44 protein-coding genes are annotated in these 51,072 nt (G+C 44.9%); 20 read left to right on the forward strand and 24 right to left on the reverse strand.

Annotation, left to right across the window (positions count from 1 at the left end; all coding sequences use genetic code 11):
* The coding region (locus tag ACLHG7_RS07930; RefSeq protein WP_410210515.1) for a DNA-directed RNA polymerase subunit alpha C-terminal domain-containing protein at positions 1-211 on the forward strand (211 nt) is incomplete at its 5' end.
* 15 nt (positions 212-226) lie between these two features.
* Positions 227-613: a 50S ribosomal protein L17 gene (gene rplQ / locus ACLHG7_RS07935; RefSeq protein ID WP_410210516.1), complete on the forward strand. Its 387-nt coding sequence runs from the start codon at positions 227-229 to the stop codon at positions 611-613.
* Positions 614-726: 113 nt separating this feature from the next.
* On the opposite strand, the gene ACLHG7_RS07940 is transcribed toward rplQ, so the two are convergent.
* The 8 genes from ACLHG7_RS07940 to ACLHG7_RS07975 all read right to left on the reverse strand — a co-directional run bounded on the left by ACLHG7_RS07940 (position 727) and on the right by ACLHG7_RS07975 (position 8,123).
* Positions 727-1,380, reverse strand: a complete 654-nt coding sequence (locus ACLHG7_RS07940; protein WP_410210517.1) for a DNA-3-methyladenine glycosylase family protein — start codon at positions 1,378-1,380, stop codon at positions 727-729.
* Between the two features lie 88 nt (positions 1,381-1,468).
* On the reverse strand, positions 1,469-2,143 hold the full coding sequence (gene alkB, locus ACLHG7_RS07945) for a DNA oxidative demethylase AlkB (RefSeq protein ID WP_410210518.1): 675 nt from the start codon (positions 2,141-2,143) through the stop codon (positions 1,469-1,471).
* Between the two features lie 53 nt (positions 2,144-2,196).
* Positions 2,197-2,946 carry a 2OG-Fe(II) oxygenase gene (locus tag ACLHG7_RS07950; RefSeq protein ID WP_410210519.1) on the reverse strand — a complete coding sequence of 250 codons (750 nt, stop codon included), beginning with the start codon at positions 2,944-2,946 and terminating at the stop codon, positions 2,197-2,199.
* Positions 2,947-2,975: 29 nt separating this feature from the next.
* Complete coding sequence (gene ada, locus ACLHG7_RS07955) at positions 2,976-4,061, reverse strand: bifunctional DNA-binding transcriptional regulator/O6-methylguanine-DNA methyltransferase Ada (RefSeq protein WP_410210520.1); 1,086 nt, start codon at positions 4,059-4,061, stop codon at positions 2,976-2,978.
* Between the two features lie 200 nt (positions 4,062-4,261).
* Positions 4,262-5,311 carry an alkene reductase gene (locus ACLHG7_RS07960; RefSeq protein WP_410210521.1) on the reverse strand — a complete coding sequence of 350 codons (1,050 nt, stop codon included), beginning with the start codon at positions 5,309-5,311 and terminating at the stop codon, positions 4,262-4,264.
* Positions 5,312-5,361: 50 nt separating this feature from the next.
* Positions 5,362-6,420 carry an SDR family oxidoreductase gene (locus tag ACLHG7_RS07965; protein WP_410210522.1) on the reverse strand — a complete coding sequence of 353 codons (1,059 nt, stop codon included), beginning with the start codon at positions 6,418-6,420 and terminating at the stop codon, positions 5,362-5,364.
* A 51-nt stretch (positions 6,421-6,471) separates the two neighbouring features.
* Positions 6,472-6,777: an ArsR/SmtB family transcription factor gene (locus ACLHG7_RS07970; protein WP_410210523.1), complete on the reverse strand. Its 306-nt coding sequence runs from the start codon at positions 6,775-6,777 to the stop codon at positions 6,472-6,474.
* A 173-nt stretch (positions 6,778-6,950) separates the two neighbouring features.
* Entirely contained in the window at positions 6,951-8,123 is a 1,173-nt protein-coding gene (locus ACLHG7_RS07975; protein ID WP_410210524.1) for an acyl-CoA dehydrogenase family protein, read from the reverse strand.
* Positions 8,124-8,430: 307 nt separating this feature from the next.
* Here ACLHG7_RS07975 and ACLHG7_RS07980 point away from each other — a divergent pair, with 307 nt between their 5' ends.
* From ACLHG7_RS07980 to ACLHG7_RS08005, 6 genes are all read left to right on the forward strand, one after another.
* Positions 8,431-9,981, forward strand: coding sequence for a polyamine aminopropyltransferase (locus ACLHG7_RS07980; RefSeq protein WP_410210525.1), 1,551 nt, complete (start codon positions 8,431-8,433; stop codon positions 9,979-9,981).
* A gap of 46 nt (positions 9,982-10,027) precedes the next feature.
* A complete protein-coding gene (locus ACLHG7_RS07985) occupies positions 10,028-11,641 on the forward strand; it encodes an FAD-dependent oxidoreductase (protein ID WP_410210526.1) in 1,614 nt (537 codons plus the stop codon).
* Positions 11,642-11,690: 49 nt separating this feature from the next.
* Positions 11,691-12,077, forward strand: coding sequence for an adenosylmethionine decarboxylase (speD, locus tag ACLHG7_RS07990; RefSeq protein ID WP_410210527.1), 387 nt, complete (start codon positions 11,691-11,693; stop codon positions 12,075-12,077).
* 55 nt (positions 12,078-12,132) lie between these two features.
* Positions 12,133-12,567, forward strand: coding sequence for a DUF350 domain-containing protein (locus tag ACLHG7_RS07995; protein ID WP_410210528.1), 435 nt, complete (start codon positions 12,133-12,135; stop codon positions 12,565-12,567).
* Between the two features lie 94 nt (positions 12,568-12,661).
* Complete coding sequence (locus ACLHG7_RS08000; RefSeq protein ID WP_410210529.1) at positions 12,662-13,690, forward strand: SPFH domain-containing protein; 1,029 nt, start codon at positions 12,662-12,664, stop codon at positions 13,688-13,690.
* A 15-nt stretch (positions 13,691-13,705) separates the two neighbouring features.
* Complete coding sequence (locus ACLHG7_RS08005; RefSeq protein ID WP_410210530.1) at positions 13,706-15,433, forward strand: DUF4178 domain-containing protein; 1,728 nt, start codon at positions 13,706-13,708, stop codon at positions 15,431-15,433.
* On the opposite strand, the gene ACLHG7_RS08010 is transcribed toward ACLHG7_RS08005, so the two are convergent.
* The gene (locus ACLHG7_RS08010; RefSeq protein WP_410210531.1) at positions 15,424-15,597 is read right to left on the reverse strand and encodes a hypothetical protein; all 174 of its coding nucleotides are present in this window, start codon (positions 15,595-15,597) and stop codon (positions 15,424-15,426) included. The genes ACLHG7_RS08005 and ACLHG7_RS08010 overlap by 10 nt on opposite strands.
* On the opposite strand from ACLHG7_RS08010, the gene eat reads away from it, so the two are divergent.
* From eat to eutC, 3 genes are all read left to right on the forward strand, one after another.
* Positions 15,596-16,963: an ethanolamine permease gene (gene eat / locus ACLHG7_RS08015; RefSeq protein ID WP_410210532.1), complete on the forward strand. Its 1,368-nt coding sequence runs from the start codon at positions 15,596-15,598 to the stop codon at positions 16,961-16,963. The two genes, ACLHG7_RS08010 and eat, sit on opposite strands and share 2 nt — an antisense overlap.
* Positions 16,964-17,046: 83 nt before the next feature.
* Complete coding sequence (locus ACLHG7_RS08020) at positions 17,047-18,480, forward strand: ethanolamine ammonia-lyase subunit EutB (RefSeq protein WP_410210533.1); 1,434 nt, start codon at positions 17,047-17,049, stop codon at positions 18,478-18,480.
* Entirely contained in the window at positions 18,470-19,291 is an 822-nt protein-coding gene (gene eutC, locus ACLHG7_RS08025; protein WP_410210534.1) for an ethanolamine ammonia-lyase subunit EutC, read from the forward strand. Before ACLHG7_RS08020 ends, eutC begins: the two co-directional genes overlap by 11 nt.
* 18 nt (positions 19,292-19,309) lie before the next feature.
* Here the strand turns inward: eutC and argB are convergent, their stop codons facing one another.
* From argB to ACLHG7_RS08050, 5 genes are all read right to left on the reverse strand, one after another.
* Entirely contained in the window at positions 19,310-20,218 is a 909-nt protein-coding gene (gene argB / locus ACLHG7_RS08030) for an acetylglutamate kinase (RefSeq protein WP_410210535.1), read from the reverse strand.
* Positions 20,219-20,269: 51 nt separating this feature from the next.
* On the reverse strand, positions 20,270-22,690 hold the full coding sequence (locus ACLHG7_RS08035; protein WP_410210536.1) for a phosphomannomutase/phosphoglucomutase: 2,421 nt from the start codon (positions 22,688-22,690) through the stop codon (positions 20,270-20,272).
* 230 nt (positions 22,691-22,920) lie between these two features.
* Complete coding sequence (gene dut, locus ACLHG7_RS08040; protein WP_410210537.1) at positions 22,921-23,373, reverse strand: dUTP diphosphatase; 453 nt, start codon at positions 23,371-23,373, stop codon at positions 22,921-22,923.
* 81 nt (positions 23,374-23,454) lie between these two features.
* On the reverse strand, positions 23,455-24,732 hold the full coding sequence (locus ACLHG7_RS08045; protein WP_410210538.1) for a nucleotide sugar dehydrogenase: 1,278 nt from the start codon (positions 24,730-24,732) through the stop codon (positions 23,455-23,457).
* 170 nt (positions 24,733-24,902) lie between these two features.
* Entirely contained in the window at positions 24,903-26,960 is a 2,058-nt protein-coding gene (locus ACLHG7_RS08050) for a UvrD-helicase domain-containing protein (RefSeq protein ID WP_410210539.1), read from the reverse strand.
* 408 nt (positions 26,961-27,368) lie between these two features.
* On the opposite strand from ACLHG7_RS08050, the gene ACLHG7_RS08055 reads away from it, so the two are divergent.
* The 4 genes from ACLHG7_RS08055 (at position 27,369) to ACLHG7_RS08070 (ending at position 32,261) form a co-directional block, all read left to right on the forward strand.
* Entirely contained in the window at positions 27,369-29,114 is a 1,746-nt protein-coding gene (locus ACLHG7_RS08055) for a hypothetical protein (RefSeq protein WP_410210540.1), read from the forward strand.
* A gap of 74 nt (positions 29,115-29,188) precedes the next feature.
* Positions 29,189-30,802 carry an aldolase catalytic domain-containing protein gene (locus ACLHG7_RS08060; RefSeq protein ID WP_410210541.1) on the forward strand — a complete coding sequence of 538 codons (1,614 nt, stop codon included), beginning with the start codon at positions 29,189-29,191 and terminating at the stop codon, positions 30,800-30,802.
* Positions 30,803-30,836: 34 nt separating this feature from the next.
* Positions 30,837-31,562 carry a 3-deoxy-manno-octulosonate cytidylyltransferase gene (locus tag ACLHG7_RS08065; RefSeq protein ID WP_410210542.1) on the forward strand — a complete coding sequence of 242 codons (726 nt, stop codon included), beginning with the start codon at positions 30,837-30,839 and terminating at the stop codon, positions 31,560-31,562.
* 33 nt (positions 31,563-31,595) lie between these two features.
* A complete protein-coding gene (locus ACLHG7_RS08070; protein ID WP_410210543.1) occupies positions 31,596-32,261 on the forward strand; it encodes an HAD family hydrolase in 666 nt (221 codons plus the stop codon).
* Positions 32,262-32,285: 24 nt separating this feature from the next.
* Here ACLHG7_RS08070 and ACLHG7_RS08075 read toward each other — a convergent pair whose 3' ends face one another.
* Positions 32,286-33,782: a dihydrolipoyl dehydrogenase gene (locus ACLHG7_RS08075; RefSeq protein WP_410210544.1), complete on the reverse strand. Its 1,497-nt coding sequence runs from the start codon at positions 33,780-33,782 to the stop codon at positions 32,286-32,288.
* Positions 33,783-33,971: 189 nt separating this feature from the next.
* Positions 33,972-34,307 (reverse strand): TIGR01244 family sulfur transferase, encoded by a 336-nt coding sequence (locus tag ACLHG7_RS08080; protein WP_410210545.1) that lies wholly within the window; start codon positions 34,305-34,307, stop codon positions 33,972-33,974.
* Positions 34,308-34,765: 458 nt separating this feature from the next.
* Between ACLHG7_RS08080 and ACLHG7_RS08085 the strand changes: the two genes are divergently transcribed.
* From ACLHG7_RS08085 to ACLHG7_RS08095, 3 genes are all read left to right on the forward strand, one after another.
* Positions 34,766-35,305: a cytochrome b gene (locus ACLHG7_RS08085; RefSeq protein WP_410210546.1), complete on the forward strand. Its 540-nt coding sequence runs from the start codon at positions 34,766-34,768 to the stop codon at positions 35,303-35,305.
* Between the two features lie 56 nt (positions 35,306-35,361).
* Entirely contained in the window at positions 35,362-35,931 is a 570-nt protein-coding gene (locus ACLHG7_RS08090; RefSeq protein ID WP_410210547.1) for a YceI family protein, read from the forward strand.
* A 96-nt stretch (positions 35,932-36,027) separates the two neighbouring features.
* Complete coding sequence (locus ACLHG7_RS08095; protein ID WP_410210548.1) at positions 36,028-36,600, forward strand: YceI family protein; 573 nt, start codon at positions 36,028-36,030, stop codon at positions 36,598-36,600.
* A 68-nt stretch (positions 36,601-36,668) separates the two neighbouring features.
* On the opposite strand, the gene greA is transcribed toward ACLHG7_RS08095, so the two are convergent.
* The 4 genes from greA to ACLHG7_RS08115 form a co-directional block, all read right to left on the reverse strand.
* Positions 36,669-37,148 (reverse strand): transcription elongation factor GreA, encoded by a 480-nt coding sequence (gene greA / locus ACLHG7_RS08100; protein WP_410210549.1) that lies wholly within the window; start codon positions 37,146-37,148, stop codon positions 36,669-36,671.
* 131 nt (positions 37,149-37,279) lie between these two features.
* On the reverse strand, positions 37,280-40,510 hold the full coding sequence (gene carB, locus ACLHG7_RS08105; RefSeq protein ID WP_410210550.1) for a carbamoyl-phosphate synthase large subunit: 3,231 nt from the start codon (positions 40,508-40,510) through the stop codon (positions 37,280-37,282).
* 2 nt (positions 40,511-40,512) lie between these two features.
* Positions 40,513-41,676: a glutamine-hydrolyzing carbamoyl-phosphate synthase small subunit gene (carA, locus tag ACLHG7_RS08110; protein WP_410210551.1), complete on the reverse strand. Its 1,164-nt coding sequence runs from the start codon at positions 41,674-41,676 to the stop codon at positions 40,513-40,515.
* A gap of 235 nt (positions 41,677-41,911) precedes the next feature.
* Complete coding sequence (locus ACLHG7_RS08115) at positions 41,912-42,484, reverse strand: hypothetical protein (protein WP_410210552.1); 573 nt, start codon at positions 42,482-42,484, stop codon at positions 41,912-41,914.
* 120 nt (positions 42,485-42,604) lie between these two features.
* Between ACLHG7_RS08115 and ACLHG7_RS08120 the strand changes: the two genes are divergently transcribed.
* Positions 42,605-42,799: a hypothetical protein gene (locus tag ACLHG7_RS08120; RefSeq protein ID WP_410210553.1), complete on the forward strand. Its 195-nt coding sequence runs from the start codon at positions 42,605-42,607 to the stop codon at positions 42,797-42,799.
* 313 nt (positions 42,800-43,112) lie between these two features.
* On the forward strand, positions 43,113-45,494 hold the full coding sequence (locus ACLHG7_RS08125; RefSeq protein WP_410210554.1) for a TonB-dependent receptor plug domain-containing protein: 2,382 nt from the start codon (positions 43,113-43,115) through the stop codon (positions 45,492-45,494).
* Between the two features lie 86 nt (positions 45,495-45,580).
* Here the strand turns inward: ACLHG7_RS08125 and ACLHG7_RS08130 are convergent, their stop codons facing one another.
* The 4 genes from ACLHG7_RS08130 to ACLHG7_RS08145 all read right to left on the reverse strand — a co-directional run.
* On the reverse strand, positions 45,581-47,218 hold the full coding sequence (locus ACLHG7_RS08130; protein ID WP_410210555.1) for a sulfotransferase family 2 domain-containing protein: 1,638 nt from the start codon (positions 47,216-47,218) through the stop codon (positions 45,581-45,583).
* 100 nt (positions 47,219-47,318) lie between these two features.
* Entirely contained in the window at positions 47,319-47,912 is a 594-nt protein-coding gene (gene cysC / locus ACLHG7_RS08135; RefSeq protein ID WP_410210556.1) for an adenylyl-sulfate kinase, read from the reverse strand.
* Between the two features lie 462 nt (positions 47,913-48,374).
* Complete coding sequence (gene aceA, locus ACLHG7_RS08140) at positions 48,375-49,709, reverse strand: isocitrate lyase (RefSeq protein WP_410210557.1); 1,335 nt, start codon at positions 49,707-49,709, stop codon at positions 48,375-48,377.
* A gap of 460 nt (positions 49,710-50,169) precedes the next feature.
* Positions 50,170-51,072: isocitrate lyase (locus tag ACLHG7_RS08145; RefSeq protein WP_410210558.1), on the reverse strand; the 903-nt coding region annotated here is incomplete at its 5' end.

The raw sequence follows: 51,072 nt of genomic DNA on the forward strand, positions 1-51,072 counted from the left end.
CTGTCTGAAAGCGGAAAACATTTATTACATTGGCGATCTGGTTCAGCGTACTGAAGTTGAACTGCTCAAGACTCCAAATTTGGGCAAAAAGTCGCTTACCGAAATCAAAGATGTATTGGCTTCGAAAGGCCTGTCACTCGGTTTACGTTTGGATAACTGGCCACCTGCCAGCCTACGTGTCGATGACCGTTTCGCCTATCGTAGCCGCTAATTTAGGAATATCACCATGCGTCATCGTAATAGTGGTGTGAAACTGGGTCGCACTAGCAGCCATCGTAAAGCTATGTTTCAAAACATGGCTAACTCGCTGTTTGAGCATGAACTCATTAAAACCACCTTGCCTAAAGCTAAAGAATTGCGTCGCGTTGCCGAGCCGTTAATTACTTTGGCTAAAATTGATTCAGTTGCGAATCGTCGTCTTGCATTTGCGCGTACGCGTAGTCCTGCGATGGTTGGTAAACTGTTTACTGTTCTTGGTCCACGTTACAAAACCCGCCAAGGCGGTTACTTACGTGTACTGAAAGCTGGCTTCCGTCCAGGTGATGCAGCGCCAATGGCGTATGTAGAACTTGTTGATCGTCAAGTTGGTTCAGTTGCAGTAGAAGCTGAATAATCTATAGAAATTAAAAAAGACTGGCCTAGGCTGGTCTTTTTTTATGCCAAAATTTATTATCTGAGATGCTCGAAATATCGTGACTTAGTTATTTCTGGGCTGAGTTGAGAGTCTTATTTTTTATTTTGCGCTTTGAATTGATCAACAGCGCGCCATAGATACCAAGCCGCAGTACTACGATACGGGCTCCACGCTTGACCAATCTGGGCGAGCTCTTTGGGCTTGGGCTGTACTTCTAATGACTTGAGTATTTTCCAACCTTCGCGGACACCAAAATCATCGACGGGTAAAATATCGGGTCGGGCAAGGTTATGCATCATAAAAATTTCAACCGTCCAGCGCCCGATCCCCCGTAGGGTTGTTAAACGGGTGATCAATTCTTCATTGCTGAGCATATGGGCAAGTGCTTTATGGGGAACGATGCCTTCAATCGTTTTTTCAGCAATGCCCATAATGGTAGTGATCTTGGTTGCAGAGAAACCGCATTCACGCAGCCGTAATGAATCGGTGTTCAGAATATCTTCAGCACTAGGAAAGTCTTTGTCATACATTGCTTTAAATCGGCCTAGAATAGCTTCTGCCGCCCGCCCATGGAGCTGTTGGTGGGCTATGGCATGGATCAGTGCCTGATAAGGTTCTACAGCGGATGCCGCTATTGGAGGTCGGGAACCGACTTTGGCGATTAACTCAGACCAGTCTTGATCTACGTTGGATAAGAAAAGTTCTGCGGGACTGTAGGCAATCTCCGTTTGCGTATGAATCAGCATGTTTTAGTCACTACTTAGAAAAAATGATCGCTTGATGACACTAATACAAGTCGTTTTTAAATACTATGTTTTGTCATTTTTTTTAACGTTAAAACACTTTTCTAAAGGTTAAATTAAACCGAACATCGCCTGTCAAAGGATGCTGACCAGCAACTAAGGGTTCTATGCCATGAAAGGCTAGTCGCGAGGCACCGCCCCAGACCACCACATCACCATGTTCTAGACGATAACGCAGCGGACGAATATGTCGCTTTAAACCGCCAAATAAGAAGATGGCGCTTAAACCTAGCGAGACAGAGACAATAGGCTGACTAAAATCACGCTCATCTTTATCTTGATGAAGGGAGAGTTTGGCACCCGTTCGATAGCAGTTGATCAGGCAACTGTCTGGGACGAAGTTTTGGTAACCAGCCTGTGTTGCAGCATTTTGTGCGAGTTGTAGCAATGCTGGAGGAATACTTGGCCAAGGTTTACTCTGTTCTGGATCGTGATGGGTGTAACGATAGCCTTGTTGATCCGATAACCAGCCATATTGTCCACAACTACTGCTGAGTACTGACATCGGTAAGCCGCTAGGGGTATACATTTTTTTGAGTGGAACCTGCGCTAGTATCGTATGCACTTCCTGCATGATGGACTCGGCATCATCGATAGCATAGCGACGTAATACCACAGCACCTTCAGCAAGCTGAATTGCAATTTGATTTTCATTCGATGAGTCATCGAAGAGGTCTAAAGTCTGGGTATCGGATTTATTCTGCATGAGTAGGTCTATTTCAAATCACGACAGGCGGATTGTCTGAATGTTTAAAAGGCTTAAGTCGCATCATGAAAGATAATACCGAGTGTATAACGGTTTCCGGACAGAATTCGGCTAACGCCATGCCGCATCTTTACCCGATAATATCCCTTTACACCCTTAACTGGGCGCTCGTGGACAGCAAAGATTACGGCATCTCCTTGCTGTAACGGCACGACATGGGGGCGCGACTGCATACGCGGACGCTGTTCAGTCAGGACAAATTCTCCTCCCGTAAAATCTTGATTGGGTTGTGAGAGTAAGATTGCAATTTGCAAGGGGAAAATTTGTTCGCCATAAATATCCTGATGCAAGCAGTTATAGTCATTGATTGCATATTTCAGGAGTAGTGGTGTCGGACGAGTTTGACCCGCCGTGTGGCATTGTTGGATAAACTGCTGGTGATCAGTCGGGAAGTATGTCTGGGTTCCCAATGCATCTTGCCAGCGATTGGCGATCTTGGCGAGGTGTGGAAAGAGTTGCCTGCGTAATTCAGCAACTAGATCGGGCAGTGGGTAGTGAAAATATTGATATTCACCACGTCCGAAGTGATGCCTAGCCATAATGATGCGACTCCTGAAGTGAGTCTGTTCACCATAGAGTCCCGCGATTTCCACACACTGTTGTGGAAGGAGCAAGCCTTTTAAGCTTGCCCAGCCTAGATCATTTAAAGAGGCTGTAACTGCTTGCCAATCCATACACTTAAGACGATGCTGAATTAAATCATGAGCAGTGTTTAATTCTGGTTCCGAATGGCGGTGTGTCATGTGGGAACTATCAAGTCGAGATTGGATGTTCATGATGCTGTCGCTTCTCGTTTGAGCAATTCACGTTTCCTTTCTACTCCCCAACGATAACCTGATAATCCGCCGTCGCGTCGGACAACACGATGGCAAGGGATCGCTACAGCGATAGCATTGGCAGCACACGCTGATGCCACTGCGCGGACGGCTTTAGGGCTTCCTATCCGGTTAGCGATATCTGCATAACTGACCGTTGTACCCAATGGAATGGCATGCAGTGCTTGCCATACACGCTGCTGAAAGGCAGTGCCTTGAATGTCCAGTGGCAAGTTGAAGCCCAGTTGCGGGGCTTCGATAAAGCCAATCACTGTTGCTATCCATTGTTCAAAATCATGGTCGTCGCCGATCAGGGTGGCTTTAGGGAAGCGATCCTGTAAGTCTTTGACGAGGGCATCTGCTTCATCATCAATCAATATGGCGCAAATTCCTTTCTCGCTACGGGCGACAAGGATTGAACCTAGACTGCTTTCGCCTACGGCAAATTTAATCGTCGTATTTGTTCCTCCTGAGCGAAAATTGGAGGGCGTCATGCCGAGCGTTTCTGTTGATGTTGTATAAAAGCGACTGTTGGATTCATAGCCCGCATCATAAATGGCATCTGCAACGGTTTCCGTTTCTTGCAATGCCGCCCGAACTTTCCGATTTCGATGAGCAACTGCATATTCTTTAGGGGTGATTCCTGTTATGTTTTTAAAGATGCGGTGGAAGTGAAAACGGCTCATATTTTGACTGAGTGCAAGCTCATCAAGGGTAGGTATTTTTTCCGCAGTTTCGATAAGCCTGCAAGCCGCAGCAACCAATGTAGCATAATGATCTGATGCGGTTGTTTGATTGGGTTTACAGCGCATACAAGGACGATATCCAGCTTTTTCTGCTTCCGCGCAACTGGTGTAGAAGTGAATATTTTTACGCAGCGCTGTGCGAGAAGGGCATGAGGGTCTGCAGTAAATGCCTGTAGTACTCACTGAGTAATAAAACACGCCATCCGCATTGGGATCGCGAGTAGAGACCGCAGCAAAACGGGCATCGTCATTGGCAAATGATTCAGGCATTACTTGTTCTATAGTCTGCGTATTCATGGCAGTGCTCCTCAAGGACGTGATCAGGTCTCTAAATGAGATCATACAACTGAGAGCAATAGTGCCCGATGATCAATGTCTTGGAACTCCGTTGCTTGCTTTTGAATTCGATTAAGTATGATTCTTTATAAAAAAGAACCCTGCCGCAGTATCATACTGCCACAGGGTTTCGGTGTTTAACACAATTTTTAGTTGATTGATTAGAGTGTTGGGTAGTCGGTATAACCCGTTGCACCGCCACTATAGAAATATTCTGAACGAGGAGCATTGAGTTCGGCATCTTGAGCCAAGCGTTCAGGTAGATCAGGATTGGCAATAAACGGAACGCCAAATGCAATTGCATCGGCATTGCCTTGTTTAAGCCAATCATTTGCACTGTCTTTGCTAAAGCGCTCGTTGGCAATATAGATGCCGCCGAATTCAGCTTTTAACTGCGGCCCCAGACTATCCTCACCCTCTTTTTCACGGGCGCTGATAAAAGCAATCTTACGTTTGCCTAATTCACGAGCCACATAACCGAAAGTTTCTGAACGATTGGAGTCACCCATATCGTGTGCGTCGGCGCGTGGGGCAAGGTGTACAGAAACACGATTTGCACCCCAAACGGAAATGGCTGCATCTGTAACTTCAAGCAACAGGCGGGCACGATTTTCTAAAGAACCACCATACTGATCTGTACGCTTGTTAGTACTGTCTTGCAAGAATTGATCAAGCAGATAACCATTTGCACCGTGAATCAGGACACCATCAAAACCAGCGGCTTTTGCATTTTCAGCGCCCTTGCGGAATGCGGCGACAACATCTGCAATTTCTGAGGTTTCAAGTGCTTGAGGCACTGGGTATGGACGCTGAGGGCGTAGCAGACTGACATGGCCATTTGCGGCGATACTGCTTGGAGCTACAGGCGCTTTACCATCCAATAATGACGGATCAGAAATACGACCAACGTGCCAGAGCTGCAGGAAAATCCGTCCACCTGCTTCGTGAACTGCTTTCGTTACGATTTTCCAGCCTTCAACTTGTTCATCTGACCAGATCCCTGGTGTATCTTCATAACCAACACCCATAGGGGTCACTGATGTGGCTTCGCTGAGGATTAAACCAGCAGTTGCACGTTGTACATAATATTCAGCCATCAATGCATTCGGCACGCGCCCTGCATCAGCCCGTGAACGGGTAAGAGGCGCCATAATGATGCGGTTGGGTAATTCAAGATCACCAACTGTGATGGGGTCAAATAGTGTAGTCATTTCAGATGTTCCTCGACATAATGAGTCTGTGACTCAGGGTGAAAGTGGGGTTAGGGAATAACCCGTTGTTTACGAAAATCTTCAAAAATCGCCATGAACATGGCTTCGGTATCAATATGCTCGTAAAAACCAAAACGGCGCGCTTTAGTGCCATCGGCAAACATGTCGTAATCCCATGAAAAGACAAAGTCGCCAAATCCCCAAGAGGAAAGTGCTTGATAGGGATGGTCGGCGAGCTGATATTTCTCACGCATTGCATTCCAAAGCGGTTCTTTATCTGCCATGACCGTGTTGAGTGACATTTGTAATGGAGGGGCAACTTCCAGATCAAAGAATTTGGCAATTTTTGGCCACATTTCGCTCCAGCGAAACAAGTCACCATTGTTAATGTTAAAGACCTGATTCGCACATTGAGGTTCCGTCGCGGCCCATACCGTTGCCCGAGCAAGTAAACCTGCATCCGTCATTTCTAATAGGGAGTGGTAGGCTTGGGGCTTTCCCGGAAAGCGGAGCGGGAGATTAAGCTCTTTTGAAATAGATGCATAAATTGCAATCACCATCGCCAGATTCATGGGATTGCCGAGTGCAAAGCCACCGACGACGGACGGACGGATTGCCGACCAAGTCCATGATTTGCCTTGCTGGGCTTTCTCCAGAAAATGTTGCTGATCCACATTAAATTCTGGCGGCATATGACCCGCGTCGGTTTCACGAGCCGGCGTTTTAAAAGGACCTAAATGTGCACCATAGACTTTATAGCCTTGCATCAAGCTAATATGTTTAAGGTTTGGCGATTTCTTTTCAATGATATTGACGACATGCGTGAGCATGGCGAGATTTGGGGCAACCAGTTCAGCCCAACTGGGTTGATCTTGGTACGCCGCATAGAAAATGTGCGTGACTTGAGTTAAATTTTTAAGTTTATGCGCTGAGTCTTCAGGGCTCAGTAGATCTACCGAGATATACTCAACACGATCAATCGATTTTCCACCTCGGCGCGATAAGCCAATAATGTCCCAGTCTGGCAGCGTGAGTAGGTGCTCAATTAAATTACTTCCAATGACCCCATTAGCGCCTACCACAAGTGCGACTTTCTTTTCATCTTGCATTGTTTTTAGCCTTTTGAATTGAATTCATCATTTTGGGTTCTGATCTGTGGCTTAAAGGTCTTTCGCGATATGCAGTAAAAATTCAGCAATCACTTCTTCATTGCGTTTAAAGAAACTCCATTGACCGAGTTTTTTGCACGTCACCAGTTTTGCGCGTTGAAGTACTGCGAGGTGAGCAGAGATGGTTGATTGCGATAATCCACAGCGGACAAATTGCCCCGCACAAACCCCCAGTTCTAATGCGTGTTCCTGGGTAGGAAAGTGCGTGGTCGGCTCTTTGAGATCCGCTAACATTTTTCGGCGCACAGGATGAGCAAGGGCTTTAATGATTTCGTCAAGATCGATAGAAGTGGACATGGGCAATTCAATATAAATTCATTAATCGCGATGAGTCGAATTATATATCGTAAATTTACGATATAAGTAGCTTCCATTGTGTATCAGTTGTTACATTATGTAAATTGGATCGGGGTTAAGACAAAAAAAATCCCGTTCAATTGAGCGGGATTTGGGTTTGAGCCTTTAGCGAATTACAATGAGCGAGAAATCAGCTCTTTCATAATCTCATTGGTACCCGCGTAGATGCGATTTGCGCGGTTATCGATGTAAGCACGGGCAATCGGATATTCCAGCATATAGCCGTACCCACCATGCAATTGCACACACTCGTCCACAACTTTACTGAACATTTCACTGATTTTATATTTAGCAGCAGCAGCGGCTTCGATCGCGAGGCTTTCTGTTAGTTGCATTTGCATGCAGCGATCCACATAAGCACGACCCATATCGATATCGGTACGCATTTCTGCAAGCTTGAAACGGGTATTTTGAAATGACATGACGGTCTTGCCAAAAGCTTTGCGCTCTTTCACATATTGCAGTGTTTGAGCAAATGCGGCTTCTGCTCCCGCCTGACAAATGATTGCCACGATGAGACGCTCCCAAGCCAGCTCTTTCATCAGCATGATGAAGCCCATGCCTTCCATGCCGAGCAAGTTGGCTTTCGGGACACGAACATTATCAAAGAACAATTCGCAGGTATCTTGACCCTTCATACCGACTTTATTAAGGGGTTTGCCTTTACTGAAACCAGGGCTTTTTGCATCAATGATCAGCAGGGACAGATTGCTTGAACCTTTTTCGGTATTACCTGTTTTGACCACAACCACTGCCATGTCACACAAATAACCATTGGTAATAAAGATTTTTGAACCATTAACGACATAGTCATCGCCATCTAAAACTGCTGTTGTACGTACTCCCTGTAAATCAGAACCCGTACCTGGTTCGGTCATGGCAATCGCACCAACCACTTCACCAGTGGCCATTTTGGGCAACCATTCTAATTTCTGTTCATGGGTACCAAAGTTATTGATGTAGTTGGCGACGATGTCAGAGTGTAAGGACATGCCACTGCTGGAGTCCATTGCATAGCCTTGTTCTTCAATCAAAATCATACTGTACAGACGATCCACGCCCGAACCGCCGTATTCTTCTGGCATAGTCGCGCAGAGGAGACCCAGTTCACCTGCTTTGTTCCACAGGCTACGGTCAACGTGTTGTTGTTGTTCATAGCGCTCAATGTTGGGAACGACTTCCTGTTCGAAAAAACGACGGGCAGTGGCGCGGAACGCTTCATGGTCGGAATCAAACAGTGTGCGAGGAATCATGGGGTCGATTGGGCGAGCAAGACTAATAGACATTGAATATCGTTCCTAAGCTAAAAAGTATGTAAAGGGATTACTGCTAAAAATCGCATGCCGTTTTCAGGCGTCCTTGCGTTATCGCAAAAGGGTAGCGTTGTACCCGTGAGTAATGATTGAGTAGTTAATAGGATGTCGTCCTGATCAACAATGATCGTTATGATCAATCCTTGGGTAGAATTTTGCCAATTTGAATAAGCTATCCTCGGCGTTTGATAACAATATTGCGTGGCAATCTGCCGATATACGATTGAACCTGATATTCTTCCTGCACTTTTAAACTCTATTTGACGCTAGCTCTCCCAAGATGACCTTACCCAAAATCCCTTCACTTAAAAGTTCTCTGGCAATCGATCGTACTCTGATCATTTCTGTCTTTGTGGTTGCATCCTGCGGTTTGGCCTACGAGTTGATTACGGGTGCGCTTGCCAGTTATCTACTGGGTGATTCGATTCTGCAATTTTCGACCATCATCGGAACCTATTTATTTGCAATGGGTATCGGTTCGCATTTCTCCAAATACATCAAAGATGAAGATGTGCTGCAGCGATTTATCGAAGTTGAGCTCTTGGTGGGTTTGATTGGTGGTTTATCGGCAACTTTTTTGTTTGTCATCTTTGCATGGCTATCGATGCCGTTTCGAGTCGTACTTTATGCCTTAGTGCTGATTGTTGGCATTCTGGTGGGGATGGAAATTCCCTTGGTCATGCGGATACTGAATCAGCGCAAAGCGGAGTTTAGTGAGTTGGTCAGCAAGGTTTTGACCTTTGACTACTTGGGTGCATTGGCGGTGTCATTACTTTTTCCATTGATTTTGGCACCCAAGTTAGGGCTAGCGCGTTCAGCATTATTATTTGGGCTATGTAATGCCGGCATCGCAGGTTGGACCGCTTGGAGGTTTCGGGAAGAACTGCCCAATATGCGTAAACTCTTTAATCGAACGATATTTTCGATCGTGATTTTACTCGCTGGATTTGTGGCTTCTGATCGGTTGGTGCGTTGGTCTGAAGGGGTTTTATTTGGTGATCCGGTTATTTATGCCAAAACCACTCAATACCAGCGGCTCGTACTCACTAAATGGAAAGATGATTTACGTTTATATATTAATGGCAACTTACAGTTCTCAAGTCGGGATGAGCACCGCTATCACGAAGCTCTGGTACATCCGATCTTAGCGGCATTACCACAGGCAAGACGGGTACTGATTTTGGGAGGCGGGGATGGGTTAGCACTTCGTGAAGTCTTGCGCTATCCACAAATTGAGCAGGCGACACTGGTTGATCTTGATCCTGCGATGACACAGCTTTTTTCAACCAATGCTGAACTGACTGCACTGAATAAAAACTCATTTCATAACCCCAAAGTACGTGTGATTAACGACGATGCTGCACGTTGGCTTGAGCAAAATAGCGAAGTATTTGATGCGATTATCATGGATTTTCCTGATCCATCGAATTTTGGTTTAGGCAAACTTTATTCTGTGCCCATGTATCGTTTGGTCGCGCGTCATCTTTCTGAGCATGGTCTGGTAGTGGTGCAATCAACATCCCCGTACCATGCACCACGTTCATTTTGGTGCGTGGCTGCAACGCTTGAAAAAGCAGGGTTTTACACAACGCCTTATCATGCACTCGTTCCATCGTTCGGTGAGTGGGGCTTTATCATCGGCGCCAAAAATCCCAGCTATCAACCTCCGACGCAATATAGTTTACCCATGACGTTTTTAGATAAAGAAACCACCGCGCAGATGTTTCATTTTCCGCCGGACATGAAGCGCTGGAATGTCCTACCGAATGAGTTAAATAATCAGCAGTTGGTGCATTATTTTCAGCAGGATTGGGGCGATGTGATTCGTTAATGGAAATGACAAGGAATTTTAAAATTTTATATTTTGAGTGGTATGCATGAATCGTCGTCATTTTCTGGGTTATGCCGCTGCTAGCAGTTTGATGGCAGGGTGTCGCTGGCCGTCATGGTCTGTGATCCCGCCGTGGTTGCCGATTAAAATCCTCGATGGGGGCATGCGTCAAGGGCATCAATATGTGCGTGATCAAGCGCAACATATGCCGAGTCCCAGTAGTGAACGTCATGTGGATACCGTCATTTTGGGTGGCGGTATTGCGGGGTTAACTGCAGGCTGGCGATTAGCCCAAGCAGGATTCAAGGACTTTTTATTGCTCAATGGCTTTGAGCAATACGGCAATGCCAGTGCGGGCGAGTGGCAAGATGTGAGCTATCCCAGAGGGGCTCATTATTTGCCATTTCCGACGCCTGAGTCAGTCCATGTACAGGAGATCCTGCGTGATTTTGGGATTCTGCAAGGGCAGAATTTGGGCGATATCAATAGCTATGATGAGCGCTGTGTTGTGCATTCCCCCGATGAGCGTTTGTGGTTGGGCGGCGGGCAGTATTGGCACGATACCCTAATGCCGCCTGCGGCAAAAGATTCAGCAGATTGGGTTCAGCAACAACGATTTTTAAAACTTGTGAATGGTCTTAAGGGGAAACGAGGCCTCGATGGCAAAGTGCTCTTTGCTATTCCAATCGCTTTATCCTCACAAGATGCCGAGTGGCGAAAATTAGATACATTAACGTTTGATCAATGGCTGGATCGAGAGGGTTATACCTCAGAGGGATTGCGTTGGTATCTCGACTATAGTTGCCGAGATGATTATGGTTTTGGTAGCGACAAAGTATCGGCGTGGGCAGGGATTCATTATTTTGCCAGTCGGATACATGATAGTGAAAAAGACCATCAGACGTCACTGCTGACCTGGGGCGGTGGGCTTAATCCGTTGGCACAGCAGTTATCACAAGCCAGTCTTCCTCAACAACTTGCACAAGCGGCTATGCATTTAATTGAGACGCGTGATGGGGTGCAAGTGTGGTCGACGGATATGACGGGTAAAGTGACATTGATCAAGGCCAAACGTGCAATTTGTGCGATACCTTTACACGTGTTGAAGCATGTTTTCCCACAATTAAAAGACTATGGTTTTGATGTGACTCAGGATATATTGCCTCATGTGCCGTGGTTAGTATCCAATGTTTGGTTAAATGGCTTCCCGCGTGAAGTCGGGGATGTCCCACTCTCTTGGGAAAATATTGTATACGGTAGTAAGAGTTTGGGGTATGTGGTTGCCACGCAACAATGGATTCGCGTGGCTAGACCCTCGCATTCCGTATTTACGGCCTATCATTCGATGGCTGATCAGGAGCCAGATGTGGCCCGGGCGTGGATGCAACGTGCAACTCCCTATGAGCTGCTTGATGTAGGGTTGCAAGATTTGATCAAAGTCTATGGCCCTGATTTGTGGCCTTGTGTGGCGGGTGTCGAAGTAATGTTACGTGGACATGCGATGAGTGCACCAGTCAAGGGGTATCTATCGCAAAAGGGATTATTGGCACTGCGTGATGCCGACCAAAAAGTGATGTTTGCCCATAGTGATCTGTCTGGATATTCGATTTTTGAAGAAGCCAGTTGGTGGGGATGGCAAGCCGCAGGGAAACTGATATGAATACAAGCAGGGAAGAGCATATGAATTTAAATCGAAAGAGTCGCTACATTTGAATACTGGACTCAATACCATGGATGGCATTCATCTCATTGCAGATCTTTATGATTGCCAATGCCCACTCCCTCTGCTCGAAACATTAACGACATTAGAACCGTGTATGGTGACTGCGGCTAAAGACGCAGATATGCAAGTTGTCGGTGTACGTTTTCATCAATTTCAGCCTGTTGGCGTAACGGGTGTGGTACTGTTGGCAGAGTCACATGTGGCAGTGCATACTTGGCCGGAAAGTGCATATGTCACCTTAGATGTCTATGTCTGTAATCACACGGGTGATAATCAGAGTAAAGCAGAGCGCCTTTTTGAGAATCTGATTCAGTTGTTTAATCCAAAGCATGCTGAGCGTGTTCAGGTTAAACGTGGTGGTCGATTTGCGTAGACGTGATTTCAGCGTGATGTTCTAAAAATGATGCAGCGAAATGGATGGGTTAATCATGCAAGATTTAATACAGGTTGTGGGGCAAGAGTTGAATCAGTTGGTGACGCCTTTTCTTTTAAATTATGTGCTGTATTTGTTTGGCGGTGTGGCTTTCACATTCATCTTTTCAGTCATCTATATGTGGTTTACACCCTACAATGAATTGGCATTGATTAGAGCAGGCCATGGTGCGGCGACATTAAGTTTTGCAGGAGCATTGATCGGTTTTGCATTAACCCTTGCCGCTTGTGCGATCTATCATACGAGTTTTGTTGCTTTTATGGGGTGGGCATTGGCCGCCATGATCGTGCAATTGATTGGTTATGTCGTGACATCGCGCTTGATCCCCAATTTGAAACAACAGATGTTGGATAATAATATTGCGGTTGGTGGATTTGTGGGTGCTGTTGCTTTGGCGCTGGGTATTTTAAATGCTGGGTGTTTGTCGTAAGTCAGAATGTACGATATTGAAAAATTTTTCTTGAGTTATTAATCCGTTATTTTTTTAGCCTATTGAAGTTTCTAAAGGATATGAGGAGCACATTATGAGTATTGGATCATTTATTCGTAAGCAGTTTATTGATGTCATTGAGTGGGATCAGCAAGGCGATGATGTGCTGATGTGGCGCTATCCGATGCAAGACAACGAAATCCAAAATGGCGCTCAGTTAACGGTTCGCGATGGTCAAGTGGCCGTTTTTGTCAATGAAGGTCAAGTTGCCGATGTTTTTACACCCGGTTTACATCGTTTGACGACACAGACTTTACCCGTTCTGACCAACTTAAAAAACTGGGACAAACTATTTGCATCACCGTTTAAATCAGACGTGTTATTTTTCAGCACGCGCCTGCAACTGGGTCGGAAATGGGGAACTGCACAACCCATCACCTTACGTGATAAAGACTTTGATATGGTTCGTCTTCGTGCGTTCGGGATGTACTCTTATCAGTTGGTTGATCCTAAAGCATTCTATCAAGAAGTCACTGGCGCTAATCCGAGCTATAGCAGTGATCAAGTTGAACCTCAACTCCGTAATCTGATTGTTTCGAATATCAGCAGCGGTATTGCGGCCAGTGGTATTCCATTTCTAGATTTGGCCGCCAATCAAGGAGTCATGGGTGATCAGCTTAAGCTGGCATTGACTCCTTTATTTGCTCGTTATGGTTTAAGACTAGATGCCTTTGTGGTGGAGAACATCTCCCTACCTGAAGACCTACAAAAAGCCATTGATACCCGAATTTCCATGGGCATGATGGGCGATTTGAATAAGTTCACACAATACCAAGTTGCATCTTCAATTCCGCTTGCTGCGCAAAATGAAGGCGGCATTGCCGGGGTTGGAGCTGGCTTAGCCGCAGGCTTTGGTATGGGGCAAATCATGACCAATGCCCTGCAAGGTGCGACAACTCCAGCTCAATCGGCGTCAAGTCAACCAGAAGCCACACCCGCAGCTCCTGCTGTCGATCTCGTGGCAAGGATGAGTCAGCTCAAAGCACTGCTTGATCAAGGACTCATCACTCAAGTGGATTTTGAAAGTACAAAAGCGGACATCTTAAAATCTTTGGCAAAATAATTAGTTGTTGTCCGTATGAGTGATCCAAATAATCCAGATCAGGGCTCGTCGAATTCTGGCGCAAATCCTGTAAATACTTCGTCAGGTCGCAAAAAAGCGATACTGGCGTTTAGTACGGCGTGTCCGAGTTGTGGTGCGCAAGTGCAGTTTCGTTCTTCTGCTTCTGTTATGGCGGTTTGTGAGTATTGTCAAACCACGGTCCTACGTGAAGAGCATGCTGTACTTGATCAAGGGAAGATGTCAGCAGTATTAGAGGATTATTCACCTCTCCAGATCGGCAGCAGTGGTGTGCTCGATGGCGTTGGGTTCTCGCTCATTGGGCGGATTCAACTGCAATACCCTGATGGATTTTGGAATGAATGGTATCTACAATTTGATGATGGGACGAACGGCTGGTTATCCGATGCTTCAGGGCTCTATGTTCTGACGCGTCACAGTGGCGCATTGGAGAGTGCTCCGTCTTTTGATGTTTTGACCATTAATTATATTGTTCAATATAAGGGCTTTGGTTATCGGGTTACGGACCATCGTACAGCAACATGTACCGGTGGGCAGGGCGAGCTTCCTTTTGTGGTCGGACAAGGTTGGCAATCATCGGTTGCAGACTTGCGCTTTCAAGCCCGTTTTATGTCACTGGATTACAGTGATGGTGAACCACCCCAAGTTTATGAAGGTCGAGCAGTCACCCTGCAAGGGCTAAAGTTTCAACTGTTGCGTGAAGATGCACTGATCCAAGCCAGCAGTGGAAAAATCAAAGGAAAGATAACCAATCTCGAATGTCCTAACTGCGGCAGCCCCATCCCTTATGTGATGGGTATGGCTGAGCATCTGGTTTGCCCAGCTTGTCGTGCCGAAGTAGCTATGACGGGAAAGAAAGCTGAAGTCCTTGTTAAGCATAAAGAACTTGTTACCCTCAAAAGTGCTTTGTCGTTAGGCGATAAGGCCAGCATCGATAATCAAGCCTATGTCGTGATCGGCTTGATGCAAATGGAGGAGGTGGGTGATGAGGAGTCAAGCTTATGGACGGAATATTTACTCTATAGTTTAGACGCAGGTTTTCTCTGGTTAGTCGATAGTGGTGCTGCCGATTGGCATAAAGTATCGGTCTTGAATGAAATTCCTGAAGAGAAAGCGGGGAATGTCTTCCTGCAAGGTAAACGCTGGGATCGAACGTTTGCTTATCAAGGACGGGTGTTGTATGCGGTAGGGGCGTTCAATTGGCGGGTCAAAATTGGTGATACCAATTTTATCGTCGATTATAAGAATGGTCAGGATATCCTGACTTCAGAACAGAGTCAGCATGAGATTAACTGGAGTTACGCGACCCCAATTTCTGGTTTTTTGGTGCGACAGTTATTTGGCAAGAAGCAGCCTACACATGATGAGGTTCAAAAGGCTGAAGATCCTGAACAAAATGCTCTGAAATGGCTCAGTATTGCGCTTTGGTTGATTAACTTGCCGATCATCCTGTTTGGATCAGGTTCATTTTTTCTGACGCTGATTGCTCAGTTTGGTTTAATTTTTTTACCCATGTTATTGAACGCAAATACATCCTCATCCAATGGCGAGCCCATATTAAGCAGGAATACCAGTATTTTGGTTTGGGGGGCGATGATCGTTTTATTCATGACGGTCTATAACATCAGCTCTCGAAGCTCTTCTTCAGGCTGGGGTAGTTCCAGTGGTTCTGGATACTCCAGTAGTTATGGTGGAGGTTGGTCTTCAGGTGGTGGTCATAAATAAATATTATTTTGATAAATTTGGATATTTAAATTTTTATCGTTAAATCCATCATAGAGATTATTTGTTAAATCATATGGCGCCAGAAATATTATTTTCTGGCGCATTTTTTGCTGTGTTTTACCCAGTGCTTTGGCTTTTCGTGCCACTTTGGGGATACACATCATGTCATCAGTTCATCTTAAACAAGTCTTAGGTCCTGTACAGCTCTGGGGGATCGCCGTAGGGTTGGTGATTTCTGGGGAATATTTCGGTTGGAGTTATGGTTGGGCTTCGGCAGGAACGCTGGGTTTTTTACTGGCGACGTTACTCGTCGCGGCAATGTATACCACTTTCATTTTTAGCTTTACCGAGCTGACGACTGCGATTCCCAATGCTGGCGGGCCTTTTGCCTATGCACACCGTGCTTTTGGTGAGCAAGGGGGCTTTATTGCAGGTTTTGCCACCTTGGTAGAGTTTGTCTTTGCGCCGCCAGCCATTGCGCTTGCGATCGGTTCTTATATCAATGTTCAATTTCCAGACGTGAATTTTAAAGCGATCGCGGTTGGTGCCTATCTCTTATTCACGTTTTTGAACTGGATTGGCATGCGTATCGCGGCGATGTTTGAGTTGGTGGTGACTTTACTGGCGATCGGTGAGTTGCTGATGTTTATGGGAGTCGTTTCACCGGGTTGGTCCATGACCAATTTCGTGGCACATGGTTGGGCTGGCGAAGACCATTTTTCAAGTCTGGCTTTGGCGGGCATCTTTGCATCAATCCCTTTTGCGATTTGGTTTTTCCTCGCGATTGAAGGTGCCGCCATGGCTGCTGAAGAGGCCAAAGAACCTTCTAAGACCATTCCTAAAGCCTATATCGCTGGGATTCTGACTTTACTCTTTCTCGCTTTTGGTGTCATGGTTATGGCGGGTGGCGTGGGCGATTGGCGTCAATTTGCCAGTGTAAATGATCCCTTGCCGCGGGCAATGAAACTGGTCGTCGGGGATAACAGTGGTTGGCTGCATTTACTGGTGTGGATTGGCTTGTTCGGGTTGGTGGCGTCATTCCACGGTATCATTATGGGTTATTCTCGTCAGATCTTTGCCCTGTCACGCGCGGGTTATCTCCCTTCAGTTTTTGCTTCACTCCATCCTAAATTCAAAACCCCGTCATGGGCATTGCTTGCAGGCGGCGTGATTGGGATTTTGGCGATCTTTAGTGATAGTGCGATTCAGTTTGCGGGACAAACTCTCACGGCTAATATCGTGACTTTATCGGTGTTTGGTGCCATTGTGATGTATATGGTATCGATGGCATCTCTCTTAAAGCTACGCAAATCAGAACCCGATCTGATCCGCCCGTATCGCGCACCGTTTTATCCGGTTTTCCCGATCATTGCATTGGTGCTTGGAGCGGTTTGTTTGATTGCGATGGTCTATTTTAACTTTAAGCTGTTTGTGCTATTCATGATCCTTATGGCTATTGCCTATGCCTACTTTTGGGCCACCAAATCCAAGCGGACAAGCATTGCCTGGAGCAGTAGTGTTGTTGAGTGATTAAGAGGAATGTGTGCTGTGAGCATCTCCGGGTCCCTCTCAACCGAAGAGGGACTTTTGAATTTAGTGGTTAGGAATAAATCATGACAAGCTATCAAACCGCACTTGCCGGTCAGGTTTATCATTTTGCCGATTTACGTGATGTGATGGCCAAAGCCAGTCCACCACGTTCGGGAGATGTCTTGGCAGGTCTTGCTGCGCGATCGTCTATGGAGCGGATGGCAGCAAAGTTTGTATTGGCTGATTTGCCGCTTAAAACCTTTCTAAATGTTGCATTGATTCCCTATGAGTCTGATGAGGTAACGCGTCTGATTATGGATAGTCATGACGCCCTTGCTTTTGCACCCGTTTCGCATTTGACGGTGGGTGGCTTTCGTGATTGGTTGTTGAGTCATCAGGCCAATACGCAGGCTTTGACTGCGTTAGCTGATGGGTTAACGCCTGAAATGGTTGCAGCAGTTAGTAAGATTATGCGTAATCAAGACTTGATTGCCGTTGCAACGAAGTGTCAAGTCATCACGCGTTTTCGTAATACTCTCGGTTTGCCCAATACACTGGCGGTACGTTTACAACCCAATCATCCGACCGATGATTTACGCGGGATTGCTGCGTCTACCTTGGATGGTTTGTTGTATGGTGCAGGCGATGCGGTGATTGGAATTAATCCAGCTTCAGATAGCATGCCAATTTTGGGGCAACTCTCGTATTTATTGGATGCCTTGATCACTGAGCATGAGATCCCAACCCAGTCGTGTATTTTGACTCATGTGACCAATACCATTCAGTTGATTGAACAGGGCGTTCCTGTTGATTTGGTCTTTCAATCGGTTGGTGGATCTGAAATGGTAAATCGTTCTTTTGGCGTATCTCTGTCAATCTTGGATGAAGCACACGATGCTGCACAGTCTTTAAAACGCGGTGCGTTGTTCAATGACTCCCATGGATCAGGTCGTGGTCAGAATGTGATGTATTTTGAGACTGGACAGGGCAGTGCATTATCGGCCAATGGTCATCATGGTGTGGATCAACAAACCTGTGAAGCACGTGCCTACGCCGTTGCACGGCGTTATAAACCGCTTCTGGTGAATACTGTGGTAGGTTTTATCGGTCCAGAGTATCTGTATGACGGCAAACAAATTATCCGAGCAGGATTAGAAGACCATTTCTGCGGGAAGTTACTCGGGCTGCCGATGGGCTGTGATATTTGTTATACCAATCATGCTGAAGCCGATCAGGACGATATGGATAACCTGATAGTGCTCCTTGCAACGGCAGGCTTGACCTTTATGATCGGGGTACCCGGTGCTGATGACATCATGCTGAATTATCAAAGTACATCTTTCCATGATCAACTCTTTGTCCGTGAGACTTTAGGTAAAAAACGGGCACCCGAGTTTGAAGCATGGCTGCAAAAGATGGGGATGACGGATCGCACAGGTCATCTGATCCCTCCGACACAAAGTAGTCGCTTATTACGCGGCTTTGATCGTATGGAGGGGCTCAGTCATGTCAGCTAAGCGTATCCTCAATTCTGATGATTCACCTGTTGATCCAACGCAGCAAGATAGTTGGGGCGACTGGCGGCAATATACACAAGCGCGTATCGCCTTGGGGCGCTCAGGAGAGTCTTTACCCAGTGCGGAAGTTCTCAAATTTGGATTAGCGCATGCGCAAGCACGGGATGCGATTCACACGCCGCTTGATACCGAGCGATTAACGACGGAATTAAAGCAGGAGGGATGGGATACGCGGATTGTCCGTAGTCAGGCGATCGATAGAACTCAATATTTAGTACGCCCTGATTTGGGGCGAAGGTTAGCGGCTGATTCTGCATTAGTGCAAACATCATTGACGGGATATGACGTTGGTTTTGTGGTCGGAGATGGGCTGTCCTCACTGGCTGTGCAGCGTCAAGTCGTTCCCTTTTTGCAGGCGTTGAAACCGATGCTGACACCCCATCTCGCCTTGGCACCGATAGTTGTCGCGACACAAGCGCGTGTGGCACTTGCCGATGAAGTAGGAGAGCAGTTAGGGCTTCGTCTTGTTGTGATGTTGATTGGTGAGCGTCCTGGCTTAAGTTCACCGGACAGTTTGGGGGTGTATTTGACCTATGCGCCCAAAGTAGGAAAACATGATGCGGAGCGTAATTGCATTTCGAATGTGCGACCTGAGGGCTTAGATTATCCCGCAGCCGCATTTAAGTTGAACTGGTTGGTTGAGCAAGCGCTCAGTCGGCAGCTCACGGGGGTTAACCTGAAGGATGAGAGTGATTTAATGCTGGTATCTGATATTGCGAGGAAAGAGCCCCACTCATTGATTCAGTCCTGAATGGGGGAGTTGCATTTTTTAAACTTTACGTTTAGCACGGTTACTGATCAAGGTACCTAGACCTTCATCGGTAAAGACTTCAAGCAATGCTGCATGCGGAACACGACCATCAATGATGTGCGCGCTGATCACACCCCCTTTGACGGCTTCAAGCGCACAGCCCACTTTCGGAATCATGCCGCCATAGATCACGCCAGTTTCGATCAAATGATCAACATCCTGAGTGGTCAGACCCGTGAGTACATTTTTATTGGCATCCAGCACACCTGGAATATTGGTGAGCAGGATCAGTTTTTCGGCTTTCAATGCTTCTGCAACTTTGCCTGCAACCAGATCAGCATTGATGTTGTAGGTATTGCCTTCTTCATCAACGCCCAGAGGGGCGATAACGGGAATAAAGTCACTCTTCATGAAGAGATCAAGCACATCGGTTTTAATTCCAACCACTTCCCCGACCAAGCCAAGATCGACTTTCTGCATCAAGCCATCAGCATCTTTCTTATCCAGATAGAGTTTCTTCGCCCGAATAAGATTGCCATCTTTACCGGTTAGACCGATTGCACGACCACCATTTTGGTTAATCAGATTGACGATCGATTTGTTCACACTGCCGCCAAGCACCATTTCTACGACTTCCATGGTCGGTTGGTCAGTGACCCGCATGCCATCAATTCGGTCGGAGACGCGGCCAAGTTGTTGGAGTAGGCTATCCACTTGTGGTCCGCCGCCATGGACAATCACTGGGTTAATACCCACAGTCTTTAACAGGACGATGTCGCGCGCAAAGGAACGCTCAAGCTCTGGGTCTGTCATGGCATTGCCACCGTATTTGACGACCAGTGTTTTGCCTGCAAAGCGTTGAATATACGGTAGTGCTTCAGTAAGAACTTTAGCGACATTCAGGGCTTGGTCTTTATTCAAAGGCATAATCAGTTGCTCTAATTAGGGTGCGAAATCACTTCTAAAAGTATCCGGAGTTTAAGTCAATTGAGGATTAGGCATGCTGGCTGCAAGATTAGGCAGTTGCTTTGCAATCAAATCATAAAAAACTTGGCGGATATGATGAACGGAAGCTGCATTGTCCGCTTCGAAACGCAAGGTGACAAAGGCACCCGTGTTTGATGCGCGTATGATGCCAAATCCATCATGAAAATCAAGGCGTACACCGTCAATAGTTGTCAATGTCGCATTTTCAACGAGCGCAGCATCAATCGCGAGTTCTTGGAAGAATTTTTCAGGGAGATCGCTATCCAGAGGGAGATAAATGTCTGGCGTGCCCATTCGGGTCGGCAGCGTTTGTAAAATCTCACTTAATGTTTGTCCGCGCTGTGTGAGCCATTCAAGCAGTCTCATTGCCGCATATAAGCCGTCATCCGTAGCAGAACCACGTCCATCATTAAAGAAGTAGTGACCCGAGAACTCACCCCCAAAAGAAACTTCACTGCGTTTGGACATGACTGCATGACGGATAAAGGTACTGCCGCTGCGGCTCATAATGGGTCGTCCACCATGTGCAGTAATGGTTTGCGAGACCATACGGCTACATTTCACATCATAGACAATGTCTGTGCCAGGTCTGGACTCCAGCACCATGATTGCAAATATTGCAATCAACTGATCAGATGTAACGACAGTGCCGTCATGATTGACGACCACTAAACGATCCCCATCCCCATCAAAGGCAAAGCCTATATCTGCTTTACTCTGGATAACTTGGGTGGACAGGTTGTTAAGGCGATCAGGCTCGCATGGATCTGGATTACCGTGGGGGTATAAGCCATTCGGGTCGATATCAATACCGGTGACATGGCAACCTAATGTTTCTATGGCATACATGGCAGGTTTGCCCATTACACCATTCATACCATCAACCTGGACCGTGACATCATCACTTAAAATCACATCGCTGAGAATTTCATCGAGGTAATCGCGGGTAAACGATTTCTGAGTGATCTTTCCTTTCCCTTCAGTAAATGTCCTTTTTTCAGCACGGTCATAAATATTTTGAATATCTTCGGGAAGCGGTGATTGTCGCTGTGTAATCCATTTGATGCCGTTGTATTCAGCAGGACTATGACTGGCCGTAATCATAATGCCATTACCCTGATATTGTCTTGCCGCATAATGCATCACGGGGGTCGGCACTTGACCAATATCAATGACATGCAAACCGCTTTCGGCAAGCGCATCTCTCATAATCTGGGCATATTCCTCACTTGTCTCACGTGCATCATAACCGACGACAATTTCAAGTTGACCTCTATTACGGAATTCACTCCCCAGTGCACGACTAATGGGAAGCATCCATTGAGCAGTCAGATCATTGACTTTGCCGCGTATGTCGTAAGCTCTAAAAATATGCTTGGGGATCGATTTGCTGATAACGAACTCAAGATCAGTTAGCGCTTCTGTATCTAGTGTAAATTCGGGTGTATGACTTAAGGAGGAGGGCTGTGCCACTTCAAGCGCCGTACTCTCTATAGCAAGATCGGGGATATCAAAGTCATTGACTTCAGCATCAGGAGCTGATTTTTGGATAGTATTTTGAATAGGGACGTTGATTGTTTGTGGCTCAGGCTTTAGCGTGGTTTCAACGATCGGCTGTATCTGCGGTGAAGGCGTTAACTCTTCAGCGACAACATTCAGTTTTCTCAGTTGTTCTTCCTCAGAATCGATGGGCTGAACGTTTAAATGGGTGAACTGAGGTTTCATTGCCATCCAGACCAATAGCGGTAGCAATCCACCGACTAAGGTCAGTAGTGCTGCCATAAGCGGAATGTTATCTAAGGGGTTTAGCGACATAGGTCCTTTGATTTGACCAATGTTGAGTTGCCACCCTTTTATACTGAGAGGAATTGCTGTAAGTGAGGTATCGCTGTTATTTGAGGTTTTAAAGATATCGACCGGTTGTTCACTACCCACTTTCTGTGTGATCGTAATCAGCAGATTAGAGGGAGTCATCTGTTGTAGATCCTTTGCGAGTGGTGCAAAAGGACGTTCGCTGATCAAATAACCCCCGGCAGGTAATGTCGTCACGATGCTGACTTTGGTTTGACTGCCTATATGTGTGGCTTCGAGAATACCTTTCGATGTCTGGGCACGATTAATCAAGTCTTGATCGGAAAAACTGAGAGAGGCAGGTACGCCTCCATCGGCAGGAATAATTGCTTTGACAGTTGCTGTCGATTTTAGTGTAGGCAGTTCTGCAAGGTGGTTTGCTTCGATTTTCCAATTGTCGACTTGGCGATTGATGACTGCTGCGGTTTGTTGACCCAGTTGAGTGAGTGCTTGATTGCTTTGCTGTTGAATCACGTGATCAACGATGCCATAACAGCTAAAACTGATAGCGAGAACGATGGCTGCATGCAGAATAAAAGGTTTTAAATGGGGATTCGGCATGGAAAGCGCGTTTTTTCGTGGAGTGTGCTGAGTTTTACTATTACTTTGCGCTGACGTCTTTGCCGATTTCTTCATTGAAAATACTTCCATTTAATCAAATCAATTTTGCATCTACAGTAGTCATAGTTTGCTATGAATACAAGCAGTTTAGACATATAAACCACTTCATGTGGTTTATGCTTTTAAGCTGGTTGAGGATTGCCCAAACAGCTTAAAAAGGGAAGGGGCAGTTATTGTCGCCCTGTGTGACCAAATCCACCCGCACCGCGTTCACTTTCAACAAATTCTTCAACAATGTCAAATGATGTTTGCATAATTGGAACAAGAACGTATTGTGCCATACGCTCGCCTGGCTCAAGCGTGAATGCTGTCGTTCCACGATTCCAAACCGAAACCATAAGTTCACCCTGATAATCAGAGTCAATCAGACCGACGAGATTCCCTAAAACGATGCCGTGTTTATGACCTAGGCCCGAACGCGGTAAAATCAAACCTGCATAGTGGGGATCTTCAATATAAATAGACATGCCTGTTTTGACGAGTAATGTCGTGTTTGGTTCAAGTACCACGGGCTCTGCTAAACAAGCGCGTAAATCAATTCCCGCAGAACCACTGGTTGCATGTGCAGGGAGCGGCCAAGTTGTTCCAATACGAGGATCTAAAATTTTAAGCTGTAGCTTCATAACGAGATTTAACCTGTACTAATCCATTGTCAAAAGAGTGTGAGGCAATACCACTTGCCGTTGATATCAAATAGCGTATTTTTACAATCGCCAAACTTTAAAGCCTGCTTGCTCAAGCTGATCACGATTAAAGCTACCTTTAACATCCAGAAACGGTGTTTGACCTATTGTTTTTTGCTTGAGCTGCTCAATAGAAAGTGATTTAAATTGATCATGGCTGACTGCTGCAATAACGGCATCCACATGCTTGATCTGTCCAAAATCAATCAAGTCGAGTTGATATTCATGTTTCACTTCTGCGGCATCCGCAACGGGATCAACGACATGGACTGTAACACCATAACTCTGTAATTCTTGGATGATATCAATGACGCGCGTATTGCGCGTGTCACTACAATTTTCTTTAAACGTCAGACCCAGAACCAATACGGTCGCTTTGCCGACAGGTGTGCCATTCTGACAGAGCATTTTGATGCAGTTTTGGGCGATATGAATGCCCATGCTGTCATTAATATGGCGCGCCGCCATCATTAAGTCGGCGTGATAACCGAGTTGTTCTGCGCGAAAGGTTAAATAGTAAGGATCAACACCAATACAATGTCCACCAACGAGGCCAGGGAAGAATTTTAAGAAATTCCATTTCGTTCCCGCAGCTTCCAAGACTTCCTGAGTATCAATTCCGGCACGTTGACAGATCAAAGCAAACTCATTCATGAGTGCGATATTCACATCGCGCTGTGTATTCTCAAGAATTTTTGCAGCCTCAGCGACTTTAATCGAAGGTGCCTCATGCACTCCAGCCGTAATGATCAAGCGATATAATGCGGAAACATCCGCTAATGTCGCTGCATCTTGTCCTGAGACGATCTTCATAATCGATTCAAGTGGCCGTGCTTTGTCACCGGGGTTAATTCGTTCCGGAGAGTAGCCTAAACGGAAGCTTTTGTTTGATGCGGCAAGAATCGGCTTACAGATCTCTTCAGTCACACCGGGGTACACTGTTGATTCAAAAATGACCGTTGCGCCATCTTTCATATGGGTTGCGATTAACCGACTCGCAGACTCTACGGGAGAGAGATCGGGAAGCTTTGCATTATTGATGGGTGTTGGCACGGCGGTAATAATGAAGTCTGCTGCTGCAAGATCAGCGGGATCATGAGTAAAGGTAATTTGTGTCGACGCGATAAAATGTTCAGTGTCCATCTCACCTGTTGGATCGATTTTCTGTTGATAAGCGCTGATCTTGTCTGCATTAATGTCAAAACCAATGGTACGCAGCTGACGTCCAAATGCAAGTGCGAGCGGTAAACCGACGTAGCCTAAGCCTACGATTGCAACGGTTTTTTCCTGTATTGTCATATTCTAGTGCTCACGTTTTATAAACCGAATAATAGATGATTAAAGTGTCCTAACCTGTTTTATTGCATAATCATGTCAGTTCGGTGACAGATGCTCGTCAAGCGATCATTCATTGCTGAGTGAACCTGATTGAAAGGAACTAATCTTTCAATCGACGAGTATATAAGACTTTATTTCATCAGCGCTTTCAAATTTGCAAGATAGGCTGCTGCTTGCGCTTTGGGATCAACGTTAGAAATTTTATTCTTCTTGCGTCCTGACCATTCAATCTCTTCCTCTGGCAGTTCATCTAGAAATCGGCTCGGCGTTGTTTGGCGTAAATTGCCGCCCATTTTACGCTGCTCAGCAAGTGTCAGTGTTAAACCCTGACGGGCACGTGTAATACCGACGTACATCAACCTACGTTCCTCCTCAACGGTTTCAGCCGCTATAGAGTTTTTATGCGGTAGTAACTCTTCTTCAAGACCCATGATATAAACATAAGGAAACTCCAATCCTTTTGCCGCATGCAGAGTCATGAGATTGACTTTATCGGTATCTTCTTCTTCCTGTTGTTGATCGAGTAAGTCGAGTAATACCAATTTGCGGATAACGCTTTCGATATTTTTCTCATCCACATCTTCTGCACGGTTAATTAGACTTTGAATACTTGAAAACAAGGTCTCTAAGTTGTCGAGTTTATTCTTTTCATTCTGCGGCGTGGGTGCATTTTCTTTGATGTAATCAATATAACCTGTTTCATTAATCATCTGGCGGACGAGCGGGACAGGGTTGTCATCATCATATAGGTCGCGGGTATATTGCTCAATGAACTGGGCAAATTCGTGCAAATGAAGTACGGCTTTGCGCTGACTCACGACCATATTTAAACGCAGATCACCCGCAGCGGATAGCAATGACATACTGAATTCTTGTGCGAACAGCCCCAGTTTTTCGAGTGTTGCTGGGCCAATTTCGCGTTTAGGGGTGTTGATAATGCGTAGAAATGCACTGTCGTCATCGGGGTTGATGATGAGGCGCAAATAGCTCATCACATCTTTAATTTCAGCACGTGCAAAGAATGAGGTTCCCCCTGAAACTTTATAAGGGATTTGCAGTTGCCGTAATTGCGTCTCGAGTACGCGTGCTTGGAAATTTCCCCGATAGAGAACTGCGTAGTCCTGCCAAGTTTTGCCATTCATCAGCCTGTGCGTCATGATGTCATGGACAATGCGTTCTGCTTCATCATCATCATTTCGGCAATTCATCACACGAATGACATCCCCATGACCTTTATCGGACCATAAGGCTTTTTCAAAAAGATGCGGATTGTTTTCAATGACCTTGTTGGCCGCTTTTAAGATACGGCTGGTTGAACGATAATTTTGCTCAAGCTTGATAACTTTGAGTCTTGGAAAGTCATCGGCAAGAAGTGCCATATTTTCAGGTTTTGCGCCGCGCCATGCATAAATCGATTGATCATCATCACCAACAGCCGTGAATCGCGCTTGAACACCGACTAATAATTTCACCAACATATATTGAGCGGTATTGGTATCTTGATATTCATCGACGAGCAGATAGTGCACGCGATTCTGCCATTTATCTCGCAGTTCTGCATTGTCCTGTAATAGGCGAGTGGGTAGAGCAATCAAGTCATCAAAATCTACGGCATTATAGGCACGAATATTGCGTTCATAAAGTTCGTATAAATGTGCGAGCTGTAAGTCTTCGTTATCGATGGCGGTGCTAATCGCTTGGGCTGGTAGTAAGAGATCGTTTTTCCAATCCGAAATTCGTCTCATAGCTTTGGCAATCAGCTCTTTACTATCTGCACCTGACAGATTGTCACGTTGCATGAGATCCATGAGCAATCGTTTACAATCGTCAGCGTCAAGAATGGAGAAATTGTTTTTAAGCGGCGTATGTTTGAGTTCTAGACGCAGCAAATTTAGACCGAAGTTATGAAATGTGGAGACGGTAATGCCTTTCATTTTGTCACTAGGCAGCAGTTTACTAACACGCTCTTTCATTTCACGTGCGGCTTTGTTAGTGAACGTCATCGCGACGATACGGTGTGAAGGAACATTACAGTTTTGAATAAGATGAGCAATTTTCCGTGTAATCACCGCAGTTTTGCCTGATCCCGCGCCCGCCAAAACGAGTAGAGGACCGCTTACATACTCCATGGCTTCTTGCTGACGAGGATTAAGCGCTGATAACTTCTGTGATGTATGCGTACCGCTCATGTGGCTTTCTCTCCGATTAGTCGGCTATTATAAAGAGCTAACATGACGATGGACATGCTTTTCTACCAGGATCTTCGTAGATGTTTGATGACTGGCGTAGAATCAATCAGAGGATAGAGTTATTTAGTCCGAATACCGATTTCTCAGCGAACTGGTTTGAATATGGACGTGTTTTTGCCATGCATTTCTGTAGTGAGTGTGGGGTGAGAATGTAGGAAATTTTTACAATTGAAAAGTATAGTCCTTAGTTATTGGTAGGTATATTGCGTAATCGACCCATAAGATCATGTTGTAGCGGTATGGATTTGATAAAGCTGATGTCACTTTACAGCTGAGTTCATAATTATAAGTTATTTGATTTACATTGTTTTTTAATTTAGGTGTGGTAATTGCTGGAGAAAGAGTGGTATGAATTCTGGTTCATTAGAGCAATATGCACTTCAAGTTGCTAATGATGCATATATGCGGGTATTAGGACGTTTACCCGATGACACCGAGCTTAATAAATTTGTCGCTGAAGTACTGAGTACGGGTAATGCAACGACTGTAATGAAACAATTCATAAGCGAACATACAGTTAGTTCCAAGCCATCGGAAAGTTTAGATTCAGAAACCGATGTTTTAGAGTCAAATGCTACGCAAACTGTATCTCCAGAGGACCACTGGAAAGAAACGATTCATCTTAATGCAGAATATGTTGCAAAATCACTCTATTTAAGTCTACTTGGGCGAGAAGCCGATGCTGGTGGCTTGGCTACATTTGCCCAATGCCTTCGTGATGAGGATTTGGTTACGGTCATCCAGAGAATTTCATCCTCCACAGAATGTTCGAATCTTTGGTTCGAAAAATTTAGATCGAGGATCATCCAAGAAGAAATAAATGTGTCTGCTGGACAAAAGAAAAGTCTTGCTCTTGATGCGTTTTTATCCTCAAAGTTGAATTTGGTGAAATCAGAAGTTTTTCGTTATCAGCGATACCATAACTCAAATAGCGGCATTGAATTTCAGCCTGCTACTTACCCACGTTTGGGGAAGTCTCAACCTTTTGCATTAGTTTTTCTTTCGACGGAAGCTTGGCTTCCATTTGCGCTTGCTGTTTCGGATTATCTGTATAAGACATATCACTATCGAAGTGTATTAGTGTATCTTGAGTGGTCACCTGCTATTGAGCAAGCAATGTCTTTAGATGAGTCAGTTTTGGATGTCATTCATTTAGATGAGTTCAAAAAGATTCCAGAAAATTTATTGTTGAAACCAGAAATTATCGTCACTCATAGTTTTGGTTGGTATAGTGATATTGCGTCTGTTTTGGATTGTTTTACTGATAGTCGATTATTTATCTATGCAGATGGCCTGAGCAATGAACTCAATGCAGAGCGGATATTGTCAGAGCGAAAAGTAGAAAGCTCATTGTTTTTTGGATTTGAGATTATTTCTCCTGCGGTTAAACATGAAGTTACGATTCCTACGAAAGAAATTTTTAAGTATATCGATAAAATTTCTAATATTTATAGTTTTGCCCCTAGCCTTGCCGTTCTGGAACATGAAAAAGATGACTATGCGGTAGTCTATTTGCGTTATTGGGGAATTGGCCATTATGCCCCTTTTGAAGAAGTAGAGGCCGTGAAAAGTATCGTGGATACAATCTGTAAAAGTGTAGCTTCAGACGTTTCGATCATTATTAAAGATGATCCGCGGGCTTTTCGTTCGATGAATGTTTTGGTACAGAAAGGATTGGAAGAGAAAAACTATAAGGTGAGCTCTTTCATTGATTATCTTGCAGGCTATGGTATTGATTCGGCATATAGCCTACTCCCAACGGAGTATTTTTTCTCCAGAGGATTGTTGTGTCGTGCGAAAGCACATATCGTGTTGGATAGTAGTCTCGGGTATATTGTTGCAACAAATCCTCATATCAATAGGAAGTCTGAAGTTATCATTGGCGCAGATTTCGATTCTTTTTTGAATAAGGCCGAGAATGAATACACAGAAGAACGCTTTATAGAGAAGAAAAAACAATTATTAAATGTTGTTCGAAATGTAAAAGCGCGATCTTCTCGGTATAAAGATGCGATTTTAAATTCCGACGCATGTGGTTCACGAGATCTTCTCAATAATTATGAAGACTCCCTCTTCCATATCGTACTTAATTAATTCACTAATGCAGAAAATGGTAAAAGTTTACCGCTGAAGACTTGAGCAAAATTTGACAATAAAGGAAATGCGGTATGAGTGCTAATCAATATACTTTGCTGGATTGTACATTACGTGATGGCGGCTACTACAATAACTGGGATTTTGATCAAGATCTCGTGGAGCGCTACCTGCAGTCGATGGCGAGTAGTGGCGTGGATATCGTTGAGTTGGGCTTTCGTTTTACTTTTGCCAACAAAACTAAATTCCTAGGGCCGTATGCCTATACAACAGACCGCTTTTTAAGTCAGATTCATATCCCTGAAAGCTTGATTCTTGGTGTGATGATTAATGCTGCTGATTATCTCAAAGCACCTGAGGGTGATATTGCGGCTATTCATAATTTCTTTGCACCCAAAGCAAAATCGAAAGTCCAATTGGTCCGTATTGCAGCGCATGTCGCTGAAGTGCCTAAGTGTGGTGGCTTGGTGACGACCTTGCATGAGTTAGGCTATCGGGTTGGTTTTAACATCATGCAGTCCAATAGCTGCACCGATGAAAAGTTAGCTGAACTTGTACGTGCTATCCGCGATTTCGAACACGTCGAGGTACTCTACTTTGCGGACTCGCTTGGTAATATGGACGATGCCGAAACTTTGAGGATTATCCAGACTCTGCGTTTAGAGTGGAGTGGGCCGTTAGGTTTCCATGGTCATGACAATATGGGTAAAGCATTGGGTAACACGGTAATGGGCATCAAAAATGGTGTCACTTGGTTAGATGCAACTGTAACTGGAATGGGACGCGGCGCTGGTAATACACAAATGGAGTATTTGCTGGTCGAGGTTCAAAAACAAACGGACAAAAAGGTACATCCTGCCCACGTAATTGATTTGGCTTGCCAAGATTTTGAACCGATGAAAAAGCATCATGGCTGGGGCATGAATGTATTTTATTATTTGGGTGCTCAGCACAAAGTCCATCCAACCTATGTTCAAGATATGCTTGCACAAGGGACATTCTCGCCGAATGATGTGGTGACATTAATTGAGCTGTTGGGCGAAAATACGGGTTCATCCTATAAGCCGCAAGGCGTGGCGAGCCTAATGACGGCACGGTTCCAAAATGCAGTCGGACATTGGTCGGCTAAAGCATTGTTTGCGGGACGTCCCGTCTTGATCGTAGCGGGTGGGGCATCAGCTAAGCGTCATTGGCCTGCGATTGAACGCTATATTCAAGATAAGCAACCGATTGTGGTAAGTCTAAATTTGCTCGATTTTATTCCACAGCAATTCTTGTCGGTGATCGCAGTTTGCCATCCTGGTCGTTTGGTTCCCTTTATTAACAGTGCATCAAAAACACCATTGATGACACCAATCCAGTCACTGCCTAAATTGATCAGTGACTCCCTCAGTCGCTGCACCGTGTATGACTATGGAATGCAAGTGGATCCCACGAGAGTAGTTGCTGAGGATACTGGTTGCGTGGTAACCGATGCACTGGTTGCTCCATATGCAATTTGTGCGGCGCTCGCTGGCGGGGCCACTCAGATCGAATTGGTGGGTTTTGATGGCTTTGATGGCCGCGATGCACGCTATCATCAAATGAACGATGTGATTGTCAAACTTCTTGAGATTTCTAAAGTTCCTGTGTATTCGTTGACTACAACGCATTACGACATTCCTCAGCGATCAATTTATAGTTTTTAAGATCATTCATCATAATTTTGATATAGAGAACCACGTGAAAACAGTCATTATCATTCCTGCACGTTTTCAATCGTCGCGTTTTCCAGGTAAGCCGCTTGCGGACTTACTTGGGCTACCGATGATTGTTCATGTTTGGCAAAAGTGTGTCCAAGCTTTGGATGCAAATCTGGTCTATGTCGCCACCGATGATGATCGTATCCGTGATGTGTGCCATTCGCACGGAATTCAGGTTGTGATGACTCGTAGTGACTGTTTGACGGGCACTGATCGAGTTTTTGATGCATCGCTTCAGGTTCAGGCTGATTTATATCTGAATGTCCAAGGCGACGAGCCAATGCTCGATCCTAAAGATATTCAGGTTGTTTTGGATGCTGCTAAGCAATTTCCGGGCGAAATTATCAATGCAACAAGCGAAATTGATAACGAGATTGACTATCTAAGTCGTACCGTACCTAAAGTGGTTGCTCGCCCTGATGGACGTTTGCTGTATATGTCACGGGCACCGATACCGGGCAATAAGGCGGCAAGCTTTGTGACAGCGCATAAACAGGTCTGTATTTATGCGTTTCCTCCTAAGGCACTTAGCGATTTTGCATCTTGCCAGCAAAAGACTGCATTAGAAGAAATAGAAGATATCGAGATTCTTCGTTTCTTAGAGTTAGGCTATGAGGTGCGTATGGTGCCTGTATCGCAGAGCTCAGTTGCTGTTGATACCCCTCAAGATTTAGAGCGGGTTAGGGTCTTGATGCAAGCGGTCTGAGTTTAGAGAAGATTAGAATTTTAAGAGAGCACTGTGCTAAATCAACCTTACGATTTTTACGTCTTCGATTGCGATGGCGTTATTTTACGATCAAATCAAATTAAATCCGATGCTTTTGCATCGGCTTTACAAGGCGAGCCTGAGCAATTGGTTGCCGAGTTTGTCGAATATCACAAGGCTAATGGCGGTGTCTCACGCTACCAGAAATTTGCCCACTACTATAATCATATGCGCGTCGACCAGAGTACGAGTACAGATACCACGATCCTGACTCAACAAGCGATTGATCGTTATGCGGCTATAGTGCGGGATGCGCTTTCGTCTTGTGAAATGATTTCTGGTGTTTTGACATTTATTCAAAAACTACATGCACAGGGCTTACCATGCGCCGTCAATTCAGGCGGTGATGAGCTTGAATTGCATCATGTCTTCCAAGTGCGCGGGTTGGATCAGTATTTTAAGCACATCTTTGGTTCGCCTTCCTCTAAGCACAACAATATGGAACGTCTCAAAAGTGCTGGATTTATGACGGGGTCTGGCGTGATGTTTGGAGATTCACGCTCAGATTTTATTGCCGCACAAAGTTTTGCATTAGATTTCGTTTATGTCCAAGAGGAAAGCGAGTGGAAAGACGGAGCGGCTGTCTCTGCAGCTCATGGTTATCAGATTGTGCCTGACTTTAGGTCACTTCCACTGTAATACATACATAAAGCTGCACTTAGATTATGATGTTTGCTGCATCGCATGTTTGAGCCTGAGCAATGCGGTTCGTAACCCTTCTTCAAGTGTTGGGTGATAGTAGGGATTACGAATCATCTGTTCAATTGAGATGTCATGCTGGATCATCCAAGCAACGGCATGAGCCAGATGCTCAACTTGAGGACCAAACATTTCCGCACCTAGTAATCGCTCTGTTTTAGCATCTCCATACATTCTGAGCTTTCCATGTTTTACTGCCATGACACGGGCACGACCTTGGCGTGCAAAATCAAGTTCTCCAATATGAAAAGGCTGCTGACTTTCTGTTAACTGTCGATAATTAAGTCCGACCGTGGCCATTTGTGGCTCAGAAAAAATCACACCAAGTGGTGTCATTGGCAATGACTTTTCTATTCTAGTCTCCCTAGCCGCATTTAATCCACTGAGTCGCCCTTGGAAGACAGCTTCATGCATGACGGGTCGATAAAGATTTACATCTCCTGCGATAAAGATCGGTTTTCTGCCGATTTGCCCCGTTGTCGGGTTGTAGCCAACAGGAATACCGCGATGATCCAGATCAATGCCTGCTTTGGATAAATTCAAAGCACTGAGGTTAGGCTGTCTCGTGATTGCGCATAATACATAATCAAACGTATCCTGCTGCTTTACGCCGAATTTATTCTTGAATGTAATGTGCACTTGCACTTTTTTACTCTTGGTATGAGTCTGTAATCTTGGAGTATCCGTGAGGGCAACATCTGTAATGGTTGTTCCTAACGCCAAATCTAATTCTTGACCAAATACGTCAAGTGCATGTTGTTGTAATGCGGGATCGGTTAATGAGCCTACTTTTTCACTACGATTGAATAATTTGACTCGAACACCTAAGCGATGGAAGGCTTGGGAGAGTTCAAGCCCTTGAGCACCTGAGCCAATGACTGCCAGTGATTTGGGCAGTTTTTTAATTTCAAAAATAGACTCATTGGTGAGTAAACGTTTACCAATTTTTTCTGCCCATCCTTCTGGGATTAGCGGCGATCCACCTGTAGCAATCACAATTTTCTGGGCTTGGATAAGTTCCTCACCGACTTGTACGGTATTTTTATTGATAAAGCGGGCATAGCCTGAAAGCTTATGCTGATCAGGAAAAAGACTAACGGTTTTGAGCACCGAATTAGCAAAGAAATCGCGTTCTAATTGCACGCGTTTCATGACAGCCTTGGCATCGACTTTGAGGGTACTTTTAAGTCCAAAAACTTCTGAAGTATTGATGTCATATGCCCGATTTGCGGCGGTGATCAGGAGTTTACTGGGCATGCAGCCGACACGAGCACAGGTCGTGCTCCAATCGCCTCCATTTATCAGAAGAACGCTTTCTGTGATTTTAACTGCGGCATGATAGGCCGTTTGACCTGCTGTACCTGCGCCAATGATGACGGTGTGAACGTGTCTAGTAATGGCGGGCTTAGTACTTTTGTTTTTTTGTAGAGGTTTTGGGGGTGGCATGTCATGTTGGGACATAGGGTTTCCAGACATTGAGAAAGTGCGAGATACCGTCTTACTCTAGTCTTTCGTCAATACAAGTTCCATATCTTCTCGTAAATAAATAAAGCGTATGAATCGTTTATTTCTATATTTAAAGGTGCTAGCAATAAAAAAAGATGCTCAAGCTAATGCAGTTGAGCATCTTTTTTATTGGTCTAATGAAGATCAATCATCCAAGAAATCCATTTGCTTAGCCAACTGATAGAGATTATTTGAACGCGCACCACTGCGGCAGAAGACTAAAACTGGCTTGGGTAATTGGTTGAGGTGTTCCGCAAATGTGCGGACATCCTGTTCGGTGATTTGCCCACTGATGACGGGTTGAGCCACGTACACCAAACCTGCTGCTTCAGCGGCGACTTGTATCTCTGCAGAGGTGGGTTGAACCGGGCCGCCTTCAAGATCAGGGCGGTTGTTTATAATTGATTTAAAGCCTTTCTCAGCGGCCTCAGTCATTTGTTCAGGGTAAAGTTGACCTGCGAATTGAACAGAATCTGTCATGGTTTGCCTTTGCTGAAATGTATGAGTTTAAAAAATGATAATACGTATTTTTACAGAATTTTTGGCATTTGTATCTAAGTTTTATGCGTTAAAGCCATGCCTCAGCGTAATGAGGATGGCGCGCAATATTCATTAGATGTTCTATATGTGGAACGTTGTGTCGTCATATTTGATGTTTAATACGGATAATAAAACGATTACAGTACCCAGCATCACATGATTGAGATAGTCCTGATTGATGATTAAGACATCATAATTAAGAGGGACTATTTTTAAAGTGCTAAATAAACTCTTTAGTGAATATTGTTAATTCTATTATTAAGTTTAATGTAGGCTTCATGAAAAGAGATTAACAATCTAGAAATAGATTGCAGTCATAAACTATTAGATACTGTTTTGGTCAAAATTTTATGAATATTTTAATGCGTGTATTTAGCAATAAATTGGGGATGAATTGAATGGCTCAACAATATACTCGAACAGCAATAGGTTTACATTGGATTATTGCTCTATTGATATTTGCCGCGTTTGGTTTGGGCTGGGTAATGACGGATATTCCCGGCTTCACCATGATGAAGCTGAAATATTATTCTTGGCATAAATGGCTGGGTGTGACTGTTTTTGCTTTAGCGTTTGTCCGAGTATTTTGGCGTTTGACTCATCCAGCACCCGCAATGATCGCCACGATTCCACGCGGGCAACAATTGATTGCCAGCGGGGTGCATTGGTTATTGTATTTCTTAATCTTCGCCGTACCGTTATCAGGATATTTCTACAGTCTAGCAGCGGGTTTTCCAATTGTTTATCTCGGCATTATTCCGATCCCATCTTTGATTGACCGAAACTTAGAGATTGCAGATACGTTGAAAACGATTCATGTCGTTTTAGATTACACCATGGCAGGATTGGTTGGGTTACATGTATTGGGTGCTTTGAAACATCATATTATTGATCGTGATGCGACTTTGGCGCGGATGTTACCTTTTCTGAAAAGATAGGTGATGTGCGTATTTAGAGCGTTTATTTAACAGTGAATACAAGTGAGTATAACGTGATGTTGAATTTAAATGGTAGTAAAGGTGCGCTGACGGTATTGTCTTTGACAGCAGTATTTGCAGCGACAAGTGCCTTGGCAGCACCAATCGACAGCGCAAAAAGCACTGTTTCTGCGACAGGGAAACAGCTAGGCGTTCCTGTGACGGGTCAATTCAAGAAGATCGTCGGCGATGTGACCTTCAATCCTACACAGCTTGCACAATCCTCAGCGAAGGTTGATATCGATGTGGGCAGCTATGATATGGGTATGGCGGATTACAACAAGAACGTTACGGGCTCTGAATGGTTCGATTCAGCCAAGTTCCCTAAAGCCAGCTTTGTTTCTACAGGCATTAAAGCAGCGGGCGCGGGCTTTACGGTCACTGGTAAATTTACGCTTAAAGGCCGTGTGCAAAATGTCACGTTCCCAGTAAGCGTGAAAACAGAAGGTGCCAACCAAGTGTTTGATGGTGTGCTTCAGGTTAAACGAACTGCTTTTGGCGTTGGCTCAGGTGATTGGGCGGATACCTCTGTAGTTGCGGATGATGTTGCGATTAAATTTCATATCGTTGCCCCCGCTAAGAAGTAATGCGATACCGCTACCCACGATCGGGTAGCGCCGTATTTTTAGAAGTTTAATGTGCTTTATTGTGTTGTTCCTAAACTTAATTTTTGAGGCGTTATTATGAAAGCTCTTCTTGTTGCTGCGATGACCACAATGCTGGCCAGTACTGCATTTGCTAAGCCAGTTACTTATAACCTTGATCCAACCCATACTTACCCAAGTTTTGAAGCTGATCATATGGGCGGTGCTTCTAAATGGCGCGGTAAGATTGATAAATCAAGCGGTACAGTGATACTGGATAGAGAAGCGAAAAAGGGTAGCGTCGACGTAACGATGCAAATGGATAGCGTTAATTTTGGTTTCAAACCCATGGATGACCATGCTAAAAAACCAGAATTGTTTGATACGGCTAAATTCCCAACTGCAAACTACAAAGGGACGTTGGTATTTGATGGTGATAAGCCTGTTGCTGTAGATGGGAACTTGACTTTCCACGGTGTGACGAAGCCTGTGAAGTTGGATATCAAATCATGGAAATGTTACATGAATCCTATGCTGAAAAAAGAAACCTGTGGTGCAGATGCTTATGGATCATTTAACCGCGGTGACTTTGGCGTCGATTATGGTAAAGCCTACGGTTTTGATCTGGGTGTTGGTCTTGCGATCCAAGTTGAAGGTGTACGCGCTGACTAATCATTTTAAGGATTAGCAAATAAAAAAGACCGATAATTCGGTCTTTTTTATTTGGTGTATATCGATGATTAGATATACAGCACTTGAGTAATTTCATACTCGGCGACACCTTTTGGTGTTTCGATTTTGACTTCATCGCCAGCGCGTTTACCAATCAGGCCACGCGCGATCGGGGAGTTGAGTGATATTTTGTTGAGTTTAAAATCAGCCTCGTCATCACCAACGATTTTGTATTGCTTACGCTCTTCGGTGTCCAAATTTTCGATTTCAACGGTCACACCAAAAACCACACGACCATTTTGCTCAAGCTTAGAGAGTTCAATGACTTCAGCAGCCGAGAGTTTGGCTTCAATTTCCTGAATACGTCCTTCACAAAAACCTTGCTGTTCTTTCGCTGCATGGTATTCCGCATTTTCTTTTAAGTCGCCATGGGCACGAGCCTCAGCAATCGCAGCAATAATCCGTGGACGCTCGACACTTTTACGCTCTTGTAACTCAACAGTGAGTGCAAGATGACCTTCTGGGGTCATCGGATAACGTTGAACCATAATCAGAATTTCCATTTTTAACAAAAAGTGACTTTCAAGCAGTGAATGTCAGGAAAGCACTTTCAAAAATAAAAAGGAATGGCGAAAGCTTTCACTCTCGCCATTCACGATATCACTAATCAAAGGGCTGTTTAGCCTTGATGTAAATCTTGCAAACGGTACACATCCATTGGCAGAGGGATGTTCATGGCCTGACAGACCGCATCAGCGCCGCTGATTGTCGTGGTGTAGTACACCTTGCCTTGCAAGGCACTACGACGAATCGAGAACGAATCTTGCTGTGCTTGTTTACCTTCAGTGGTATTAATGATGAGGTGGATTTCGCCATTTTTCAAGCGGTCTACAATATGTGGACGACCTTCAGTGACTTTATTAATCCGCTCACATTCAATCCCTTGCTCAAGCAGAAGCTTATAACTACCACCTGTTGCAACCAAAGTAAAGCCCAGTGCAATCAGTTTAGCAGCGATTTCTGGCAATGCCGCTTTATCACTATCGCGAACGGATAAGAACGCGCGTTTGATTTCACCAGCGACTGGTTTTCCAGGCAGGCGTTCGTTACTGCCGAGTACGGCTTTGTAGAAGGCTTCACCGAAAGTTTTGCCTACACCCATGACTTCGCCAGTAGATTTCATCTCAGGTCCGAGAATCGGATCAACACCTGGGAATTTGTTAAATGGGAAGACGGCTTCTTTCACCGAGTAGAAGTCTGGGATCACTTCAGTGGTGAATCCTTGGCTCTCTAGTGTTTGTCCCGCCATACAGCGTGACGCTACTTTGGCAAGACTGGTGCCAATTGCTTTAGAGACAAAGGGTACGGTACGAGATGCGCGCGGATTCACTTCAAGCACGTAAACGTCAGAACCTTTAACAGCAAACTGAACGTTCATCAAACCAATAACGCCTAGCTCGCGTGCCATCGCTACGGTTTGTGCGCGCATGACATCTTGAATCTCAGCGGAGAGTGAGTAGGGAGGCAATGAACATGCAGAGTCACCAGAGTGTACACCCGCTTGTTCAATATGCTGCATAATCCCGCCAATGACCACATTGGTGCCATCAGAGACGCAGTCCACATCGACTTCAATCGCATCATCAAGGAAGCGGTCGAGCAGTACTGGAGCATCGTTAGAGGCCTGAACGGCATCACGTAGATAGCGCTTGAGTTCTTCTTCGTTGTAGACGATTTCCATCGCACGACCACCCAAGACATAGGATGGGCGAACAACGAGCGGATAACCAACTTGCGCAGCAGCCAGTAAGCCTTCTTCCGCGCTCTTGACGATACGGTTAGGTGGTTGAAGTAAGTTGAGGCGAATGACCATTTGCTGGAAGCGTTCACGGTCTTCTGCACGGTCAATTGCATCCGGCGAGGTCCCAATGATTGGCACACCCGCTTCTTCAAGCGCACGCGCTAGTTTCAATGGGGTTTGACCACCATACTGTACAATTACGCCTTTTGGTTTTTCGATACGTGCAATCTCGAGGACGTCTTCGAGTGTAACTGGCTCGAAATAGAGGCGATCTGAGGTGTCGTAATCGGTCGATACGGTTTCAGGATTACAGTTGACCATAATGGTTTCATAACCATCTTCACGCATTGCAAGCGCTGCGTGTACACAACAATAGTCAAATTCGATCCCTTGACCTATGCGGTTTGGTCCACCGCCCAGTACCATGATCTTGTCACGGCTAGATGGGTTGGCTTCACACTCTTCTTCATAAGTTGAGTACATGTATGCTGTGCTGGTTTCAAACTCAGCCGCACAGGTATCAACGCGTTTGTAAACGGGATAAACACCCAGTGACCAACGCTGCTTACGTAATTGCTTTTGCGAAATACCGAGTAGGGTAGCTAAGCGTAGATCCGACAAGCCTTTGCGTTTATAACGACGCATGTTCTCATACGTCAGACCCGCAACACCGAGTTGCTCAACTTCCGCTTCAGTTTTGATAATGTCTTCGATTTGGATCAAGAACCATTTATCAATCGCAGTATATTCATGAACTTGTTCAAGGCTTAGGCCATGACGGAAGGCGTCAGCGATATACCAGATGCGCTCTGCGCCCGGCACTTTCAATTCAAGACGAAGTTTGTCTAATGCATCTTCAGTACCCAGTGGGATTTTCGGCGTAAAGCCATCTACACCGACTTCAAGTCCACGCAGTGCTTTTTGAACGGATTCTTGGAAGGTCCGGCCGATCGCCATCACTTCACCGACCGATTTCATTTGAGTCGTCAAAACTGCGTCGGCTTGTGGGAACTTTTCAAAGTTGAAGCGAGGAATCTTGGTCACGACATAGTCGATTGATGGCTCAAAGCTTGCTGGAGTGTTGCCGCCGGTGATGTCGTTTTTAAGTTCATCAAGCGTGTAACCTACTGCCAGCTTAGCAGCGATCTTGGCAATCGGAAAACCCGTTGCTTTTGATGCCAGTGCAGATGAGCGAGATACACGTGGATTCATTTCAATGACGACCATACGGCCATCGATAGGGCTGATCCCGAACTGGACGTTGGAGCCACCTGTTTCAACACCAATTTCACGCAATACTGCGATCGATGCATTACGCATCAATTGATATTCTTTGTCCGTCAGTGTTTGAGCTGGGGCGACTGTGATGGAGTCACCAGTGTGAACACCCATTGGGTCAAAGTTTTCAATCGCACAGACGATGATACAGTTGTCGTTTTTATCACGCACAACTTCCATCTCATATTCTTTCCAGCCAATCAGCGATTCATCGATCAATAATTGCTTGGTTGGGGAGAGATCAAAGCCGCGTTCGCAGATTTCGATGAACTCTTCACGGTTGTAAGCGATACCACCACCTGATCCACCCATGGTGAATGATGGTCGAATGATACAAGGAAAGCCCATGTCTGCTTGAATTTTGAATGCTTCATCCATGTCACCAGCAACGGCTGCACGTGGACATTCAAGCCCAATACGACGCATCGCTTGGTCAAACAGCTTGCGATCTTCAGCCATTTCGATGGCGTCTTTGCTTGCGCCGATCAGTTCTACATTGAACTTCTCTAGGATGCCATTGGCATCAAGTGCCAATGCGCAGTTCAGTGCAGTTTGACCACCCATCGTTGGCAATACTGCATCTGGGCGTTCTTTTTCAATGATTTGTGCGACGGTTTGCCATGTGATCGGCTCAATATAGGTTGAGTCGGCCATCGATGGGTCAGTCATGATGGTTGCAGGGTTGGAGTTAACCAAGATCACGCGGTAGCCTTCTTCGCGCAGTGCTTTACAGGCTTGTGCACCGGAGTAGTCAAACTCGCAGGCTTGACCAATCACGATCGGTCCAGCACCAATAATCAGAATCGATTTTATGTCAGTACGTTTTGGCATGATTAAGCTCCCTGATTCTGTGTATGTTTCGCAGCATGAGCTTGCATCAGGTCAATAAAATGATCGAATAGCGGCGCGCAGTCATGCGGGCCAGGGCTGGCTTCGGGATGTCCTTGAAAGCTAAACGCAGGCTTATCATTTCGATGGATGCCTTGGTTTGAGCCGTCAAACAGCGAGCGATGGGTGACGCGCAGCGTAGAAGGCAGGGTTGCTTCATCAACAGCGAAACCATGGTTCTGGCTGGTGATCATCACGGTGTTATTCTCGACATCTTGTACAGGATGGTTTGCGCCATGATGCCCAAATTTCATTTTTAGTGTTTGTGCGCCAGAGGCGAGAGCTAATATCTGATGTCCTAAGCAAATACCAAACAGAGGTAATTCACTATCGACCAGAGTGCGCACGGCTTCAACAGCGTAAGTACATGCTGCTGGGTCGCCAGGGCCGTTAGAAAGGAAAATGCCATCTGGATTCAGGGCAAGCACATCCGCCGCAGGGGTCTGAGCAGGAACAACAGTCAAACGACAGCCACGATCCACGAGCATGCGTAGAATATTGGTTTTGACGCCGTAGTCGTAAGCGACGACATGGAATTGCTCATTGCTTAAAGGTGTAAAACCTTTATTGAGTTGCCATGAGCCGGAGGTCCATTCAAAGCCATCGGGGTCGCAGCATACTTTGGCTAGATCGACACCGTCTATACCAGCAAAGCCGCGTGCTGCAGCAAGTGCCGCTTCTGGAGTGGCATCAGGTCCAGTCAGGATTGCGCCACTTTGTGCACCCGTGGTGCGCAGAATGCGAGTCAGCTTGCGAGTATCGATATCTGCAATCGCAACAACATTATTATCTTTAAGATAGTCAGCGAGAGATTTTGTAGAGCGGAAGTTACTTGCCATGAGGGGTAAGTCGCGAATGACTAGACCTGCTGCCCATACTTTACTGATACGACCTGATTCACAGTCTTCATCGTTGGTGCCGGTATTTCCGATATGCGGATAAGTCAGCGTAACGATTTGCTGTGCATAGCTCGGATCTGTGAGGATTTCTTGATAGCCAGTCATGGCAGTATTAAAAACAACTTCACCAGTGGTGAGTCCCTCTGCGCCAATGGAATGACCGTGAAAAATGGTTCCATCTGCTAGGGCTAATATGGCGGGCGTGTGCAAGTCTAACCTCCGATTCTGTCTTTTGCTACAAGAGCATCCGCATCAACATGCAAGGACGGCGATGTTAAATTACGGTTGTAAAAAACGAGCAGTTACTGTGACCTGTTGATGCGTGATATCCGTCGCTGGATGAAAGCTATGGATTAGACGCGCCAAAAGGGAAGGCTTATTTTGATATGTTAGCCTTCTAGTCTGCTCGTTTGAGATTAGGTGGATATTCTACGGATTTTGGGGATTATTGTCCATGACTATCGTGGAATTCTTCGTGCAGGGAGAGGGATAACGTCCAGCCGCCTGAGTGATGGAAGTCGGCTTGGTCTATGGAGTGGGATAGTGCCAGATATTCAAGGGAATGCTGGGTTTTAATGACAGCTGTTAGCCCGATATTGAGTGTTTGTTTAGCCAGATTGAGCGTGGCTAAATCAATTTCAGCACTAATGGTTTGTCCGGACACTTCAAATTTGGTGAGCGCGAGCTCATGAACGCGTTGTGGCGGCATTGTATTGGGGGTTCGATAGTCGCTAAATTGGTAGAGGTTCCACGCAAGAGAAGGTGACAGATTTAACTCGAAGTATCTTGTATGGGCAGAAGGATTAATAAAAACTTCAAAACAAGTATTTTCCCATAAGTAGTCACACTGTTTAAATTGATCCGGTGCGGGCCAGAAGATTTCATGGACCGGGTCGTGAACTTCAAAACAGACAATCAACCGAGTATCGACCAATGAAGCATGCGCATGAACAGAATAGGTCTTCTGAGCGGCATGATGAGATAAAGGGTGTGGGCGCAGAGGTTGCCAATAGCTCATTTTATTGATTACTCTAGAAATATAAATCATTCGTCGTATTTAAGATGCCGATCATACTTTAGTAGCTGGAAAGACATGACTAATAAGGGCATGATAGCGTAACGAATGATGGAGATTGTCATGAAATTACTCAAATTGCTTGTTTTAACGACCACATGCATCTGGCTTTCAAGCTGTGCAGTGTATACCCCAGCGGGCTCGGTTGTGGTCGATCCACATTCAGGATATGGTCACGGCGACCGAGACCGTGATCGCGGAGATGGCGGCGGTCGTGATTTCTGCCCTCCAGGTCAAGCCAAAAAAGGCAATTGCTGATCTTGATTTAAACGTCATCCCATTTAAATAAAAAGCCCAATCGCTTGATTTGGGCTTTTTTTTACGTTTGGCGTTTTTTTAATGACGTGTGATACCGAACAGTTGTGATTTTCTGCTTATGTGTTTTTTAGATGAGCGACACTCTTAATAATTATTTTTAGATATATAAAGTTAAATTTATTAGTTAGTCAAAAATACATTATTGCGTACCATACATTAACAAAACTTTTCATGAAATAACAAACATGAAAAGTTGATGCTTTTCTTTTTGCCATGCTTTTCTCAAAAATTTTAAGTTTTGGACACGTTATTCATGTATAAATATTCCGCACTCTCTCTAGCAATAGTCAGCATTCTTTCGATTCAAGCGCATGCAGCAGATGACGCCGCTCAGAGCACGACGCCTAGTGTAGATGAAACAGCAGCAGTCGTAGTGACTGGTACGCGCGCAAAAAACAGAACCGCCCACCAATCACTCCAGCCCGTAGATGTGATCTCAGGCGATACCTTACGAGGCAGTGGCTCCTCTGAACTGGGTTCTGCACTTGCTCGCTTAATTCCTTCAATTAATTTCCCGCGTCCTGCTGTGGTGGATGGGGCTGAACTGGTTCGTCCAGCACAATTGCGCGGATTGTCTCCAGACCAAGTTCTGGTCCTCGTGAATGGCAAGCGTCTACATACCAGTGCATTTATCAATTTGGGTGGTGCAATTGGGCGTGGTTCTGCACCAGCAGATTTAAACTCTATTCCCATATCTGCAGTTAAACGAATTGAAGTACTACGCGATGGTCAGTCGGCACGTTATGGCTCTGATGCGATTGCAGGTGTGATTAATATCATTTTGAAAGATGGTCCAGAGGGTGGTGAGGTCAGTACCAAAGTCGGTCAATATAAAAAAGGGGATGGCACTCAGCGTGAACTCTCGGTTAATTCTGGTTTTGCACTGGGGAAAAGCGGTTGGCTTAACGTCACTGCTGAAGGGGGTAAGAATGGCTATACCAACCGTGCGGGAGCAGACTTTCAAAGTCCTCTTGCAACGACTAATGGCCAGCGTGACTTCCGCTTTGGAGATCCAGCAACTAATAACGGTAAGATTCTACTTAATGGTCAATATGATATCAGCGATGATGCTCAGCTCTATGCAATCGGAACGTTTAGTCAGACACAAGGTGAAAACGCTGAGTTCTATCGCCAAAGTAACTCCAGTAATAATATTAAAGCCTTGTTCCCGAATGGATATTTGCCTTTAACGCATAATGTTGTTCAAGACACGACATTGGTTGCAGGCGTGCGGGGAGAGTTCTTGGATGACTGGCATTACGATGCTTCCGCCAATTATGGCAAGAATAACTATGAAGTGAATATCGATACGATTAATCCAAGTTTGTATCGTGATACCGGATCTACACCGTTTAATTTCTATAATGGTACTTTGGCGAATTCACAAACATTGTTGAATATCGACATCAGTAAAAGTATTGCATTAAGTTGGTTACCACACCCATTGTCTGTCGCTTTTGGTGCAGAGTATAAATATCAGCAATATAAAGTCGAAGCGGGTCAGCCTGAATCATATTACAAGGGGGGAGCTTCGGGTCTAGCGGGCTTTAGTGCAGGTGATGCTGGAGATCACAATCGCCATAGCTATTCAGAGTATCTGGACTTAGAAACAAAGCTTACGGATAAGCTAACAACGTCTTTGGCAGTGCGCAATGAGAATTACAGTGATTTCGGTTCGACGACAACCGCTTCTTTGGCCGGACGTTATGATTTCACACCACGTATTGCGATCCGCGGAAATATTTCGAATGGCTTCCGTGCACCTTCACTGGCTCAAGAGTACTTTTCACAAACATCCCTGCAATTAGTCAATGGCGTTTTACAAAATGCAGGAACGTTCCCCGCAAATTCGAGTGTAGCCAAGTTGTTTGGTGCAGAAGATCTCAAGCCTGAAAAATCCAACAACTATAGTTTAGGCTTCACATTTAACCCGATTGATCGGCTCTATATCACTATTGATGGATATTTGATTGATATCACGGACCGAATCAGCCTGTCATCAGCAATCAATGCCAGTACGCCCAAGGTACTTGCATATCTTGCCGCGAATGGCATCAACAATGTGAATTATAGTAGCGTGCGTTATTTTAATAATGCCAGTGATACCCGCACCAAAGGTGTCGATTTGGTCGCCAGCTATCGCTTCCTCTTCGATAACGGCATCAAATGGAATAGCACGGTTGGGCTCAATTTTAATCAAACCAAAGTCACCAAAATCAAAGCTAACCCCACCATCCTTAATCAATTGGGCGTAAATTTACTGCGTTTAGACCGTCGTGAAACACTAGGTTTACTTGGTGAGAGCACACCTGAAACGAAATTGACTTTAGGAAATGATTTCAGTCTCGAGAATTGGACATTGCATACCAATCTGGTTCGATATGGCAGCTTTGTGTCATATAGTAATGTAGGTCCGCAGGAAGACCAAAAGTTTGGTGCGCAGTGGGCACTGGACATGGCACTTGATTATCGTTTACAGAACTGGACGTTTACATTGGGTAGTGACAATGTTGCGAACTCTTATCCTGCACGTTCACAGTTCGGAACAGTGGGAGGCAGTATCCCTTATAGCGAGTTCTCGCCAAATGGATTTAATGGCGCGTTCTATTACGGCAAGGTGAACTATCGCTGGTAAGAGTATTCCTTCGCTGCTTAAAACAAAACGCCAGCAATTGCTGGCGTTTTGTTTGTTGAATCTGAACTCAGGTAGTTGCTAATAATCTATTCAATGACATTTATAGCAAGTACAAGCGGTTTGAATCCTTTGGTATCAAGCCAAGCCACGCACTCTTGTACAGGAACGAGTACAAGTTGATAACTTCCAGGAATCTCAGGTGGAATGATCAGCATTTGAACTTCAATACTTCCACCAGTAAAGAGGCACATGCAGGGAAGTGGTGTACGTTCACCTTCGAAAATAACAACTTCATTATTCGCATTCATCCATCGATAGGACAGGTGAATAGGGTTTTTCAGAGAGCCCATCCAGTTGGTCGATGATTGGTTAAAAAGGGTAACATCCAATGTGAAGGGAGTCGCACTTTTTACTTCATTAAGCGATATGTTGCATGTAACTATACCTTGAGCATTTTCAACTTTTTGAGCAACTGCTTCATTAAAGTATTCATAAGTAATATTGAGTAAAGGACGAAAAGGTTTGATCTTTGATGAATTTGCAGCTTTCTTGCCTGTAATTTTTTTTGGTGACCCACATGGGATTACTGTTTGGGGGATATTAATAGCCAAAGAATGCCAAGCCAATTCATGATGTGCTTTCACATGCTCATTTAAAAATATTAGGCTGATCTGATAGTCCCCAACTGGTAAATGATTTTTGATACTAAATTGCATCTCATAAAAACCAGCTTTTAGATGATAGAGAGATTGTTCTTCAACGGTAGAGCTTAGATTGAGAACGAGCGCTTTGTCTTGGTCATAAACACTGATTTGGGTATTTAGTTTTGTGACAGGTCCACTCAAGGTCAAATAAGCAATCAGTTTAATCTCAGAAAGATGCTCTTGATTGTTCAGGACATTGACGACTTGACCTATGCTGATAATGCTTAACTCAGGACGCCAATAGGGCATCCACGACATGGGTGTCGGTTTAGCAGGAGATTGTTTCTGTGATGCGCGGACATTTTCTTTATGCACTTTGAGTGTCTGATATAACTGCAAATCTAACTGATTGAGTTCAATCAAACGCTGCCTTAGCTTGTCAGAAATATGATTAACTCGTGGACGAGTGACTGTGACATTCACCGATTTAATGGGCGGAGGGTCCGCAATATATAGGAACTCGACTACATCTTTTGAGAAGTCATCTAAGTATTCATATACGCCTACGACATCGTAGTGGGAGATTGCGAAGAATGCATCCTCCAGTTTTTGATCATCATTGGATGTTGGACAGGTGCTGATGATGGATGCAAAATGATTGACATACAGGTTTTCGAGATAGTCTCTAATTTCATCATCCATATCTTCCCCATCACTCTGGATGAAGCGATCAACTTTTTCCCAAACTCCTGGCAATACGCTGTTATCAAAATTTTTATTGACGAAGAATAGCCAGGAAATCGCCCGATCGATAGGTTCTCTTAAGCAGGTCAAATAGCCATAGCGCGGATCTAAGCCATCACCTCGAAAAGAAACATGACCAGAAATAATATTGAAGTTTCCACCATGTGTTTGAATCAAGTCACGATGATCACCAATTAGGCTTTCGGTTACCGTTGCAGGTCCAAAAACATTGGATAGCCAAGTATTGATGGCTTGTCCTGCTGTTTTAGGAAGATGATCAAAGATAATCCGTCTGTTAAATATAGCCTGAGTCTTTGGCATGAATTTAGTGTTCAAATGTGTGCTTCCATATGGTTTTTAATCGAATGTCAGCCAAATAATCTCGGCTTGTCATTCGTCAGAAACAAAAAATGCCCCTTGGATAGGAGCGGCTGAATTAGATATTACGATGCGCCAAAAAATCTATAATTTCTTGAGCAGACTGCAAAGGCGTTTTACTATCAGTCGATAGGTTGATATGCGGAGCCAAAGGGGGCTCGTATGGGCTATCTATGCCTGTGAATTCAGGGATGAGACCTTGCCGGGCTTTTTTATAAAGATCTTTGGGGTCTCGTTGTTCGCATGTCTCTAAGTCCGTATTCACATAGACTTCTATGAACGAACCAGTAGGGCAGACATGCATTGCTTGTTCGCGATCATCGCGGAACGGTGAAATCAAAGCAACGATAACGGTCAGTCCTGCACTCATCATCAAGTTTGCAGCTTCAGCGGCTCTGCGTACGCTTTCCGCACGATCTTCGCGTGAAAAGCCTAAGTTTTTATTGAGCCCACCCCGAAGAACATCGCCGTCCAAAATCACAACACGTTGACCGAATTGGATCAATTCATTGTGGAGTATTTCAGCAATACTTGATTTTCCAGCACCTGAAAGACCTGTAAGCCAGATGCAGTAGGGTGATCTTATTTCAAGCGCCTCAATAGTATAAGGACGCTCGTAGGCATTTTCTGTTAATAGGTTACTGGTTGACATGTGCATTTTAGTTCCCCTGATAAGTATTCAACTGAAAGTGCAGTTGTAAAAAACCCCATTTTTTTAACAGCCTACCTTGGCCATGGGTTATGCACTAAATAGTAAAAGGATGGAGGCAATGTTTGTGGTAGATAAATGATTCAGCTTTGAACCAAGGCTCTCCATATAGCCTGAGCATAGATGTTAAAGTGAATTACTTATAATAAAATCCTATTTACGACCTGATTATTATCGTTAATGAAGAGAGATATCAAGTGAAAAGATCTTAAAATATGGAGAAAAGATTGAGTTTTTGTAAGTGAATGTAAGTCTGAGAATCGTTGGGCAAAATTTTTACATCTATATGTAAAATATAGTTATTTTGTAATAATTCGCATATAATGATGCGCAAAACAGAAAGAAAAGTAACCCTGCAGGGTACAAGGTTACTGATATTTTAAATTAACAATACTTAGCACAAACTTAGTGAAACTGCTCTTCTTCGGTCGAACCTGTTAGCGCTGTCACGCTTGATGCCCCGCCTTGGATGACCGTTGTGACATCATCAAAGTAACCAGTACCGACTTCTTGCTGGTGCGCAACGAAGGTATAACCTTTTTCGGCATCGGCAAATTCTTTCTCTTGCAGTTTGACGTAGCCTGTCATATCGGTACGGGCGTAGTCATATGCCAAGTTGAACATGCCATTCCACATGCTGTGTATACCGGCCAAGGTAATAAACTGGAATTTATACCCCATGGCAGACAGTTCACGCTGGAATTTGGCTATCGTCGCATCATCCAGATTCTTCTTCCAGTTGAAAGAAGGCGAGCAGTTGTAAGACAGCAATTGATCAGGGTATTGGGCTTTCACTGCTTCAGCGAATTTACGCGCTTCATCCAGATCAGGTTTCGCTGTTTCACACCACAGTAAATCCGCATAAGGTGCATAAGCCAAACCACGACTAATCGCTTGATCAATGCCCGCACGAACACGATAGAAACCTTCAGCAGTGCGATCACCAATGATGAACGGTTTGTCGTTGGCATCAAAGTCTGAGGTCAGCAAGTCTGCCGCGTTTGCATCTGTCCGCGCCAGAACGATTGTTGGAACTCCTTCAACGTCAGCAGCCAAACGTGCAGCATTGAGTTTTTGAACCGCTTCTTGAGTTGGGACCAAAACTTTACCACCCATATGACCGCATTTTTTGACTGATGCCAGTTGGTCTTCAAAGTGAACCCCCGATGCGCCTGCGCGGATCATATTTTTCATCAACTCATATGCATTCAACACGCCGCCAAAGCCAGCTTCGGCATCGGCAACGATCGGGGCGAAGTAGTCGATATAACCTGCATCACCTGGGTTCTTGCCTGATTTCCATTGAATCTGATCCGCACGTTCAAACGCATTATTGATACGACGAACAACGGTTGGAACCGAATCAACAGCATACAAGGATTGGTCGGGATACATGGTTTCCGATGTATTGGCATCCGCAGCTACTTGCCAGCCTGACAAGTAGATTGCTTGAACACCTGCTTTAACTTGTTGAACTGCTTGGCCACCCGTCAATGCACCCATCGCGTTGACGAAATCTTTATCTGGACGGAAGGCAGGTTTTGCACCGTTAACCACCATATCCCAGAGTTTTTCTGCACCACGTTTAGCGATGGTGTTTTCGCGTTTGAGCGAACCGCGCAGACGTACGACATCAACGGCTGTGTAATCTCTTTTTTTTCCTTTCCAGCGTGGGTTTTCTGCCCAGTCTTTTTCGATGGCAGCAATTTCTGCCTGACGATCATAGTTACCTGTACTCATGGTGAAACTCCAGATTAATCAAAAATCATTAGTGACCACATTGAAGAAATAAAACTAAACCGCTTTACTTAAAGTTTTCCTGTGTTAAATCGCTCTGATAGGAGCTGAACTTCACTTAAAACAAGTCAATATCCGGATAAGGAAACGACAGGTTTAAGAATAAGTGAACGTGCAAAGATTCATTTTGGAAAACCTTATACAGATCTTGTGAAATGATTCTAGGACGAGTGTGATAATTTAGCCAGTTTATCGAAATAATCTTTGGTATTTATTTCATGAATTATATTGTTTAATGGTTTGTTATTATTTGTTTTTATTTTAGGTGCATAAATGGATTACGAAAAATTACTATATTTAATGTCTTGAATTAGACATGACGATCACTCTAAATGAATAAAAAAAGCCCCACTCAATAGAGTAGGGCCTTTATCATCATATGATCTTCACAACACTATGCTTATTAAGCAGAGAATTGGTTCATGGTGTTTTTAGCGTCATCACCAGCTTTCAGCGCTTGTTCACCAGCGAAGATTTCTTTGTGATCATCACCGATGTCTGAACCCGCCATTGCTTGGTGTTTAACACAAGCAACACCTTCACGGATTTCTTTACGTTGTACGCCAGCAACATATGCCAACATGCCTTGATCACCGAAGTAACCTTTAGACAGTTCATGCATGTGCAGAGCAGTCGTGTGGTAAGTCGGCAGAGTGATCAGGTGATGGAAAATACCTGCTTCACGTGATGCATCAGCTTGGAAAGTGCGGATACGTTCGTCTGCTTCTTTAGCCAATTCGCTGTTGTCATAGTCAACGCTCATCAATTTTGCACGGTCGTAAGCAGATACGTCTTTGCCTGCTGCTACAAATGCATCATATGCTTGTTGACGGAAGTTCAGAGTCCAGTTGAATGATGGGCTGTTGTTGTAAACCAGCTTAGCATTTGGAATCGTTTGTTTAACACGGTTAACCATGTCAGCGATTTCAGCAACGTTTGGAGTTGCAGTTTCGATCCAGAGCAAGTCAGCACCGTTTTGCAAGCTGGTGATACAGTCAAGAACAACACGGTCAATCTGTGTGCCCGGACGGAAAGAGAACAAGCCACTTGCCAAACGTTTTGGACGATGCAATTTGCCGTCACGTTTGATCAACAGTTCGTCGTCTTGTGCTTCAGAGATGTCGATTTCAACTGTGTCGAGGTAGCTGATGTACTGAGAAGCCAAATCACCTTTAACTTTCGAAACTGGGATTTTTTGAGTCAAGTCAGCGCCTTCAGAGTCAGTACGCGCAACGATAACACCGTCTTCAACGCCCATTTCTAAGAATGCATAACGCAATGCATGGATCTTAGCGATGAAGTCTTC

The organism is Aquirhabdus sp., assembly GCF_046462495.1.
Taxonomy (GTDB): Bacteria; Pseudomonadota; Gammaproteobacteria; order Pseudomonadales; family Moraxellaceae; genus Aquirhabdus.

Bases quoted from the DNA above. Each gene is read 5' to 3' on its own strand.
- eutC (WP_410210534.1), top strand. From the start codon at position 18,470: ATGTCAGCTAAGCGTATCCTCAATTCTGATGATTCACCTGTTGATCCA.
- aceA (WP_410210557.1), bottom strand. From the start codon at position 49,709: ATGAGTACAGGTAACTATGATCGTCAGGCAGAAATTGCTGCCATCGAA.
- dut (WP_410210537.1), bottom strand. From the start codon at position 23,373: ATGAAGCTACAGCTTAAAATTTTAGATCCTCGTATTGGAACAACTTGG.
- eat (WP_410210532.1), top strand. From the start codon at position 15,596: ATGTCATCAGTTCATCTTAAACAAGTCTTAGGTCCTGTACAGCTCTGG.
- cysC (WP_410210556.1), bottom strand. From the start codon at position 47,912: ATGTCAACCAGTAACCTATTAACAGAAAATGCCTACGAGCGTCCTTAT.
- ada (WP_410210520.1), bottom strand. From the start codon at position 4,061: ATGAATACGCAGACTATAGAACAAGTAATGCCTGAATCATTTGCCAAT.
- rplQ (WP_410210516.1), top strand. From the start codon at position 227: ATGCGTCATCGTAATAGTGGTGTGAAACTGGGTCGCACTAGCAGCCAT.
- greA (WP_410210549.1), bottom strand. From the start codon at position 37,148: ATGGTTCAACGTTATCCGATGACCCCAGAAGGTCATCTTGCACTCACT.
- ACLHG7_RS07965 (WP_410210522.1), bottom strand. From the start codon at position 6,420: ATGCAAGATGAAAAGAAAGTCGCACTTGTGGTAGGCGCTAATGGGGTC.
- ACLHG7_RS08090 (WP_410210547.1), top strand. From the start codon at position 35,362: ATGTTGAATTTAAATGGTAGTAAAGGTGCGCTGACGGTATTGTCTTTG.
- ACLHG7_RS07960 (WP_410210521.1), bottom strand. From the start codon at position 5,311: ATGACTACACTATTTGACCCCATCACAGTTGGTGATCTTGAATTACCC.
- ACLHG7_RS07995 (WP_410210528.1), top strand. From the start codon at position 12,133: ATGCAAGATTTAATACAGGTTGTGGGGCAAGAGTTGAATCAGTTGGTG.
- carB (WP_410210550.1), bottom strand. From the start codon at position 40,510: ATGCCAAAACGTACTGACATAAAATCGATTCTGATTATTGGTGCTGGA.
- ACLHG7_RS08050 (WP_410210539.1), bottom strand. From the start codon at position 26,960: ATGAGCGGTACGCATACATCACAGAAGTTATCAGCGCTTAATCCTCGT.
- ACLHG7_RS08125 (WP_410210554.1), top strand. From the start codon at position 43,113: ATGTATAAATATTCCGCACTCTCTCTAGCAATAGTCAGCATTCTTTCG.
- ACLHG7_RS08095 (WP_410210548.1), top strand. From the start codon at position 36,028: ATGAAAGCTCTTCTTGTTGCTGCGATGACCACAATGCTGGCCAGTACT.
- ACLHG7_RS08000 (WP_410210529.1), top strand. From the start codon at position 12,662: ATGAGTATTGGATCATTTATTCGTAAGCAGTTTATTGATGTCATTGAG.
- alkB (WP_410210518.1), bottom strand. From the start codon at position 2,143: ATGCAGAATAAATCCGATACCCAGACTTTAGACCTCTTCGATGACTCA.
- ACLHG7_RS08045 (WP_410210538.1), bottom strand. From the start codon at position 24,732: ATGACAATACAGGAAAAAACCGTTGCAATCGTAGGCTTAGGCTACGTC.
- ACLHG7_RS07940 (WP_410210517.1), bottom strand. From the start codon at position 1,380: ATGCTGATTCATACGCAAACGGAGATTGCCTACAGTCCCGCAGAACTT.
- ACLHG7_RS08010 (WP_410210531.1), bottom strand. From the start codon at position 15,597: ATGATGTGTATCCCCAAAGTGGCACGAAAAGCCAAAGCACTGGGTAAA.
- ACLHG7_RS07985 (WP_410210526.1), top strand. From the start codon at position 10,028: ATGAATCGTCGTCATTTTCTGGGTTATGCCGCTGCTAGCAGTTTGATG.
- ACLHG7_RS07950 (WP_410210519.1), bottom strand. From the start codon at position 2,946: ATGACACACCGCCATTCGGAACCAGAATTAAACACTGCTCATGATTTA.
- ACLHG7_RS07970 (WP_410210523.1), bottom strand. From the start codon at position 6,777: ATGTCCACTTCTATCGATCTTGACGAAATCATTAAAGCCCTTGCTCAT.
- ACLHG7_RS08055 (WP_410210540.1), top strand. From the start codon at position 27,369: ATGAATTCTGGTTCATTAGAGCAATATGCACTTCAAGTTGCTAATGAT.
- ACLHG7_RS08115 (WP_410210552.1), bottom strand. From the start codon at position 42,484: ATGAGCTATTGGCAACCTCTGCGCCCACACCCTTTATCTCATCATGCC.
- ACLHG7_RS08005 (WP_410210530.1), top strand. From the start codon at position 13,706: ATGAGTGATCCAAATAATCCAGATCAGGGCTCGTCGAATTCTGGCGCA.
- ACLHG7_RS08085 (WP_410210546.1), top strand. From the start codon at position 34,766: ATGGCTCAACAATATACTCGAACAGCAATAGGTTTACATTGGATTATT.
- ACLHG7_RS08075 (WP_410210544.1), bottom strand. From the start codon at position 33,782: ATGTCCCAACATGACATGCCACCCCCAAAACCTCTACAAAAAAACAAA.
- ACLHG7_RS08080 (WP_410210545.1), bottom strand. From the start codon at position 34,307: ATGACAGATTCTGTTCAATTCGCAGGTCAACTTTACCCTGAACAAATG.
- ACLHG7_RS08060 (WP_410210541.1), top strand. From the start codon at position 29,189: ATGAGTGCTAATCAATATACTTTGCTGGATTGTACATTACGTGATGGC.
- ACLHG7_RS07980 (WP_410210525.1), top strand. From the start codon at position 8,431: ATGACCTTACCCAAAATCCCTTCACTTAAAAGTTCTCTGGCAATCGAT.
- ACLHG7_RS08020 (WP_410210533.1), top strand. From the start codon at position 17,047: ATGACAAGCTATCAAACCGCACTTGCCGGTCAGGTTTATCATTTTGCC.
- ACLHG7_RS07975 (WP_410210524.1), bottom strand. From the start codon at position 8,123: ATGTCTATTAGTCTTGCTCGCCCAATCGACCCCATGATTCCTCGCACA.
- argB (WP_410210535.1), bottom strand. From the start codon at position 20,218: ATGCCTTTGAATAAAGACCAAGCCCTGAATGTCGCTAAAGTTCTTACT.
- ACLHG7_RS08035 (WP_410210536.1), bottom strand. From the start codon at position 22,690: ATGCCGAATCCCCATTTAAAACCTTTTATTCTGCATGCAGCCATCGTT.
- ACLHG7_RS08120 (WP_410210553.1), top strand. From the start codon at position 42,605: ATGAAATTACTCAAATTGCTTGTTTTAACGACCACATGCATCTGGCTT.